This window comes from Enterococcus sp. DIV1279b, from assembly GCF_050531515.1.
Lineage (GTDB): Bacteria > Bacillota > Bacilli > Lactobacillales > Enterococcaceae > Enterococcus_D > Enterococcus_D casseliflavus.
Window position 1 is genome coordinate 2860439 of the sequence record NZ_CP172891.1, and the last position, 57671, is coordinate 2918109.

Sequence of the window (57671 nt, forward strand, 5' to 3'; positions counted from 1 at the left end):
TAACATAGCAACTTTTGGATCGATTTCAAATAATTCAGCGGTTTTCGCTGAGTCAACAGCGATTTCTGCCAATTCTTGTGCAGTTGGGTTTACATTGATGGCACAGTCTGAGAACAAGTATTTTTCTTGGTCACGACCACGAACCATTAAGAAAGCACCACTTGTACGGCTCACACCTGGTTTTGTTTTGATGATTTGTAAAGCGGGTCTTACTGTATCACCCGTAGAATGGATCGCTCCTGAAACCATTCCTTCAGTAATGCCCATGTAAGTCAACATTGTTCCGAAATAGTTGACATCTTTTAAGATTTCTTCTGCTTGTTCTTTCGTTGCTTTGCCGTTGCGGCGTTCCACAAAAGCTTCAACCATTTCATCCCAACGATCATAATTTTCAGGATCTAAAATTTCAAAGTTTGATACGTTGATTCCGCGAGCTTCCGCTGCTTTTTCGATTTCAACCGGGTTACCGATCAAAACAGGTTCAATTAATTCTTCTGAACGTAAACGGCTAGCAGCGCCTAGGATACGAGGATCTGTTGCTTCAGGAAAAACGATTTTGATATGACGACGCACGATTTTAAATTTTAAACTTTCGAATAATTCCACGGGTAAAGACCTCCAGTTTTTTTATACCTTTCCATTGTACAATAATTGCGAAAAAAAGAACAGATAAAAATCCTGTATTAGTCGATTATTTTAAATATCGTTACCTTTTTCACAAGTTTGCTCATTCTAAATAACACAGTTTTACAACTGTGTTATTTTTTCCGGCAACGCCCAGGAAATCGGTTCTTCCCCTAACGCCAGCAATGCTTGATTGATCTTAGAAAAAGGCTTCGAACCAAAGAATCCTCGATGCGCTGATAACGGACTTGGATGAGGCGCTGTTATAATAATATGTTTGCTAGTATCTAGCAAAGCGGCTTTCTTTTGGGCGGGTTTGCCCCAAAGCACAAAAATGACCGGTTCTTCTCGTTGATTCAATTTTTCGATGATCGTATCAGTCAGCTGCTCCCAGCCATGCCCGTGATGTGAATAGGCTTGCCCTTCACGTACTGTCAACACGGTATTCAACAATAAGACCCCTTGTTGCGCCCAAGGTACGAGATAACCGTGGGACACAGGTGGAATCCCTAAGTCATCAGCTAATTCTTTGTAAATATTCCGCAACGAAGGCGGTATTTTGACCCCCGGCTGTACGGAAAACGACAGTCCGTGGGCTTGGTGAGGGCCATGATAAGGATCTTGACCTAAGATGACAACTTTTACGTCATGGTATGGTGTCAGTTTTAAGGCTTCATAAATATGATCCATTGCTGGATGGATCGTTTGCTGGGCATATTCTTGTTTCAAGAAAGTCCGCAGTTGTTGGTAGTACGGCTGCTCAAATGATTCCTGCAATTGTTCTTGCCAATCATTGTCCAATATTCGTTTCATAGCGAATCTCCTTTGTTTTCTTCTAGGATAACAAATCCCTCCCCTTAGAAACAAGAATTACTCTTCGAAAGAAAAAAAATGCGCGATTTATGGTACACTATTTGTAGAAACGATTAAGAAAGGACGCTGACAATGATCAAATTAATTGCTTCTGATATGGATGGTACGCTTTTAAATGCTAGTATGCAGATTTCAGAAGAAAATATCCAAGCAATCAAATATGCCCAATCCAAAGGAATCGAATTTATGGTCGCAACTGGCCGTAACCGCAAAGAGGCTTTGCCGCCGCTGCAAGAAGCCGGGATCGACTGTGCAATGATCACCTTGAATGGTGCCCAAGTCTACGACGAAGCGGGTAATTCATTATTTACTGTGCCGATCAGCCATGAACAAACTCGTTCGTTGATCGACCTACTCAAAGAAAACGACATCTATTTTGAGATCTCCACGAGCAACGGGATCTATTCGGAAAGCCAAACACGTCGGATCGAAAATTTTGCGATCCACACGGCAGAAGCAATGCCCCATTTAACCCATAAGATGGCGATTGCTATGACAGCAGCCCGTTTGGAATTTTTACCGATCAATTATGTCGATGATTTCAGTGAGTTGTTTTCGATCGAAGAATTAGAATTTTTGAAAGTGATCTGCTTCCATCAAGATGGTGCGCGGGTATTGGGTCCTATCACGAAAATCATCGATGGGTACGGCGATCTAGTGGTGACTTCTTCTGGACAAAACAATATTGAGATCAACCACCGAAACGCGCAAAAAGGAATCGCAGTGGCGCATGTCGCTAAGGATCGGATGATCTCACTGGAGGAAGTGATGACGATCGGTGACAACTTAAATGACGTAAGTATGCTGCAACTGGCAGGCGTTAGTTTTGCAATGGGAAATGGCGAGTTAGAGGTAAAAGAAGCCGCGAAGTATTTGACGGACACCAATATTGAGTCTGGTGTCGGCAAAGCGATCGTTCGGGCAATTGATGAAAATCTTTAAATCACGCAGCTTTTTGGGGATACATGAGGAGGCGTAAGTATGTCAGAATTTTTCATCCAAGACAGACAACTTAGCAGAGTCACACGCACCATTGTCAAAGATGAAACAGGCAAATCACTGTTTTTAATGGTGGGCCGTTGGGGAACTAAGGGCGATGCTCTTTCCCTTTACCGCTTGAATGGGCAAATGGTCGCTAGTATCAAACAAATCAGTTTTACTTTTGGTACGCGCTTTGAGATCTATAAAGACTTTGAGAAAGTCGGTACACTGCAAAAAATCTTTAACTGGCCGGGTGATTTCTACTATATCCAGCAGCTTCACTGGGCGGTCCACGGCGATATCTACAATCATCGCTATGGGATCCATCATTTCAATAAAAAGATCATGGAAATGGATAAGGCGACCTTATTGACGGGGGATTATTATGTACTGGATGTCGTTGATGATCGGGATGCACCAGTCTGCATCTGTATCGCTGCCGTCATGGATTACTGGCTGTACAATCGGCACCGCAAGAAAGACCATCCTCTTGAGCTTCGACTAACAAATGGAACCAGCTGAAAAATCAGCTGGTTCTTTTTTGCATATGGTCGTATAGGTGGCCACTGATCTCTCTTTGGGCCACGACTTCAAAGCCATGCTTTTCATAGAGCCGCTTCGCATGGGGATTTGCTCGGTCAACACTCAAGCCGATCACCTCATAGCCATCTCTAGAAGCAATTTTCGGCAACGCTTCTAATAAGGCTGAGCCGACACCTTTGCCGCGAAATTTCTCAGCCACACAGATGGTATCTAAGTACCATTCATTTGGTAAGGTTTCTTCATCGATAAACAGCTTCATGTCTTTACTTAAGCCGTACTGTTCCAGCACTTTATCTAGAGGCTGATCGATCGTCGCCTCTTCTTTGTCTGGGTATCCAAAGGCGACCCCAGCAACCTCCCCGTCGATCTCATTGACCAACGCACGGCGAAAGCCGTAACGATAGTCGGGTTCTAGCATGGCATCTGCCAAAATCTCTAAGGTCTTTGCTTCACCGATCTCTTTGACAAAGGGCAATTCCATATCCTTTAAAATGACTAAAACGAGTTCAGCCATGACAAAGCGATCTTCTTTTTTTGCAAATCTTATCACGTTTTCTCCTCCTTGCTTCTATACATAGAATAACAATTCTCTCAAGAAAAACCAAGTTGAATCGACAAAGGTTCAACACAAAGTTTTCCTTATTTATTCATGCAATTCCAACGGCAAGCCGTCTGGATCTTGGAAAAAGGTCATTTTCTTATTCGTAAAGGTATCGAAACGAATCGGTTCACACGCAATTCCTTTGGCGGCTAACTTTGCCACGACTGCTTCAATATTTTCCACCGCAAATGCCAAATGCCGCAAGCCAGCTGCTTCGGGGAAACTTGGTCTTGCTGGTGGGTTTTCCACCACAAACAGTTCTATTTCTGATTCCCCAAAGCGCAGGTCGATTTTTACATCTTTCTTTTCTGGGCGCGCATGTTCACGAATCACTTCAAAGCCTAATTTCTCTACATAAAATTCTTTGGTCTGCTGGTAATCACTGGCGATGATCGCCACATGATGCATTTTTGAAAACATTATTGCCACTCCTTTGTATTGGACTCCTCTCTCAGTTTAAAGCCTTTGGCTGCATTTTACTAGAAAAGACTGCCGAAGTTCTCCTCTTTTCATAAATGGTTTCTGTTATACTAGAAAGCGGAAGGTGATGAAAAAAATGAAACTACTTTATATTTCAATCTCTGGAAATACCCGTGCATTCGTCAACCGCTTGTTGGCCTATGCGGATCAGCAAGACACTCCGAGTACTTGGGAAGCCAAAGAAATTCATGACAATAGTGTCTTTGAACAAGAAGACGAACCTTATGTGGTTTTTGTCCCTACCTATTTAGAAGGTGGAAATGGCGTCGATAACGGCGATCAGGAGATCCTCACAGAAACCATGCGGGAATACATTGACTATGAAAACAACGCAGCTCTTTGCTTAGGCGTGATCGGCAGTGGCAACAAAAACTTCAATTATCAATATTGCTTGACCGCAAAGCAATATGCGGAGCAATTTTCGATCCCGTTCTTAGCGGATTTCGAGCTGCGAGGCACGACCCAAGATATTGAACGGATCTATGCTTGTTTGAAAGAAAGCGATCCTGCCCACAGCAACACTTAGCTTTAGCCAGCATTCATTAGCCATTAGGAGGACTTTTGCATATGGAACCACAAACGATGATCATTTTGATCATACTCGCCAGCATTCTCATCTTGACCGCACTAGATATCTGGAATCGATACAAAGTACGCCGTTACGTTCGGCTTGCTTGGGGAAAGCTTCCCCGTCAGCCCCGCTTTGATAAAGAAGCGAGTTTGAAAAAGGCTTGGCTGACTGAGAAGAAGTTTCACGATTTTGATAGCGAGGTCGATGACATCACTTGGTATGACTTGGATGGCTTTTCGTTGTTTGAGTCCATTAATCTGACGTTTTCCAGTGTTGGTTCAGAAGCATTGTACCAGCAATTACGCAATTTTCGCTTCAAGACGGACAAACAGCTGACCAAATTGATCGACTTTTTTGCTGCTGACAGTGCCGCACGCGAACAATCCCAATATACGTTTGCTCGTTTAGGAAAACAAGATGATAATTTTTCGAAAGCCTACTTGGCCAATGAAGCTGCGCAATCGATCGGCTCTCTGCCGTTCTTTGTCTTTTTAGGTGTGCTGCCGTTAGTCGGCATCTTGCTGCTCCTGCTGGGGTTTGTCCAAGGCATCCTGTTGACGTTGGTTAGTGTCGTTTTCAATACGATCTATTACTCCATCAAAAAAGCCAAGCTGGAAACAGAACTGAACAGCATGCGCTATTTGGTTCAAACAATTGCCTGTGGCAGTCAGATCGCTAAAATCAACACGCCCCTCCAAGATGAGATCAAACAATCCTTGGCACCATTAAAGAAGATCACTCGTTTCGCTTTTTCGTTTCGTGCCAAAAACGGCAGCGAAGGAGACATGTTGTTTGAATACATCAATATCATTTTTATGCTGCCGTTTATTTCCTATCAAACGGTCACTACTACCCTGGCAAAGCACCAACAAGCAGCCATCGATCTGTGGAATTTGCTGGGAAAATTGGAAGTCGCAGCCGCCATTTTAAATTTTCGCACGTATATGCCCATAACTTGCTTACCGACCTTCCAAACAAGCGGAGGTGTACAAGCAACGGGTACGTATCACCCGCTTCTAAGTGAAGCAGTCATGAATGATGTTGCTTGGACCCACAATACCCTCGTGACTGGCTCCAATGCCTCGGGCAAATCGACGTATGTCAAAAGCATCGCCATCAATTGCATCTTGGCACAAACGATCCAGACAGCAGTTGCCGAAACCTTTACGATGGTTCCCGGTCACGTCATTACCTCGATGGCTGTCGAAGATGATTTATTTGAAGGCGACAGCTATTTCGTAGCAGAGATCAAATCCATCAAACGCCTGCTAGACACCGTTGCCACAAACCAGCGCTGCTATTGTTTTGTTGATGAGATTTTAAAAGGAACCAATACGGTGGAACGGATCGCTGCTTCTGCCAGCATCATCCATTGGCTGCGAGCCTACCCATCATTGGCATTTGTCGCCACTCATGATATTGAGCTGACTGAAATATTGAAAAATGACTGCTGCAACATCCATTTTTCTGAACAAGTCACGGAAGATGACGGCATCTCCTTTGATTACAAGGTCAAATCCGGTCCTGCCTTGAGCCGCAATGCAATCGCCCTCTTAAAAGTCATGGGCTACCCTGAAACGATCGTTCAAGACGCCTATGCCGCCGCCAATGATTTTGATCAAAACCGTAAATGGCAGGATTTATAACTTCCTACAAACAATAGCGCCTTATCCTGTGACTAACACTGGGATAAGGCGCTATTTTACATTTCATTTAGTCAAACAAACCAGTCGTTAAACTGTATTGCTCTCCTTGTAACACATCGTATTGGATCAAATTGTAGGCATCATAGATTTCTTGGGCTTCTTGATCCAATGCAAGGGTCGTCTGCCATTGCCCGCCTTGATAATATTGACCCATTTCAAAAGCTGGCAGCTCATCTTGCAAGGCCAATAACAACTGGTAAAACCCGCTCGTTGGTTGGTCACTGGCTTCTAATAGGTTCGGCGCAAAGTAAAAGGGACTTGTTACAGGTACATCTTCTGGGGCAAAATTTCCTTGCGAATCGACCATCAAAAACTCCGTTTCATGCAGGGCAGCCGTTTCATTTTGCTCCTTGATCTCATCGGCATAAATGCCTGGTAAATGATCCCCCCAAAAGACGACCAGCGTTCGCCGATCCAGCTGTTCTAATTCAGCTACAAAGTTTTTCAATGCTGTACTGCTGTAGGAGATATCCTGCAGGTAGTTTTCCAAAGAAGCCATATTGCCCGGACCGCTTGCTTGGTAATTCAAGGTATCGTATTTACCAGCATACGGCATATGGGTCTGCATCGTCACTAAATGGACAAATTGCGGTTGCTGATCGTTTTCCAACAATGCCAGCACTTCTTTGTAGGCCGCCTCATCAGAAATGTAAGGATTATTTTCGATTTTGTCGGTATAGGTCATCGTCTCTTGATCGATAAACTGTTCAAACCCCATCACGCCATAGACATCCTTGCGTTTGTACATCGATGTATCGTAAGGATGGATCGCCGTTGCCGTATACCCGGACTGTTCCAAGAAAGAAACCAAGGATGGCAGTTGCGTCAATTTCGGCACCAGCATCGTGTAAGGCGTTGTCATCTGTGGATTCAATAGGCCCATGGCAAAACCAGTCAACGCTTCAAACTCGATGTTTGCCGTACCGCCTCCATAATTTTGCGAAAGCATTTTTCCGCTGATGGTTTGATCGGCGACGTGGTAATAGTCTTTCAACGGATCGCCGGTGATCGACAAGCCATTTAAATGGCTCGGGTCGGAAAAGCTCTCGCTCATCACATAGACGATATTTGGTGCTTCACTTTCACGGTCTTGATTTTTCTCCGCAGCCTGTGCATTGTAGGTGTCCGCAATCGCTTGGATCGCTTCTTTTGAATACCCCTCAGGCTTCGTCATGGCATCTACCCGCAGGTTGTACAAAAACCCACCGATGAATCCCGTATTGTAATAGTTCATTTTTTGTGAATACGGAATCCAGAGCGCCGTCTGATTGTAGGCTTTGCGTAAAAGGTTGTTGCTGTCATTGAAGTGAGAAACATAGACTAAGCCCAGCGAGCATACGACCAGCACCGCTCCTCGCATCACTTGCAAACGCAGGTTTAATTTGCGGCTGCGATAGATACTCCAGCCGATCGCTCCGATCGCAGCCAGAGCGAAGAGGATGGCTAAGAAAAAGGCGCTATTGCCGATCATGGTTCGTAGAAGGTCGAATTGAGTGACCATCTTTAAATCATCGGGATAGATTGGTTCTTGGCGATAGACCATCTTTGTGTGGTTGGCATACCCTAAGATTCCGATGACAACACTATAAAAGATGCCCCCGATCAGTACCGAACCTGCCAAGCTGGCAAACACCCCATACACCAGCAGTAGCACCCCACAAGCCAAGAAAAACTTTGCTGTATGCCACGAAAAGGCAAATTTCAGAGCTAATTCAACGGAAAGATTGTTTTGACACCATTGCAAATATAAATTACTGAAAATGATCAACAGGACGATGGCGATGCCTTTTAATGCGATTTTCAGATAAGGATGGCTATTTATTTTCACGAAGGAACATTCCTCCTTTTCTACACGTTCTAGGTACCCTCGTATTTTATGCTTTCGAGGCAAGAAAGTAAAGCCGAGGTAAGAAGCTTTTGTTATTTTTAAAGAAAGCAAGCCTCATAAAAAAAGAGTCTAAGGTTTCTTGCCCCCTAGACTCTTCTTTCTATCCGAATGGAACTCAATCATTGGTTTCGTTTATTTCCAAAAATCATCAAAAATCGTGACTGGCAAGTGGCGTTTGTGTTGCGTTTTGTTCCACCAGTTTTCAATGGTTTGTTGGGCTTCAGCCGAAATTTCCTTGCCTTCTAAATAGTCATCGATGTCGTTGTAGGTCACTCCTAAAGCTGCTTCATCTGCCACTAAAGGTTTGCCATCTTCCAAGTCCGCAGTTGGGACTTTTGTATACAACGCTTCTGGCGCGCCTAAGTATTGCAAGAGTTGACGGCCTTGGCGTTTATTCAAACGAAACAGTGGTAAAATATCGGCTCCGCCGTCCCCGTACTTCGTAAAGAAGCCGGTGATGTTTTCCGCAGCATGATCTGTTCCCAGAACAGCCCCTGCTTTTTCACCCGCAATAGCATATTGCGTGATCATCCGTTGACGGGCTTTGATATTGCCTTTGTTAAAGTCGGAAACCGCTAACCCTGCTTCTTCCACCGCTTGTACTTGCGCATCGACGGCGGCTTTGATGTTTACCCGCAGCTCAATGTCTGGTTGGATAAACGCTAGTGCTTTTTTGGCATCTTCTTCGTCTGCTTGTTCCCCATAAGGTAAGCGTACCCCTATGAACTGATAGTTGGGATTCCCAGTTTCGCTGCGCATTTCCTCCATCGTCAATTGCGCAAGCCGTCCAGCTAACGTCGAATCTTGTCCACCACTGATCCCCAAGACAAACGTATGCAAGAACGGATTCTTTTGCAGATACGCCTTTAAAAAATCAATACTCTTACGAACTTCTTCTTTCGGGTCGATGGTCGGTAAGACTCCTAATTCTTTGATAATTTCTTGTTGCATGGTCATAGAAACGCCTCCTCTTATTTTTTGAAGCAGCTGACTGATCCTAGGACCAGCGCAGTTGCGGATTACAAAATCGCGCCATTGGTTTGTTTGCGTACTTTTTCAATCGTGCGCATTTTATGATCCCAGCATTCTTGCGAAAGATCGACTGGGTATTTCTGTGGATTCAAGTCACGTTTGTACTCGTCCCAAAGGGAATCCAAGCAATTCGTCGCATAGGCTTTGATGTGTTCTAAGTCAGGCACTTGATACACTTGCTGGCCATCTACAAAGATGTCTTGCAATAATGGTCGCGCATCAAAGTTCGTCACTGTTTTGTTGATAAAGGTATGAACAGGATGGAACATGAACAGTTCGTCTTCTGCTTGTGGATTTTCTTCCCATAGCGTGACATAATCGCCTTCTGACTTGCCGTCAGATTTACGGGTGATACGCCAAACTTGTTTTTTCCCAGGAGTCGAAACCTTTTCAGCATTGCTGGATAATTTGATGGTGTCGATCATTTCTCCCTGCTCATTTTCGATGGCCACCAGTTTATAAACCGCGCCTAATGCCGGTTGATCGTAAGCGGTGATCAGCTTGGTGCCGACACCCCACACATCGATTTTCGCCTTTTGCATTTTCAAGCTTAGAATCGTATTTTCGTCTAGATCATTGGAAGCATAGACTTTGGCTTCCGTGAATCCCGCTTCATCCAGCTGTTCACGGACTTTTTTCGAGATATACGCCATATCGCCGCTGTCGATTCGCACACCTAAGAAATTGATCTTATCCCCCATCTCTTTGGCCACACGAATCGCATTTGGCACACCTAAGCGCAATGTATCATAGGTATCGACTAAGAATACGCAATCTTTGTGGGTTTGGGCATACGCCATAAATGCATCATAGTCATTGCCGTAGGATTGCACGAGGGAATGGGCGTGGGTTCCGCTGGCTGGGATGCCAAAAATCTTCCCTGCCCGCACATTACTCGTCGCATCTGCTCCGCCAATATAAGCCGCTCGGGTCCCCCAAATGGCTGCATCCAATTCTTGTGCCCGCCGTGAACCAAATTCCAACAAGGGATCCGTGCCGATCACGGATTTGATGCGGGCCGCTTTCGTGGCGATCAGTGTTTGGAAATTGACCATATTCAGTAACGCCGTTTCGATCAACTGTGCTTGTGCCAACGGCCCTTCTACTTGAATGATCGGTTCATTGTTGAAGACTAAATCGCCTTCTAACGCAGAACGAACGGTACAAGCAAACTTGAACTCCTTTAGATACTCTAAAAAGGCTTCTGGATAGCCACCGATTTCTCGCAAGTAGGCAATATCCGTTTCTGAAAAGGATAAATCGTTCAAATAGTCGATCAATCGTTCCAGACCGGCAAAGATCGCATAGCCGTTTTCAAAAGGCATGTCACGGAAATAGCATTCAAACACCGCATTACGATCGGCTCTGCCTAACTCCCAATAGGTTTGCATCATGTTGATTTGGTAGAGATCGGTGTGCAGCGTCAAGCTGTCATCTTTAAATAATTTCTGCATGTTCTTACTCCCTCTAGCTTACTTCTTCTCATTATAGCAAAAAAAACACAAAAGACAGAAAATCTTGTTTTTTCAAAAAAAAGTTGGGTTTTTGCTAGTACAAGGCAATCCATCTGAGAACAAATTGCTCAAAAGCATGGGTCAGCCTCCTACTTATTGGCGCATCATTCCTGCGCGCGTGTAAGGTCGCCCCTTTGTTCAACGTTTGATTGCTCTTGCAACGTGCATGTCCCAACTTCTTTCAACTACTATTCTTTCACAGGCAATTGAACAAGAATGACATCTTTCCTCGGTTTAGAAAAGGTGATGCCTCTTGCTTCCATTTCTTTACGAATATTAACATTGACGGTCACGTCTTTGCGATCGACCTTCAGCAAACGATGAATCGCTGTGTCGACTTCTTCCCGACTGATTTTCTTTTTATTGTTGATCAATACTAAAGAAATCGTATCAAAACTATCCACATAGAGAATCTGCGTCCGATCAAGCGAGTACAATTTATAGTATTTGATCGCTATTTTGTCGAATAGATACTTGGAGATGTTCGGGTAAAAAGTTTCCATATTTAGATTTTGGTTTACTGGGGTTTCAATCAACTTCATGTACAACATCCTCTCTCGAAACTAATTCTGTTAAAATAAAGCGGCCAACACCGCCGTCTTCCGCGCGCTCAATGGTTCGATCACAAACTGCTTTGATCGCTGGGCTGGCATTTGCTACAGCCAAAGAAACATCCACCGCTTCAAACATCGCAAGGTCATTTTCACCATCACCGATCCCGTAGCTTTTGGCAGCGGGAAAAGCTTCTAAAAAGGAACGGATCGCGGCACCTTTGGTCGCCAATGGATCAACGATCTCCAGTGTTTGGACAAAGGATTGAAAAATCGCAGCCGTTTCTGATTGGATCATCGCCCGCAGTCGTTCTCTTTTTTCGTCTGACGCTTCCATCAGTTCGATTTTGATGACCTTTATCTCTGGATGTTCCTTCATAAACTGCAGCACGTCGTCTTTATGAAGACATTCGTTGTAAAAGAACTCATATTTGTAGTCAGCGATGATTTGTCCTCGCTCCCCTAACTCCGCGAATAACTGCTTGCGGCTTTCTTGAAATTGCGCTTCATACAAATGCGCTTGTGGGGAAATGATGCCATGGTCAGTATGTAAGAAATAAAAAACCTCTTCTGTTTCTAAGATACCAATCACTTGCGCCAATGTCTTATAGGGCAAGGTATGCGTCAAAACAGGCGCTTCTCCTTTTAACATCAGACCAGCGCCGTTTCCAAAAATCACATCGCAGGAAAGGCCTTCTTCCGCCATCATATCTTGAACAAGCTCAAATCCGCGCCCTGTGACAAACACAAAGTGATCCCCTTGGGCTTGCAAACAACGGATGGCTTCTTTATTGATCTCATGAATCGGGTGCCCCATTTCTTGGAACGTCCCATCAATATCAGAAAAAACTATTTGCATCTTATCTTCCTTTCTTTGTTATAATTATAGCACATTTTAAAAAACGCAAAAAAATTTTCTTGACTTTGTCGTTACGTCAACCTTTAGGATACAGGTGTAAGGAGGGAAAAGCCGATGGAATATACGATCAGTGCCTTAGCTAAACTGTCAGGAGTCAGCAGCCGTACCCTGCGGTATTATGATCAGATCAAGTTGTTACAACCGCAACGCACCAACTCAGCTGGTTACCGTATCTACGGGAGACAGGAAGTCGATCGCCTACAGCAGATTTTATATTTTAAGTCTTTTGGGCTGTCATTAGAAACGATCCGCGGAATCTTGGATGAGCCACAGGAATCGATCCAAACGGTCTTGTTGCAGCATTACCAACAGCTTTTACAAGAGCGAGCAGCCCTGGACAGTCTTTTGACCACCTTAGCGCAAACAATTGATTATTATGAAGGAGAAAAGACGATGACCGATCAAGAGAAATTCCGTTATTTTAAGGAACAAAAAATTCGTGAAAACGAAGCGAACTACGGTGCCGAATTACGAGAAGCCTACGGTGAGGAAATCATCGAACAAAGCAACCAAAAGTGGCAGCAGATGACCCAAGTCGATTATCAAGCACTGACCGACAACGAAAACCGCTTGTTGCAGCTGATAAAAGAGCTATTGAATGAAAAGGAAGGGAAACGAATCCCTTCTGACAAAGCCCAAAAGGCTTTTGCTGCGCATCAAGCATGGCTTAAACAAGCAGCGCCCTTTTACTCAGCAGAATATCACCGATCTTTAGGGGAAATGTACGTTCAAGACGAGCGTTTTACCGCCTATTACGATCAAAAAGCAGGCGTCGGCAGCGCGCAGCTGTTGAAACAGATCATTGACCATTACACCAAATCCCATTAAAAAAACGATGCGCAAGCACTGCCCGCTCAGGGGCACTGTTTGCGCATCGTTTCGTCTGTAGCTATCGTTTGATGAACTCATAAGGCATGCGATAGTTGCCGCTTTTTTCCATTACCGCCAATTGGACGGCAGTCTCCCCGCAAGCTTGCAAGTGATGATCGATCGTTGAAAGCTGCAGCAGCTCGCTGATGTATAAATTGTCCCGTCCAATCACGAGCCATTCTCCCGGCGCCTGCGACTGGATCCCAGCAGCAACATGATCCCCATTGGTGAAAATCGCTTCGACTCCTTTATCTGCAAAATAAGCAGCCGCTTCTTTGCCATCTTCTTCCGTCAAACAATCCCAAAAAATCAAGTCTTCGGAAAAGGTCGAAAAATAGTCATGAGCCAAACGGACCGTGATTTTTGAATTGCTGCTGAGCTTGCGGCTACGTCCCAATGTCACGCCGATTTTCTGGATGCCTTGTTCCTTAAAATACGTGAAGACCTCCTTGATCGATTCCTCTCGATCGATATAGGTGCAGCCGTCAGTCAAATACGAGATATTTTCACAAAAGACGATGCGTCCGTATGAACGATAAGGCAATAATGTTTCGATCGGATTGGCCCGCGAGGTAATGATCAAAGCATCAAAGCTTTTCGCCGCAAATTCTTGCAAATATGCTTCCTCTACTTGCGGATCATAGTTCGTGGCTAAAAGCGTCACCTTATAGCCACGAGCAAACGCTGCTGTCGTGATGCCGCTCAATAATCGATCAAAATAGGGATGATTGACAAACGGCAGGATCACACCGATATTTTTGGTTATGCCGACACTTAATGCCCGCGCCGTGTAATTCGGAATATAGTTGACCTCTTCCATGACAGCCAGGATCTTACGACGCTTTTCTTCACTGACATAAGGATTGTTATTAATGACTCGTGAAACCGTTGAGACCGAATAGCCGGTCAAGCGTGCAATATCCCGAATGTTTGCCATGACTCACTGCTCCTTAAACGAATAATTGTTCTTTCATATAGTCTATCACACTTAGCCCACATGTATAAAATTCGTAGTAATCGTTGTGATGAATAAATCCGATGCGTTGAGACCCGAAGTGTTCATCACACGTCAAGTGACTAATCTCATCCAAAGGAATTTCTACTAACCGTTCTTGAAAGAACCCTTTTGGCTTCGTCAATACCAGTTGTTGTCCATCAAATGCCAACGTCACATAACAACATTCCGCACCATTTTTCTTCATGTATGTATTCATGTTTCCATCCCGCCTTCCTTTTTATAAATCAAGCATACTGTATGAAACGCGTCTCAGAGCAAGTCATTTGTTTCACTTTTTGACAAAAACCGATCGACCTTCATGTGAATCACTTCGCATATTTTGCTTTTGTTGGTACAATAAAAAGAGAACAGTGCGAAAAAAAAGCGCTATTTTTTAAGGAGGACCGCAAAGTGACATTAGAAGAAGCTTTTTTATTAGACACCTTGCGTTGCCGCTTCAAATTTTTAAGAGAAGAACGCGGATTGAGCCCAAAAGAAGTATGCCAGCATCTCGATGTGTCTTACCCCGATTACACCTTATACGAAGCAGGCGATCGCTTACCCGATGTATTGACGCTGCTACATGCAGCTTCCCTCTATAATGTTTCTGTCGATTACATATTAGGACAGACAGAACGACCAGAACGGTATTCATGCTAACAATCGACTTTATCGAAAAAACGATCAAATGGTCGTTTTTTCTTTTGCCTCTTTCCCACTTTTCATCGATTAGCAACAATTGTTATCTAATCAAATGAAAAAAATCAAATCATGCGGTTCTTCTTGAAAAAAAATGATAGAATAAACCATCATACATAGAAGGAGTTCAAACAAACATGACCTATGCACTAGAACTAACCGATTTACGCAAAGTCTATGCTACCGGCGTTGAAGCGTTGCGGGGCATAAATTTGACGGTGGAAGAAGGCGACTTTTATGCCTTGTTAGGCCCAAACGGCGCTGGAAAGTCCACCACCATCGGCATTATCACCTCTCTTGTCAATAAATCTTCGGGAAGCGTCAAAGTCTTCGGCTACGATTTAGACAAAGAATTGGTCCAAGTCAAACAACAGATTGGTCTGGTTCCCCAAGAATTCAATTTCAATCCCTTTGAAACGGTCCAGCAGATCGTCGTCAATCAAGCTGGGTATTATGGTGTCCCCCGCAACGAAGCCATCAAGCGCAGCGAAAAATACTTGAAGCAGTCGAATTTGTGGGAAAAACGCAATGTTCGTGCGCGGATGCTGTCAGGCGGGATGAAACGCCGTTTGATGATTGCTCGTGCCCTGATGCATGAACCACGGCTATTGATTTTGGATGAACCGACGGCAGGTGTCGATATCGAATTACGGCGGGAAATGTGGAGCTTTTTGCGGGAGCTAAACCAAAAGGGCACAACGATCATTTTGACGACCCATTATTTAGAAGAGGCGGAAATGCTTTGCCGCAACATCGGGATCATCCAATCTGGTGAACTGATCGAAAACACCAGCATGAAGTCCTTATTGGCAAAACTGCAATTTGAAACCTTTCTTTTTGATATCGCACCGATCAAACAAGCACCAACGATCACTGGGTATCCGATCCAAATGGAAGATGAACAGACCATCGCTGTTGAAGTCGCTCGAGATCAAGGCGTCAACGATCTTTTTGCCCAATTCAGTCAGCAAGGGATCAATGTCCTCTCCATGCGCAACAAATCCAATCGCTTGGAAGAACTATTTTTGAAAATCACCGAAGAATCACACGAAGCGGAGGAAAACCATGTTTAGTCTTTATTTTACAGCCTTAAAAAGTTTAGCGGTCAAAGAGACCAACCGCTATTTACGGATATGGGTGCAGACCCTCGTCCCACCCGTCATCACTACTTCCTTATACTTTATTATCTTTGGGAAAATGATCGGCAGCCGCATCGGCGAAATGGGCGGCTTTTCTTATATGGAATTTATCGTTCCTGGGCTGATCATGATGTCGACGATCACCAGTTCTTACTCTAATGTGTCTTCTTCCTTCTTTTCACAGAAGTTTCAAAAAAACATTGAGGAACTCTTAGTGGCGCCGGTCCCTACCCACGTCATCATTTGGGGCTTTGTCTTTGGCGGACTTGGACGTAGTATCTTGGTGGGCACATTGGTGACCATCATTTCCCTTTTCTTCGTCCCATTACATGTTTATTCTTGGGTCATCGTTGTCTTAACCATTGTCATGACCGCCATCTTATTTTCATTAGCAGGGTTGCTAAATGGGATCTTCGCCCAATCCTTTGACGATGTTTCCATCGTGCCAACCTTTGTTTTACAACCATTGACCTATCTTGGAGGCGTCTTTTACTCCATCAGCATGCTGCCGCCAATTTGGCAAACGATCTCCAAAGTCAACCCGATCGTGTATATGATCTCTGGTTTCCGTTACGGCTTTTTGGGCACCATCGATGTCCCGATTTTCCTCTCCATCGGTATTTTGGTCTTGTTCATTGTCGTCTTATACAGCGTATGCTGGTACTTGATCCAAAAAGGCCGCGGGCTGCGTAGTTAATTGAACTTAAAATTTATTTTATAGCTTCTTAGCGATTCCCAGTGGGGGTCGCTTTTTTTCATTTAATTTCAGAAACTACTCCTAAAGACTGATTTATTGGCAACTATTTGTGATAATCTTAACTTATTAACGTTTTTAGAGGAGGAATGTAATGATCGTTTTGGAAACAAGAAAGTTAACGAGGGTTTATGGAAAAGGAGAAACTAGATTCGATGCCTTGAAGGGCATTGATTTAAAAATCTATGCGGGTGAGTCAGTGGCAATTATCGGTAAAAGTGGTTCAGGTAAGTCTACATTGATGCACTTATTAGCCTTGTTGGACCAGCCTACTAGCGGAGATCTATTTTTACTTGGAAGAAATGTCAAAGGAAAAAAGGCTGCTGAATTAAACAAACTGCGAAACGAAACCTTTGGCTTCGTGTTTCAGCAATTTTTTATGAACGCCAAAGATACGGTTCATGACAACGTGATGCTGCCATTGAAAATCAGCGGTATGCGTCGAAATCAACGAAAAAAACTGGTAGATGAAGCACTACAAGCCGTAGAATTGGGTGATAAAGCAAAAAATAAAGCATCTGACCTTTCTGGCGGTCAAAAACAACGGGTCTGTATTGCCCGAGCACTCGTCAACAAACCCAAAATCATTTTTGCCGATGAGCCTACTGGAAATCTTGATTCAGCGACGGGAGAAAAAGTCGAAGAGCTATTATTTGATCTTAACGAAAAAGAAAATATCACCCTAGTCATCGTCACCCACGATCCTGATCTAGCTGCCCGCTGTGATCGGCAGATCCATATTAAAGATGGTTTAGTGATTGAGGAGGACGATAAATGAAATTCAACGATTTGTTAAAAACTTCTGCGAAAAATCTGTTGCGAAACAAAGGCCGAACACTCCTGACGATCATTGCTATTTTTATTGGTGCCTTTACCATTTATCTAACGATGGGTATCAACACCGGTATTAATAATTACCTCGATCAACAAATTACAGCTGCCGGTGACAATAGCCTACTAGCAGTCTACAAAATGGATGGCAGTAATAATATAATACCAGCGTCCACTATTCAAGAATACGATCCAGAGAAATCCTCTGCAGAAGCTAACGTAATTACACCTGCAGATATGGAAGTAATTGAAAGTATCGAGCATATTGATACCGTTAAACCAATCAGCTTTTTAGTAGCGGATTACATTCAGGGGAGTTCCACTACGAAATATCAACTCAACGCAATGGCTTCTGGTGATATCGATTTAGAATTAGAAGCTGGTCGACAAGTCAATAATGAAGTTGATGGATTTGAAGTCATTCTTGATCAAGATTATGTGGAAATTTTAGGCTTTAAAGATGCCAAAGAGGCTTTGGAAAAAGAAGTTACTATTGGAGTGTCTTCTCATGCAACTGGTGAACAAGAAACCGTCACAGCAACAATTGTTGGGGTTCGCCATTTCAGCTTTATTCAAGCTGGAATGACTATTTTTAATCAGGCTTTGAGTCAAAAAGTGTTGGAAATTTATGAAGTAGGCTTACCAGAAAACTTAAAAAACCAATCTTTTGTTGTACAGGCATATCTAGAAGAAAATTTATCCAGTGAAGCAATCGATACCATCAAAGAATCTTTACAAGAAAATGGCTTCCAAGGAATGACTGTGGAAGATGAAATCAATATGTTTCGTATGGTAATTGATGCGATTACTGGCGTCTTGACTTTATTTGGGGCAATTTCACTGTTAGCTGCCAGCTTTGGTATTATCAATACATTGTATATGTCTGTTCAAGACCGAACCCGTGAGATTGGCTTAATGAAAGCCTTAGGAATGAGCCGCAGCAAAGTTTTTCTGACCTTTAGCTTCGAAGCACTCTTAATTGGTTTCTTCGGCGCTTTCAGTGGGATCGTCGCCGCTTTTAGTTTAGGAAATATCATCAATGACTATGCTTCAAGCACGTTTCTTGAAGCTTTGACCGGATTTCAATTGATTGGTTTTTCTTGGTCGAACACGCTGACTGTTATGGGTGTCATCTTATTGATTGCCTTTTTAGCCGGCACATTGCCTGCTAACCGAGCAGGTAAACTAGATCCAATCCAAGCTTTGCGTTATGAATAAACATAAATAGTTACTGGACAAATAAAAAAAGATGAACTTCGTTAACGAAGCTCATCTTTTTTCTTTTATTAGGCATTCAAGACGACTTTTTCCAGCAATGCACCGGCTTGGTGTCTGCCTTCTAAATCAGTACTTCCAGAAAATTGTTGCACGCGATCCATGTTGGTGATCAAAACGATCACCATGGTTTCTTTGCCTTGCTGTTTGATAAAAGGCAGATCCATTTGTGCCAGTTTGGTTTGCGGAGTGACTTGCTCCCCAGCTTTGACAAAGACTTCAAAGCCTTGACCGCCAAGGGAAACTGTATCGATCCCCATATGCACAAGAACTTCAACGCCGTTTTGGGTCTTGATCCCGACGGCATGTTTTGAAGGGAAAACAGTGGTGACTTCGCCACTGACTGGTGCAAAGATTTGGCCATCTTGGGACTCGATGGCATAGCCTTCTCCCATCATTTTCGTTGAAAAAACTTCATCTGGTACATCTTCTAATGGGACGTATTCACCATGGGTCACGGCATGCAGATCCACTTCGTTGGTGTAACGATCGCCTTCTGCTGCTTGATTTGGTACCAAGAACCAGCTCATGGCAAAAGATAAGCCGATCGCCAAGATGATCCCTAGAACGGCGTAGACAAAGTATTCCCCGATATAGGCTGGCAAACTAAAGATACTTGAAAGAATGTACCCATAAATACGAACACCGAAGAAACTGATGAAGGCAGAAGCTACAGAACTACCAACTGTTGCTGCGATAAAGGCTTTTTTATACTTCGACAAAATCCCGAATAACGCAGGTTCTGTGATCCCTAACAAGCCTGAAACCGCCGACGATAGAATGATCGATTTTTCTTCTTTGGTTTTGACTTTGAAATAAATAGCTGCTGTTGCGCCGGTGATTGCCATATTTGCCATAAACATCATTGGCATCAGCATATCATATCCTTGATTGGCAAAGTTTTGCAAAGCGATCGGGGTCATGGCATGATGCAGTCCCGTGAAGATTGCGATTGGTCGAATCGCCCCTACCACGATTCCTGCTAAGACAGGCGAGATAGTGAATAATCCAGCCACGCCAGCAGCCAATAAGTTTCCTAGATGGATACTGATTGGGCCAATGACCGTTAATGTCAAGATACCAGCGACAAACAACGAAATCGTCGGTGTAAACACGGTACGCAGCACTTGTGGTAAGAGTTTATCGACCCAACGGTAAATATAGCTGAGTGCCAGCACGGCAAAGATAATGGGAATCACTGTCCCTGCATAGTTAAAGACGGGTACTGGCAAGACGCCGAACAAACGAAAGGCGGAAATGCTCCCTTCGGCTACCGCATTGGTCATCGTTGGAAATTGCAGCGTTGCCGCGATTGCGATCGCTAAATATTGATTGGTTTTAAAAATCCGAGCGGCAGAAGCAGCAACAAAAAATGGCAAGAATGTGAATACGCCGCTCGCAATCATGTCGATCACTAAATAGGTATCTGTTTGATTAGAGATGACATTCAATGCTACCAATCCAGCCATCAATCCTTTGATCATTCCTGCGCCAGCGATAGCTGGAACGATCGGACCAAAAACGCCAGAAACGGTATCCATAAATAAGGAAACGGCTCCTTTTTTCTCTGATGTTTCCCCTTGGTTCGCTTCATCAAGTCCTAATTCTTTGGCTAAAGGTGCATAATAATCAGCAACATCCGTTCCTATCACTACTTGCAGCTGATTGCTTTGATATTTTGTTCCTACGACTTTGGGTGTTTTTTCTAACGCCGCATAGTCGACTTTTTTCTCATCCTTTAAATCAAAACGCAAGCGAGTCATACAGTGCCATGCATTGTTGATATTGTCTGATCCGCCAACATCTTTAATGATCTGTTTTACGATGTCTTCTTTGGTCATCTTTTTTTCCCCCTGTTGTTTGCTAACGGTCCTGATCCTTTTGACGGGCGCCCTTTCAGGTGTTTCCGTTTTCACACACATAGTAGCATGCTCACACAGACTTGTAAAACCAGTCCTTTTTTGATAAAACCAGAATAAAAACGCTATATATCAACGTTTTATTATAAAATAGGCAAAAATTGGACTGGTTTTATGGTGTATATCCAGTTTTTATTAGACCAAATTGACAGCGGTTGCCAAGCATGTTTCAATGGCTATAGCAACTAGAGACAAAAATTGGAGTGAATGAAATGACACCAACGATCATCACCGACGTCAAAGCCTTTGCGATCAAACCTGATCGTCATAACCTTGTTGTCGTTAAAGTAGAAACGAACAAAGGCGTATCTGGGTTAGGTTGCGCAACCTTCCAGTTTCGCCCACTAGCCGTAAAAACCGTCGTTGACGAGTATTTACGCCCCCTCTTACTTGGCCGCGATGCCAATCAAATCGAAGATCTTTGGCAAGTGATGAATGTCAATTCTTACTGGCGGAATGGTCCGATCACCAACAATGCCATCTCAGGAGTCGACATGGCTTTATGGGACATCAAGGGACAATTAGCCGATATGCCATTGTATCAACTGTTAGGTGGAAAAGCGCGTACGGCGATTCCCGCCTATACCCATGCCGTGGCAGATAATCTCGAAGACCTTTATCAAGAAATCGATCGCTTCTTGGCTGAGGGGTATCGCTATATCCGTTGCCAATTAGGCTTTTATGGTGGAAATCCTAGCCAACTGCAAACACCCGATCAGCCCATCGCTGGTTCCTATTTTGATCAAACAGACTACATGGACACAACACTGAAAATGTTTGCTGCGATCCAAGAACGATACGGCAATCAATTTCAAATGCTGCATGACGTGCATGAACGGCTGCATCCAAACCAAGCGATTCAATTTGCAAAAGCCGCTGAGCCTTTCAATCTCTTTTTCCTAGAAGATATTTTGCCGCCGGATCAAAACAAGTGGCTGCAGCAACTCCGCAGCCAGTCGGCGACCCCGATCGCGACCGGCGAATTGTTCAATAATCCGATGGAATGGCAAGAGCTAGTCAAAAATCAACAGATTGACTTTATGCGTGCCCATGTCTCACAAATCGGTGGGATCACGCCAGCATTGAAATTGGCTCACTTTTGCGATGCGATGGGCATTCGGATCGCTTGGCACACGCCGTCTGATATCAGCCCTGTCGGCTTAGCCGTCAACACCCATCTAAATATCCATCTCCACAATGCCGCGATCCAAGAAACGATTGCGATCCCAGCAAATACCCAGTCGGTCTTTGGTGGTAGTCCACAACCTGAAAACGGCTATTTTTATCCCATCGAGAAAAGTGGGATCGGAATCACGTTCGATGAAGCAGCAGCTGCGGAATTTCCCGTGGTTTACCGTCCTCACGAATGGACCCAGAGCCGTACACCAGACGGCACTTTGATCACTCCTTAAAACACAACAAAAGACATCCCCTGTCCAATCGACAGGGGATGTCTTTCTTCTCTCTGGGTAAAGACGACGCAACTGGCACATTTGCTTTCCTAAAAATCAATCGATGCGTGAGCGATGGATCTCACGGTCAAAGGGACGGATGTAGGTCACGGCATAATCAATGGCAACGATATTGCTGAACTCATACACGCGGCCGTCTTCTAAAATCGCCCGATTGCTGATCTGCATTGCCGGTGTTCCCCGCTTGCACAATAAAATACCCGATTGCGCGGTCGATGTGGTGATGGGGGTATAGCTTGTGATGTAGTGGGAAATGCGGTATCCGCAGCTTTCGACATAGCGTTGGATCGAGTGCTCCACGATTTCTTGTGTCAATTCAGGAAATAGGCTGACGGGCAATTTAGAGGTTTCCAGCTGTTCGATTTTATAATTGACGATCCGCACTCGTTCAAAGGTCCAGACTTCCTCGTCTGGGCCTATTTGGAAAATCTGCTGTTCATCCAACGTTGCTACCGCCTTATTCAAGGAAATCATTTTGGAATGGATGCGGTCATAAGGGGTGCGGGTCAAGGAATTAAAGATCATTGGATTTTTGACCCATTTTTCATGGATAAAAATCCCTGAACCTTGAACCACTTTGACGATCCCGATCTCTTCAAGGTTTTTGATTGCTTGCTGGATCGTAAACCGAGAAACACCATAGGTTTGCGCAAGAGTTCTTTGGTTGGGTAGTTTGCCGGCAGAAAATTCTTCCTGATAGATTTTACTCAACAGATCTTGTACGATAAATTCACGTTTTTTCATAACGGCTCCTTCATTTGAGCGGGAGCGATCTCGCTCATGGACCAACTGCAAGCCTTCATATCGATACGACCACTGGCTTTGAAGACCACCCCTTCATCGACGAGTGCTGCTTTTCGCACATTGGCGGAGGGACCAACTAAGACGCCATCTGCCCGCACGACACGATGGGCAGGGACATCCTGAGGGCTCAAGCGCATCGCTCGACCGACTGCTCGCGCGCCGTTGATTTGTCCCAATTTCCACGCAATCTGACTATAGGAGACGACTTTACCAAAAGGGATCTGCCGCGCCAGCGCATAGACTTCTTCATAGAATGGATTCATATTGTTCGCTCCTTCTTTGATTCTTTCTATCATAGTACTGGATTCCCTGCCAATAGTAAATGAACAGACGCAACTTTAGCAATAGCCATACAAACACTCGATTCGTTCTCTAGCAAGCCAAGAACGAATCGAGTAGTCATTAGTTTGGAAAATCAAAGTAGGTTTTCGCATTGTGATAAGAGATATCTGCGACGATCTGCCCTAAATATATTTCATCTGCTGGTAGTTGTCCGTCTTCTACCCATTCACTGATCACCTGACACAAAATCCGCCGGAAATACTCGTGGCGAGGATAAGACAAAAAGCTGCGAGAATCCGTCAGCATGCCGACGAAGTTTCCAAGAATCCCGCCTTCTGCTAGGGTCGTCAACTGATGCCGCATACCAGAATACGTATCATTGAACCACCAAGCAGAGCCTAATTGCAGCTTGCCTTTGCTCTCTTCTTGGAACGCCCCCATCAGCGCAGTCAACACTGGATAATCTTTGGGGTTCAGTGAATACAAAATCGTCTTCGGCAATAAGCTTTCCGCCTGAAGCTGCGCCAATGTCCGACTTAAGCCGCTCGCTAGACGATCGTCCCCCATCGCATCACCGCCGCTATCAGGTCCTAGTTGTTGGAAAAGTTTTTGATTGTTGTTGCGAGTCGCCATCAGATGCAATTGCGCGGTCCAGCCTTGCTTTGCGTATTGGCGCATCAAGTCAATCAGCAAGCCGGTTTGAAACTGTCTGATTTCTTCATTAGTCAGTGTCCCAGTGGTCAAACGCTTCTGAAAAATCGCTTCAAGTGCAGCGGTATCGTAGGCTTCCTCTCCAAGACGTGACAGACTGTGATCTGCTAAACGACAGCCCCGTTGCTGGAAGTAGGAAATACGCACGGTCAATGCTTCAACCAGCGTTTGATAGCTAGTGATTTCTTTGCTCGCAGCTGCAGCCAATTGCTTAAGGTATGCTGGAAATTCTGAATTCTGCAGATTAATTGCTTTGTCAGGACGAAAGGTAGGATACACAGCAAAGGATTCTTCTGCCAGCTTTTGATGATACGTCAACGAATCAATGGGATCATCCGTCGTACAGATCACCTCAACGGCCATCTTTTTGATCAGCCCTCGTGGTGAAAATTCCTTCGTCTGCAACTGTTGATTGGCTTTTTCCCAAATGCTTGCTGCATTGGCTAGTGTCAACCGCTCATCAATACCAAAGATTCGCTTCAATTCCAAATTGGTCCAGACATATAATGGATTGCCAATGCAAGCCTCCAAGGTCTGCGCCCAAGCACAGAATTTTTCGTAGTCATCAGCATCGCCAGTGATCAAAGATTCTGCAACACCATTGGCTCGCATCAAGCGCCATTTGTAATGGTCCCCCGCCAGCCACGCTTGGGTCAGATTGGTGAAGTTTTGGTCTTCGAAAATCTCTTTCGGATCTAAATGGCAATGGTAATCAATGATCGGCTGCTTTTTTGCATACCCATGGTATAACTCTTTGGCAAAGCTGTTTTTCAAAATAAAATCGTCAGTTAAAAACATTTCTTCGCTCCTTTTCTTAACGCCCCACGCTCTTGTCGATGGCTTCCCACAACCCTAATAAGTAGGAAGCGCCGATCGCCCGATCATATAAGCCATAGCCTGGACGTCCCGTTTCTCCCCAGATCATTCGCCCATGATCTGGTCGAATATAGCCGTCAAAGCCATTTTTGTACATCGCTTCTAGGATCTGATACATGTCTAACGAGCCTTCAGAGGAGAGATGCGGTGCTTCATAAAAGTCTTTGTCATTGCCCAAGTATTGAATGTTACGAACATGGGCAAAAGGAATTCGATCCCGGCGACAAAACTCAGCCAAAATCTCATAGACATTATTGGCTGGGTCTTCGGCGATACTGCCAGTACAAAGTGTGATACCATTTGACGGACTGTCGACCACGTTACAGACCCAATCCAGATCATCACGGTTTTTAACGATACGCGGCAGACCAAAAATCGAATAGGGAGGATCATCTGGATGAACAGCCATCTTGATGCCGACCTCTTCGCAGGTGGGAATGATGGCTTTTAGGAAATAAGCAAAGTTTTCTCTTAATTTGTCATCATCGACATCCTTATACGCAGCAAACAATTCTTTGACATGAGCCAAACGTTCTGGTTCCCAGCCTGGCAAGGTATAGCCAGAGCTTGACTCCTCAACTTCTTTGACGATCTCTTCTGGGTCTTTGTCGATCCCTGCTTTTTCAAATGCCATCGTAGAAGAACCATCGGCTAAGCGATAATCGAGATCCGTTTTGATCCAATCAAAAATCGGCATAAAATTATAGCAGATCACTTCGATCCCGTATGCTGCCAAATTACGAATCGTTTCTTTGTAGTTTTCGATATACAGGTCTCTCGAAGGCAAGCCAATCTTGATGTCATCATGAATATTGACACTTTCGATCACCTTCAGAGAAAGTCCAGCTGCTTCGACTTCTTCCACGAGCGCCTTGATCCGTTCTTTGGGCCAAACTGCTCCAGCAGGCAAATCAAAGAGTGTACCGACGATGCCTTTTATCCCAGGAATTTGACGGATATCTGCTAACTTGATTTTATCGTATTCTTTTCCATACCAACGAAATGTCATTTCCATTTTTTATTCAATCCCTTCTACTGTTTCATGTAATGTTTTACGGACTGCGCCGGTTCCTGCTAGCATCTTAGCGAACAAGTGACCCACGTTTTCAGCGATTCCTGCTTGATAGAGATCCAACCCGAAAATCTGCGGATTTGCTAAGATTGGGCGAATGATCCCTTGAACATCGGCGGCTGTCCCTAACTGACACTCCCGTAAAATCTCTTGCAATTCTGCTAAGAGGGGATCAGGACTTGGGACAAATAGATGGCCTTCATTATCGATCGCTAAGAGATAACGCAACCAGCCAGCAATCACTAAGGGAATGAAAGTCAGCTCAGAAGCCGAGCCTTCTTTCTCCACATACTTTTTGATGGTTTCGCCAAAACGGATGGCGATTTTCTGTGAGGTGTCTGCGGCGATCCGCTGTGGGGTGTCAGGAATCAGCGGATTCGGTAAACGAAGACCGACCACCTCATCGATAAATTTCTTTGGCTGAATGATCTCAGGATCTTCCACTACCGGTAAGCCTTCACGATAGCCGATTCCTTTGATCAAAGCGACAATATCTGGATCGGTCATTTCCGCAGCAATGGATGTATAGCCGAGTAAACAGCCGAACAAACTCATTGCCGTATGCAGTGGATTCAAACAAGTTGTGACTTTCATACTATCGGTTTTGTCTACGATCTCTCGACTCGTCAAGATCACCCCCGCTTTGTCTAAATTCGGGCGACCGTTCGGGAAATCATCTTCAATCACTAAATAATGAGTCGCTTCTGTGTTAGCAAACGGAGCGATCGTCGTTCCTTTATCGGTCCGAATGACTGGCAACTGCTGAATGCCAGCTGCTGCTAATTCTTCTGCAACTGCTGTTGAAGGATTTGGCGTAATCCGATCGATCATTGACCACGGAAACGTCACTTGCGCGTTGTTTTCTAAGTATCGGACAAACGCTTCTGAAACATGCCCCAGCTTTTGCCACTCTTTTGCGATGGTGACAATCGCCGCTTGGAAACGGAGCCCATTTTGCGAAAAATTGTCGGTAGAGACCATAGCGATCGGAAGAGCCCCTGATTGAAAACGATCCCATAAAAAGCTAGCCAAAATGCTCATTGTATGGTTGACCTGATGAGGACCCGCAGCGAGATCCGCTTGGACGACAGGCAAAAAATTCCCCTGACTGTCTTTTAAGCCATAACCTTTTTCTGTGATTGTTACGGTGACCAATTGTAGTGACGGCTCACGAAATACTTTGCGTATATGCTCATAACTCGCAGTGCGGGAAGGATGGCAATAATAACTAGCCGCCGTTGACTGGAGCAATTTTTTCTCCAACCGTCCCCCTTCGTGCATGATCACTTCTAAAATGTCATTCTCGTAAGGCGCGTACACTTGATCGATCACTTGTTCATCAAAGGTTTCACACACTACGATTCCTTTTGACAACGCTTGTTGATTGATCAACGTTTGGGCTACTTCTGCGTGAAATGCCCGATACAAATTTCCCCCACCAAAGTGTAACCATTGAAACTGAGTATCTGATTGATCCCTCACTTCTTTGGGAACGACCGGCATCGTAACTCCTGCCTGCTTCAAGGCAGCAAAATCAAACATCCTACTTCCTCCTTTTCCTCAAAACTGATATATTAGTATTCTAGTTCATTTCGTGCTGAATTGCAAGCCTTTACAAAAGGTTATTCAACTTATATACTAGTTTTATTACTCAAAACTATCCCTAGGCACTTTCCTTCAGAGTTTTTCTTTCGAAGGGAATTGAATGCCTGATACAGAAAGAAGCGTTTATGTTGAACCCTACAAATTTTCAATCACAAGCTTATGAATCAATCAAAGAGTTGATCTTAACCGCCAAGCTGATTCCCGGTCAAAAAATATCTGAAAAGGAATTGGAGCAACGTCTAACCATCGGCAGGACGCCGATCCGTGAAGCAATTATTCGTCTGCGCCGTGAAGCATTGATCCATGTCGTTCCCCAAAGCGGCACCTATATTTCTAAAATCAGCATCAAACAAATTGAAGAAGCTCGCTTTGTCAGAGAGACGCTTGAAAAAGAAGTATTCATAGCGGCCTGCCAAGCCGTTACAGAAGAACAGCTGAAAGAACTAGAAAAACTCGTTATTTTGCAGCGGACCTATGCCCAATTGAAAGATGAAATCGAGTTTTTCCAACTCGACGAGGCCTTCCATCAGTTGATTTATAAAATCGCCGACAAAGAGAATGTCTGGAATTGGCTACAAACGATCAATCTGCCATTAAATCGCTTCCGCTTCTTACGTTTAGAGGTGGAGGAATTGTCTTGGGAAATTATTTTGCGAGATCATGAAGAAATCTTAGCAACCTTAAAAGAAAAAGACCAAGCCAAAATTGCTCCCTTGGTCGGACAACACATTGATGTCATTGATAACGATTTGGTTTTTGTGGAAAAAGCCTTTCCCGATTATTTTACGGAGTAAAGCTATTTGAAAATCATGGACCTTAAAAACCACCCTCGTCGAGTAGATAGCCTACTTGACGAGGGTGGTTTCATATGCTGAACAAGCGAGAATACGATCATTCAATCGGGTGATAACTAAAACCTTGCCCCAGTACTTCTGAGACATTATTGACGATCACAAACGCTTTTGGGTCAATAGTCTCAATGATTTGTCTGATCTGCATAAACTCTTGGTCGCTGGCAACGATCAGCAGCACTTGCTTGTCGGCTTGCTGGTAACCGCCTTGGGCAGCCAACAGGGTCGCACCCCGAGCTGTTTTATCAAAGACCGCTTCTCGAATCTCATTCACGTGGTTCTCACTTAAGATCATGATAGATTTCTTTCGGTTAAAGCCGGTTTCAATGTAGGTCATCACACCAGAGGTGATCACGATCGATAAGATCGCAAACAAGAACTCTTCAAACCCGAAAACGAACAAGTTCATGGAAACAACGATCGCATCGGTCGCCAGCAAGCCAATCGCTGGATTCAAATTAAAGTATTTCTTGAAAATCAGCGGTGGAATCGTTGTGCCGCCGCTGGAAGACTGATTTTTGTACAAAATCGCTACTCCTAAAGCAAAAATCGCACTGCCAAAAATCACGGAAAGCAACCGGTCTTCAGCCACCATATATTCCGGAACTAAAGCAATTGCTACTGGAAAAGCAAAACTACCATAGAGGACTTTCATAAAAGGCCCCTTCCCTAAAAAGGCATAGGCAAGAATAAGCATGAGAATATTCAAGACCATGATCACAGCCGCTCGATCCCAACCGAGTGCTGACTCTAATAAAATACCGATTCCGCTGACACCGCCAGCTGCCACATGATGCGGTCCTAAAAATAAATTGATGCTTGCCGCTAACAAGAAAAGTGCTGCGGTGATTTTTCCATAGGTTTTCAGAATTGTCATTTGTTTCCTCTTTTCTCTGTCATTTAAACGGTTTATTCAAGCTGCTTTGCAGCCATTCTTACTCCTCACTATACGCCCATTTGATGTCACCGACAAAATTTATGTTTAGCCAGAGGGAATAACCGGAAATCTGTTGGCTGATTGCTTGATTCAATCGTTCTCGCAAGGGATCTTGCTGACCTACTGTATCGAGAGGCGTTGCAGGTAAAATCACTACATCTAATTCCACAATGACTTGATTACCGACTTTGGCGGTACGTAACACAAAGTCCACCACTTCTTCTGCGCGCAATTCTTTTTCAACGATCGTCATGATGGTCTCCCTCAGTTCTTCTTTTGGAGTAGAAGAAGTCAATTCTAAAATCGCTGCTTTCAACTCTTTTATCGAAAGCTGGATAAAGAACAAGGTGATCCCGATGGAGATGATTGGGTCGACATACATCGCAAAATTCCCATAGGGACTGGCTTGGATCAGCCAGGACACAAGAAATGAACCGACGACACCCAGACTAAAGAAAAAGCCGAAACGCCATTGTTCTAGTTCCACCCAATAAAAGGGATGGGTCAGTGGTTTCTTTTTTAAGTACAAGTAAAAAGAGAAACAGTAGATCGTACCAACCAGCGAGAAATACAAACCGATTGGATCAATCATGCCATCACTGACGTGTAATAAACTAAAAGCAGATTCAATGATTCCATAAATTGAGATCAGCAGGATGATACTATATTGAATAAATACCACTAATGGCATCAATGCCTCTTTACCGAATGGGAAACGTTCAAAATCTTGGGCTTGGATATATTTTGCCACGTACAAAGCAATCAGTGACATCACTGCCCCAATCAATGTATAGACCCCATCTAACAAGAGGACGTTATAACTGACCAGCAACCCAAAAAGCAAGGCACCGCCACCATAGATACTCCCAGCGACAATCGATGCCAACAAAAGCTTGCGTATTTTTTTCTTTTCACTCATGATACTCCTCATCTTTCATAAAAAAACTATTCTTTTGATTGCGTTGTTCTATCTATAAGCCTATCTTCCCATATAAATAACATGAAAAACAGTCAATTTTTTCATACAAAGCGGAAAAAAATAGTGTTGCTGTCAATCATTCACTCTATTCTCTAATGACGTATATACGGTTTTCCTCTTCCTCTCTTTTTACATTCTGGTGTAAATCCCCTTGACTACACAGATTGATTCCCTTATCATCAAGGGTAACCATATTCAATCAGAATTTTCAGAATATTCCGTTATATTTTTCATGACGGCGATTCATTGGAAGACAGGGAGGATGAAGAGAGTGAAAGAAACAAAACAAGTCCCATGGACAGGAGAACCAAATCAACGTGCGATCAACTATTTGAATGAAGAAGGCAAAGTGATCGTTTGCCCAACCAAAGTCGGCTATATCATTGCCGTCTCTGATAAAAAGGGGCTGGAACGCAAGTTTTCAGCAAAGAATCGCAAGCGTAACAAACCAGGCGTCGTTCTTTGCAGCTCATTGGAACAGCTACATGAATTAGCCGAATTAAATGCGGAAACCGCCGCCGTTTACGAAACTTGCTGGAACAATGACGTGTTATTCGGTGCGATTTTGCCTTGGAAAGAATCAGGAAAAGCCTATATCCCAAATGATGGTTCAGAAGAATTGATGACGGACGTTCGGGGAACCAGCTGTTTTGTGATCAAATTCGGTGTCCCTGGTGAGCAGATTTCAAAAGAACTTTGGGATCAGAAAAAGAAATTGCTTTTCGCCAGCTCAGCGAACCCTTCAGGCAAAGGAAACCGCGGACTTGTTGAAGGGATCGGCGAACAAATCGCGCAAGAAGCCGATCTAATCATTGAAGGCAACGACTATGTTGCATCGATCCAACCAGACAAAACGCTGGAAACCCGCTATGAACAAGGAGTCATGGTTTCTTTCGTTGATAAAGACGGCAACTTGATTCCAGAGCAAGGAGACCAACGCTCCATCACTCCCGCACCTGTCTTGATCCGTAAAGGACTCGATGTTGAAAAAATCCAAATGTACCTTTCTGATCACTTCAACTCATGGGACTATCGCCACGGGGAGTACTATTGATCTTTCATTGTCAACAAGGAACCGAAGAACCAGCTAGCTGCCCTCCTTTTCTAGGAGAACCGCTCAGCTCGTTCTTCGGTTTTTTAATTGAAAAAAATACTTTTCTTCTATCGTACTTCATAAGAAAAGCGATCATGCGCTCAGCATCATCACTTTCCTGTTTTCCTAGTTCAAAAATAGAGCAATGTAACAAGCGACAAAGAGCCTTATTGTTTGCTCAATCCTCTTTGATTTAAATACTCTTTCATAAACAGTCGAGGCAAGCGGGAAAAGCTGCCTATTGCTGTTGTAGACCAGGAGCGTTCAGCATTGGTTTTTGTCCGTTTCGCATAATAGCACTTTGTTTCATCATCATAGGCATGAATGATGTCTTCTTTATTGCGAGAATATGTATTTTCATGATAAATTCCTTCAAATGGTATCCGTGGTTTTTTTTCATTTGTTTCAATAGGATGACCTATAGCGATTCCAAATACAGGATAGACATAATCAGGTAAATCTAGTAGCTCAGTAATTTCGATGATTGCATCTCGCACCCCGCCGATATAGCAAATACCTAACCCCATTGATTCCGCAGCTATCGCCAAATTTTGGGCTGCCAGAGAAGCATCAACAGCACCCACTATTGAGGCATCAATTCCTGACAACGTTTCTGTCAAATCGATTCCTTTTGCCTCTGCCATCTTTTTTATGCGATACAAATCAGCACAAAAAACAAAAAAGTGCCCTCCCTCTGCAATAAAAGGTTGATTTCCAGCGACTGCAGCAATCTCTTTCATCAGACGTGGATCTTCAACACCGATGATTGAATAAGATTGTTGATAGCTTGCGGTCGAAGCTGCTTGAGCCGCTGCAACGAGTGTCTTGATTTCTTCCTGTGTAAGTTTTTGCTCACTAAACTTGCGAACTGATACATGATTAAGAATCGTGCTTACTGTTTCGTTCATAATACCCTTCTTTCTCGAATAGATACATTTTCTCTCGACCTATTCTTTATTTTCACATCGTACTTGTGTGTCTTTGTCATTAGCAAAGCTTGTGAAATTACTAGATTGTTGCTTAGAAATTGGACCACTACAATAAATTCTTTATCGTAATTTCAGCAATTTGTTGTGCCATCGCCTTGTTTCTCATCGAAGCATTCAAGGTTCGCAGTCCATAATAGGCATTAAGGTAACAAAGAGACAGTTCTTTGGCTGTCTTTGTCGTTTTGATCTCTCCACTAAGCAGACTTTTTTCTATATGCTTTTCAACTTCTGCCTCAAGTTCCTTTGCATGTTGTTCGGACCATAACACCACGGCTGGATCAATACTGCCTCTTTCCATTGCTGCATTGATCAAATAACAGCCATTGCTGTTTTCTTGAAAATCTACTTCAATTGCCCAATTTAATAATGCTGTTAATTTTTCTAAAAGCCCTTTTTCCTGATCCAATAATTGCTTTTGCTCTTGAATCCAGCGCTCATGATATACACGCAGTGTTTCTACGTATAAATCGTGCTTACTACCAAATGTGTTATAAAAGCTACCTTTCCCCAACCCTGTTTCGCGACATAGATTCTCGGTTGAGCAGGCTTCATAGCCATGGGACCAAAATTCATGCATAGCAATCTTCACTGCTTCTTCCTTATTGTGTTTTTTAGGACGTCCTCGCATCTTTCCAGCTCCTTTTCTTTACCGATCAGTACATAAACAGAATATCATTTATGTACCAACCAGTCAAATATTATTTTGAGTTTTCACCTGCCTGTCCCTTCTCTTTTACACAAATGCTATTGTTAAGCTTCATTTATTAGTTTATTTCTCGTGTTTCTTTCAAAAGCTGAATGATCTCTGCCTGCTGTTTGATGATCGTATCTTGTTGCTTGATTTTAATCCAGTTTTGATCGATTTGGATAGCTGCTCCGAGATTTTTGTAACTAAGGTTGGGGATCTCCATGAAATGTATTCGGTGTGCAGATAAGTCATTAAAGATCTGGACAGACAGACCATCACTCAATTCATGGATCTCTTTTTCTTCAAGATATTGGTTGATCAGATTTTCTACAGTCAAACGCTTTTTTCGTTTCTTGCCTTGTGTACCATTCGAATTTTCGGATTTCTTGTTCGTACCAAACATTTTTGTTCTCCTTTCGTTAGGTCATCCTTCCTTCATTTTGTGATTCCGTGTCTCTTCTTCAGTGACCAAAATAAAATCGAGCGAAACCTACATGTAAATATTTTGTCACAAAATAGCATTATTATCTACATATTATTGTTTTTAACGATAAAAAAAGGAATGAATTACGATCAGGTTTCATCTGTCTTAGAATTCCAACTCTATTTCTGCTATAATACCCTCGTAAACACATAGGAGGTACTCGATGAAAAAGCATTCCTCAATTGCTTTCTAGGGGACGACGCCAATGACAGTGACTTTGGACTACACTTACTGCTGGGTTGTGGGCTGCCGCAACACAGTGCTTAGCACAAAACGAAAAAACTAAGCGTGGTACGGATTGCGAAATCGCATGAAGCTGGAAGCAGAAGTAATCGTTACGGACGGTGAATGTGTCCCTAGCCAAAGAAGCCTGATGAAGAACGAACGGAACCCTTTTCTCTCAAAAGAAATCATTCTTTTGGAGGAAAGCAAAATGAGAAAAGATGAAAATACGACCTTTGTTTGTAAAAACTGCAGTACGCCTGTGGCACCCTTGACCAATGGTTCTTACCGCAACCATTGTCCCCAGTGTCTCTACTCGTTACACGTGGATATTCGCCCGGGTGATCGTCAAAATACTTGCCATGGCTTGATGCGACCGATTGACTATCGCCAACATTCCAAAAAAGGCTATCAGCTGCTGCATGAATGCACCCGCTGCAAAAACCAGCAGTGGAATATCGTGGCACAGGATACGCAACAGCCAGACCATTTTATTGAGTGGTTGACTCAAACCGCTGCGTATCACTAAAAAACCAAAGAAGACCATGCTTAATGAAGCGACCCCCAAAAGTTAGACCAGAAAATCTAACTTTTGGGGGTCGTTATTTGTATGGCAAAATATCCTTTTGAATTAAAACTAAAAATCGTTAAAGAATATCTTAGTGGCGTGGGCGGATATCGGTATCTTGCCAACAAATACGGTATTTCAAGCAAGTCTCAAGTAAGTAATTGGGTGAATGCCTATCGTGAATACGGAGAGGAAGGTCTATTGAGAAAACATCAAAATCAGAAATATTCTGTTCAATTTAAGTTAAATGCGCTAGAGTTATATCAAACAAGTGAGATGTCCTATCGAGAAGTTGCTAGCACTTTAGAAATGAACAACCCTGCGCTTATTGCCAATTGGATGCGTAATTTCAGAGAAGCAGGTATTGAGGGGCTCTCAAAAGAGAAAGGGCGACCACTTACTTTGACTAGAAAAAAAGAAAACAAAAAAGAAAATACAACAACTGAAGAACGCGATCGTATCAAGGCATTAGAAAAGCAAGTCCGATCCCTTCAAATTGAGAATGCCTTTTTAAAAGAGTTGAGGAAGCTGCGAAAACAGGAAGCCCAGCAAAGACGCAAGAATCAATCGCACGAATCATCGCCAGCCTCCGAGGATCATTCAAACTAGTTGAGCTTCTTGAAACATTGAAATTTCCTAAAGCAACCTATATGTACTGGCAGAAACGGTTTGACAGACCAAACCCAGACCAAGAAATTGAAGAAAAAATGCTTGAAATTCGCAAAGAGCATAAAGATTATGGCTGTCTGCGACTAAAAAAAGAATTAGAGAATCAAGGGATTCATGTCAATAAAAAGAAGATTCAACGTCTGATAAAAAAACTAGGTATCGAAGTAAAGTCTTACACTCGAAAATCTCGACGGTACAATTCTTATCGTGGGAAGGTTGGCACTGTCGCCAAAAATCGTATTCATCGTCGGTTTTATACAAATATCTGTCACCAAAAAATTACAACTGATACCACAGAGTTTAAGTATTATGAAGTAGACACCACAGGTGTCGTTCGTCAGAAAAAGCTGTATTTAGATCCTTTCATGGATTTCTACAATAGTGAAATTCTATCTTATCGGATTTCTGAAAAACCAAACGCACTAGCCATAATGGAAGGATTAGAAGAAGCAATCCAGATGACAAATGATTGTCCATTTCGTAGAACCTTCCATTCAGATCAAGGATGGGCCTATCAAATGAATGCTTATAAGAATAAATTGAAGCAGCATAAAATCTTCCAGAGTATGTCTCGTAAAGGGAATTGTTTAGATAACTCACCTATGGAAAACTTCTTTGGTTTATTAAAGCAAGAGATTTTTCATGGAGAAGTCTATCGGAGTTTAGATGAATTGAAAACAAAAATTGACCAATATATCTATTATTACAACCATAAACGCATCAAAAAGAAATTAAATTGGCGAAGTCCGGTTCAGTTTCGAGAAGCTGTAAAAACAGCTGTCTAACTGTTAATTTTATCGTACAAAAAAGGAGTGGATTTCTCCACTCCATAAAAGTCTAACTTTTTGGGGTCACTACATTAAGGCTGGTCTTTTTTGGTTATCAGAACAACGGACCCCTTATACCACTAACTGCTCATAAACATTGTCGTCATAAGAAGCGCTTGCTTTAACCTAAAAAAACAGCCCGCTGTTTCGTCGATTGGTTGACGAAATTGCGGGCTGTCCTGCTAGTGTCTTCTTGATGATTTTACGTTGGTTTGCGCTTATTCAAAAACGAATTGATTGTGATACAGTTCCGCATAAAAGCCATCGGCAGCCACCAATTGATGGTGATTGCCTTCTTCAATGACTTCGCCGTCCTTCAAGACAACGATGCGATCGGCATTCAAAATCGTCTTCAAGCGATGGGCAATCACAAAACTGGTTCGTCCTTTGATCGCTTCATCCATTGCTCGTTGAATTTTCGCTTCAGTCACGGTATCAACGTTACTGGTGGCTTCATCCAAAATCAACAATTCTGGATTGGTCAAAATCGTTCGGGCAATACTCATCAATTGTTTTTGACCAGTACTGAAAAGATTATTCTCTTCGGTGATCTCCGTGTCATAGCCTTTTTCCAACGTCATAACAAACTCATGGATATTGGCTTGTTTCGCTGCTGCAATGACTTCGGCTTCAGTCGCTTCTGGTTTCCCAAAAGCAATGTTTTCGCGAATCGTCCCTGAGAACAACACGGATTCTTGCAAAACGATTCCCACTTGAGAACGCAGCAGATCCAAGTCTAGCTCCCGGATGTCGATGCCGTCAAAGGTCACAGAACCACCATTCACATCATAGAAGCGATTCAACAGGTTCATGATGGTCGTTTTTCCTGAACCCGTCGGTCCGACTAATGCGACCATTTCGCCTTTGTTGACTGTGATCGACACATCTTTTAGGACCAATTTTTGACTGTCATACCCAAAGTCCACATGATTCAAAGCAACCGCCTCTTTGATGCCCTTCACTTTGATCCCGTCTTTTGGTTTGACCTCATCGGGTTCATCAAACATTTCATTGATTCTGCGCGCACCGGTGATCGCCAATTGAATCATGCTGTAACCAGAAGAGATCTGCATCAATGGTTGATAATACTGCTGCGAATACTGGACAAAGGTCACAACTAATCCTAAAGCAACGGAACGTTCTAAGTCACCGTTTAATGCTAACCAGCCACCAAAGAAAATCACGATTGCCGTGTTCAACAAGGACATCCCTTGCATCAATGGGAAAAGCAGCCCAGAGTAGACTTGCCCTTTGTAGGTAGCTTCGCGGACTTGTTGGTTGTGGACCAGAAAACCATCGATGGTTTCTTCTTGCAGTCCATTGGTGATGATGATTCGTTGACCACTGATTTTTTCATCGATATAGCCGTTTAATTTTCCGACTTCATCTTGCTGCAGATCGACATATTTGCGGGCTTTTTGGATCACGATCACCGCGATTAAGACCGCAATCGGGGTAGAAGCAATCGTTGCCCATGCCAATTCAACGTTTTGACGGAACATCATGATCAAGATTCCCACCATTAAGACTACATTGGTCAGCACTTGCAACAATGCTTGGTTCAGACTGTTTTGGATGTTATCCAAGTCACTGGTAAAACGGCTCAAAATATCACCGTCTTGATGAGAATCAAAGAATTTGATCGTCAATTTTTCCAGTTTATTAAATAAACCGATCCGCATTCTGTTGGTTGATTTCCCCACCACTTGCGTGAACAAGATACTATAAACAAAATTGGCTGCACTGGCTAAGACATAAAAAATCAACAATTTCCAAATGATCGATAGAAAAGCTGATTTATCATCGACCCCTTGCATCAAACCACCAACATAATTCGCCAACTCTTGGAACGCTTCTCCGACAAAGACTGGCGCTTGCACTTGCAGATACGTTGCCAGAATCACCGTCACAAAAATGAATAGAAACGACCACTTGTATTGTTTTAAGTAATGGTAGAAAAATTTACTCGCTTTGAACAAATCTGTCATGGTTACTCCTCTCCTTTCTGTGTTGCGAAGATTTCTTGATAGATGGCATTGTTATTGGCTAAAAATTCATGGCTTCCTTCACCAACCAGACGTCCATTATCTAAAACGAAGATGCGGTCGGCTTTCACAACAGAGGCAATCTTTTGCGCGATGATGATCGTTGTCGTGTCTTTTAATTGTTTTTCAAACGCTTCGCGAACCAATTTTTCCGAACGAGCATCTAATGCACTCGTACTATCATCCAAAATCAAAATTTTCGGTTCACCGATCACCCCTCGAGAAATCGATAAGCGTTGCTTTTGCCCTCCAGAAAAATTGCTGCTGCGCTCGGAGACCGGCGCTTCAAACCCAGCGGTCAATTTTTGAATAAATTCACTGGCTTGGGCGATTTCCGTTGCGCGAGACATCTCAGATTCTGAGGCGTCTTTTTTCCCTTGCCGCAAGTTTTGGGCAATCGTTCCTGAAAAGAGGATCGCTTTTTGCAAGACAAAAGCGACCGTTTTACGCAAGCTTTGTTCATTGACTTCTTTCAAGTCAACGCCGCCAACTCGCACGACACCTTCCGTTGGGTCAAACAAACGGGGAATCAGCTGCGCCAACGTTGATTTGCCGGCACCAGTCGCCCCTACGATCCCAATCATTTCGCCAGGTTTGATGGTAAAACTGATAGCCGTTAGGGCATTTTTTTCATCCCCAGGGTAACGGAAGCTGACGTTTTCAAAAGCGACACTTCCAGACAACTCTTGTTCTGGGACATCTTGGTATTGCAGATCCGGTTCGGTATCTAGAATCTCTTTGATCCGTTTTAGCGAAACTGCAGCCCGCGATGTCATCATCATCATCATGCCGCCGATAATGATCGCCATCATAATTTGCATCAAATAATTCATGAATGAGGCAATTCCCCCAATCAAGGTTGGGTCATCTTTCGCTAGATCACTGACAAAGAAGATCGCGCCGACGACGGCTAAGTTGGCTGCCAGCATAAAGGAGGGGATCATTACAGAGAACAAGGTTCCTACGATAATATTATGCTTCGTTAACGTTTCACTGACTTTGGAAAAGCCTTGTAGCTGGTTTTCTTCTTGAACAAAAGATTTCACCACACGAATCCCCATCAAATTTTCTTTGGCAATCCCATTGATTTTGTCGATCAAGTTCTGGATGATCATAAAGTGTTTGCCCATCCGTGTAAAGGAGATTGCCGTAATCACTAGGACAGCGATAATTAGTAAGACGATGATCCACCAAAGTTGCGGCATGGTTGTCATCGCTAAAATGAAGGCACCGATAAATAAGAACGGGATGCGAAACAACGATTGCAGCGAGATCATCACTAAGTTTTGAATTTGCGTGATGTCATTGGTCAAGCGCACCACTAGGTTTCCTGCCGAGAAGGTTTCGATATTACCAAATGAGAATGTCTGGATTTTCCGAAACATCTCTTCCCGAATATCGGCACTAACGCCTTGCGCCACTTTCGCAGAAAAAATCGTGTTGATAATCCCTGCAACAAGGCCTAGCAATGCTAGCCCAATCAGCTGCACACCAATTTTTTTCATTTCATCATTGTTTTCGGTAATAATTGATTCTAGCACTTGCTGCAAGAGCTTCGGCTGCCATAATGCAGCAACGACCATTAAAATGACCGATAATAAGGCAATGCCGGTTGCCGCTTTGTACTTTTTGACATGGCGTAAGACCAGATCCATATACGTACCACTCCTTTGTGTTTAGCAGAAAAGACTGCCAAAAAATTTCGGTTGCACAACAATTTACCATGGATCACGACGGGAAACAAGCGAACAAATAAAACAAAAAGAGCTTTCATGAAAGCTCTTTGAAAATATTGCATAAATGTTGTCGAAAATAACGAATAGTAAAGGGATTATGATGATCCTCGATACTGGTTTCATTATTTTTTGTCGCTAAATCTTTGACTTACGATTCGCTGTTTTCCAGCTCACTTTTTTGTTTTTTTGTCAGTTTTTGTTTGACTAAATCGTAGGAAACCAAAATCATTTGTTCGATGTTTTCTTCCATCAAGGCATCAGATGCCAACTTGATGGTATTCCAATGGGTCTTATTGGCATAATACCCTGGAATGATCACGTCAGGAAATTGCTCTCGCAGCGTTTCGTTGACCTCGGGCAGATTTTTCAAAGTCAAAAACGCTGTTTCTTCTGGTTGTGGACTCATGATTCCAAACTGCTTTCCTACTAAATCAAAGTAGATTGCATCCCAATCTTCGCGATAATAGACTTTGGCTCCCGGCAAGCCTTCCCCAAATGCTTGAAATCGCTGCATTTTTTGTGCAATTTTTTCTTCAATCGATGTACTCATTGTGTTTCCCCCACTTTCTGCTATCAAAATCGCCATTTTCTGTCTCAGTTTTGACAGATTGAATCGCTTTCTGCTCTATTTCCTACTATTATACATGGTTGTCGTGGAAAAAGGGATTTTTTATCAGTGGCATGTCGACTGATAATGACGTTACATGCAGCTGTAAGCGGCGTTACATTCATTCACCTTTCTCAGAAGACACAAAAAAGCCCTCATCAGCGAGTAAGTTGTACTCGCCAATAAGGGCAACTGATTACTAGATGTCACGGACAAGATTCATTTGAGAATCTTAGTACCAACCATTTGCTTCCCAGAATGCTTTGGCAGCAGACCAAGAACCATAACGTGATGCAACATATTCATCGGCAACCTTTTCTTGGTTAGCAGCTGAATAGTCACCATTTAAGTAAGAGTTGGTTAATTGGTAACGGCCATAGTATTGTCCGTTTGTCGCTGTGTAAGAACCACCAGATTCTTTGTTGGCGATCCATTCTTTTGCTGAAGCTTCTGAGCCGCTAGCTGAAGAGCTGTAGCTTGAGCTGCTTTGTGTGCTTGCAGCAGATTGTGTGTTGCTTGATTGTGAAGCTGCTGGTTCACTTGGTTGTTGTACACTTGCTGCAGCAGTCGTGCTTGCAGATTCTGTATAAGTTGCAGTGCCATCTGTAGGGATGATCAATGCTTCCCCAACAAAAATCAAGTTTTTATCAGCAATCTCGTTTGCTTCAACGATCGCATTGATCGTATCATCAGAGCTATAACCATAAAAGTTAGTAGCGATTGTTGATAATGTATCACCAGATTGAACAGTGTATTGTTCGTCTGCAAAGGCGTCTTTCCCACCTAAGAAAAGGCCGAAACCGGCAAGGACAGCTGTACTAAGTAAAACAGTTTTTAAAGACTTCATATAATTAAATCTCCTTCTTTGAAACTCATTTTGCGTCATTTGAGATGACTCAAGCGCATAAACAAGTCTAACATCGAAGAATATTTCATAGGTAAAGAATTCATTACAGATGATTACGAAAACGACAGTTGCCTTACGTTTCGTAAGAATTTGAGAATCCTATCATATCAAGCTTTGTTCTGCTGTAATTTTTAACATTACAGTTATTTTGTTTTCAGGTAAACCAGTTAACCTTAGAAAACCTTTCCTATATTACAAAAATCCCTCTTTTTACACAGGATTGTAACAAAAGAAGGAACGAGACAAGGTCTCATTCCTCATTTACTTTCTATTTTTTCTTCACTGGGATCAATTTATTCATGACGATCGCCGCAATAGCGCTTAAAGCAATCGGTGAATCTAATAAATATTGTAAGAATTGAGGCGCGGATTCTTTGATTTCTGCTGGCATAAACAACAAGCCGATGGCAATAATCAACGGTACCCCGATAATATACAACTCCCGCTCGGAAAACTCTTCATTCTTAATGACCCGAAAGCCGCTCAACAAAATAATGACGCAGACGACCGCGAACACGCCGCCGATGACAGCAGAAGGTACTGCGTGAATCAAGGCTGAAAGTTTTCCCATGAAGGACAATATGATAAACCAGACGGACGCCATCACAAAGACTTTTTTACTAGCAACCCCTGTGATCGAAATGATCCCTGCATTGGTAGAATAACCAGTTACAGGGGTCGTTCCAACTAAGGCGGCAACCAAGCAGCCTAACCCTTCACCGATCACGCCTTTATTGATCTGTTCATCCGTAACAGGTTCTTCTGTCACAGAACTGACCGCGTACCAAGTTCCTGTTGTTTCTGCTAGGAGAACCATATAGATCACTAGCATCGTTAAGATCGCTGAAACATCAAAATGCAGGCCATAGTTTAGAAATACCAGTTTTGGCAGACTAAAGAAAGAAGCATCCGCCACCGACTGAAAATCAACGCCTCCCATAAAGGAAGCAATCACGGTACCGATAACCAAAGCAATAATGACCGAACTGATTCGGAAGTATTTTCCCATTCCTGGAAAATAATCGCCTAACATGGAAAACAAGATCAAAATCGCCGCAGTAATCGCAGCTAGCAACATGTTTTGATTGGCACTTAGTGTTTCAGTGGCAGGATAGATATTGCTAGTAAATGCCGTTGGCAACAGCGTCAAACCAACGATCATGATGATCGTTCCACTGACGATCGTAGGAATAAAATGACGAACGATATACTTATAGATGCCAGTAAAACCTAGTAAAATGACTGCTGCGGCACCAACAATGCTGGCACCTAACACCGTGTCCATGCCGTTGGCACCAAAATAAATACCGATGATCGCTCCAACGGGTACAAAGGATGGTCCTTGACATACGGGTAATTTCAAGAAAAAGAGGACTTGGATCAAAGAAGCGATCCCTGCTCCTAAAAAGGTCGATTGGATCAAACCTGATGCGTCTGAAGAGGACATCGCCACCGCGGTTGCGATAATAAATGGCGGCACATACACGTCCATTGCCAACACATGCTGTAATCCTAAAAGTACTGCTTGACCAAAGGGAATGTCTTCATTCATTCCGATCGTTAAATGTTTGTTTTTCGTTGATTCCACTGTCTCATTCTCCTCATTTTTCGTGTACTTTTTTTCCTTGGACCCAGACTTGGCGAATATTTTGCATCGTTGCTAAGTACAGGATTTTTTGTAATCTTGCTTCGGGTGAAGTAAACACACCGAAGTCAGGCAAAGGATTTTCTTTTTGTCGCGTATCGATCACTTGCACATCAAACGCGTACCCTTCTTTGATGACACCTACTGGTAATCTCAGTGCCTCACCGCCGCCTTTTGTCGCCAATGAGAACGCATCGATCACGGATATACGAGAATCAGCTACTCCTCGTGTGTTTTGAGGAAGCGTGACATCCACGCCATCTTCTAACATTCTCGAAGACATCACAGCTTGTTTGATGTTGTCATACAAACTCGGTGAAAAACCGCCGGAGATATCCGTTCCTAAACCAATCGTGACCCCTTGTTCTTTCAAGCGCTTGATTGGGATCACGCCATTGGCAAAGTAGGCATTTGAGATGGGACAGTGCGCAACTGCGGCGCCGGTTTCGACAAAACGGGCGCCGTCAGCTGGGCTGATGAAATTGCCATGAGCCATCACTGCTTTTTCACGCAACAAGCCAAAATCTTGCAGCACTTCGGTATCCGTTTTACCAAATCGTTCTTGAACAAAGTCATGTTCCCATTGCCCTTCACTGCAGTGGGTCTGAACATGAACATCATATTTTTCAGCCAATGCGCCTAACCCTGCCAAGCCTTCATCGGTACAGCTGGGGACAAATCGCGGAGTGACCACAGGATAAACGCCTTGTGGTGCGGTCTTTGCGATTGCTTGTACTTCTTGAATAAAACGTTCTGTATCCGCTAATGCCTCTTCTGTTGACGCGTCCCGATAAAAAGCAGGATTGGCTTGGGGATCGTCCATGACGACTTTTCCGACTAATCCCCGTTGACCAAGAGCGGCACAAGTCTTCGCCAATTGAAGACTCGCTTCTAGATGGATCGTTGCAAAATAAAGAACCGTTGTCGTTCCTCTTGCCAATAGCTGTGCCACCAAATCTTGATAGACAGCTTTGGCAAATGCTGGATCGGCATATTTTGCCTCCAGCGGAAACGTGCATTCATCTAACCAGACATTTAACGGTTCATCTAACGCGATCCCTGCTTGCGGCCATTGCGGTGCATGGACATGCAGATCGACAAACCCTGGTAAAAAGCACTGGCCTTCAGATAAAGCCTGAAGATTCTCTGATGCTTTTGCCAGCTCTGCCTCATACCCTTGATCTGTTTTGGCAGTGACTTTCGTGATGATCCCTGCATCATCGACTTGAATCAATGCATCTTCTATATATTCTAGTTTTCCATCAGTTGGCGTATGGAAAACATCTCCTTTAAAATAGCGAATGGTTGCCATTTGTTTGATTTCCCCCGTTCTCTAAGACATTGTCAGGAAAAAGCCGTTCATTTAATGTTCCTTTTTCACTAACACGATGTTCTTATTTTAACGCTATTCGAAAATAGTGCAATAAAATTCACTATCATAAAGGAAGATAAAACGCTGAACGTTCGGTTTTTATGCGATTTCAAAAAAAGACACCGTCTAGAAATAAGACAGTGTCAGTTAACGACGCTTATACTTTTGTTTTCTTTAATTGCCGATAAAATACCACCAGTCCACCTACTAGCAAACAGAGTACTCCTGCAATCGAGCCCCATTTTGCTGGCTCTAAAAAGCTTTGGATCCTTGAGGTCTGATTCGTTGCCGTCGTTCCTGATAGCTGAAACAAGAAAGCCAGCGGCTGATGTTCAAAACGAAGAATGACAAACAGGAGTGTCATCAAAAGAAATTGATGTACCAGACTCCCTTTGCTTTGTGTGGCATACTTGGCTAAACTCTGCTGCTCGATTGCTTCGGGTTTTGCCGTCAAATACTGTTTCGTGAGCCATTGATTCAATCCCGCATTAAAGAAGCTAATGACGAATAAACTTATTGGAATCAGTGTGTCGCTGCTGAACAGAAGAACACCTGCCATCAGCCCAAGTAAATATGTTGGTACCAGCTGTTTTTCTAAACGATGAGCGAGTTTTCCTCCGAGAAACATGGCACCAAAAAGGCCCAGTGCATATGGTAAGTAAACGTGCGTGCTTAGCGCTTGTGCTCCAAATCGACCGGTAACATACACCGAGCCGAAAAGAAAAAGAAAGTTTCCGATCACCCCACGAATGAAGGTGAGCACATTTAGATGAAGTGGCTGTTTCCACCAGCGGCTGCGTTTCGTTAAAGTGATCAGCAGCAAAGCAAAGAGAAACAAGAAGCCAGTGATCGCCCATTCAAACAGGGCATTCGACTTGATCAGCCTTGCTGCTCGCAAGCCAAACAGTAAGAGAAAGAAAAAGAAATACAACAAAAACTGCTTGTTGAATAACTGGTTGCGCTGCATCAACGGTCTTTTTGGGAGGTTGTTGAAGGTTTGACTACTCTTAGCCGCCAGCACAAAGAGTGCAAAATAACTGCCAAATAGACCAATGCCTTGAAGGTCATCAGGCAACCGTAAGGCAAAGAGTAAAACCAAAAGATAGAACAGCGCCTCCTTCCAATCATTTTTCAGCGGCTGTTCAGTGAGCTTGGCTTTTTGGCGTACCATCAGATCAGCTGGCGGCAGCCAAGAAGCACTGATCCCCAACAAACCAGCAGCTGGCAAGAGTGCCACGCTCCACCAAGTGCTCAAGATACCCACCAATGCGCCGGCACCGCCGATCAAGACACTTGCTGCTAACAGCGATGGTGCGAAAAGCGCCGTAAGCGTCTGTAAGAAAAAGACCCCTGTCATGCGAAAGGTATAAAACAGCGCAAAGGCTAATGCTGCACTTAGCGACTGCTCTTTGCTCAAAGATAAAAAATAAAGATACGGAATGATCGTGATCGTATTGCTGATGATCAAAAGTGCGGTATGGGTTTTGAAAGCTTTCATCGTCCGACTCCTTGGTTTGATTTAAGGCTCCATCTTTCTTCTATCCTACACCTTCAAGCAATCCTGTCAACGTGCGTACCAAATTTAAGCAAAAAGAAACCAAGTGTTTTGTCAAAGGACTGACACTTCGTTTCTTTTTCTTATTGCGATTTTCGGTTAGGAGCCAGTAGACTGAATCGTTTGCTTAATTGCCTGAATTTCTTCATACAACCCTTGAAACTCTTTTGCAAGCTCACTCATGATGTCTGCGCTCATCAAAAGATCTTCCGCATGACTTAATAGTAAGGACATCCAGACTTTTTCCCCTTGGGCTTCTTGTTGAACTAACTTCCGATGTGCCAAATGGGCTTCATGATAATGTTCTTTTCCTTTTTCGATTGCTTGCAGTGCAGCCAGATTCTGGGCTTCTCTTCCTTTTTGAATACTTTCAAAAAAGCAACTTCTTGCCATACCCGCTTGCGAAATAATCTGAAAACAAATTTGTTCTTTTTCTTCCATTCTACTCTCCTATTAGTTCAAGTGCTTGTTCCAATGCTTTTTTTCCATCCATCATGCCATAGGTGCGCATGTCGATACTGGCTGCTGGACAAGCAACTAAACCTTGAACTTCATTTAATCGGTATGAAACTTGCGGTCCTAACAGTACGCAATCAGCATCTTTTGCTGCAGTCGTTACTGATTCAATGGAGAACGCATCGATCGCCACCGTTTCTCCTTTTTCTTGCGCTGCTTTTTTCATATTATTTACTAAGACACCAGTAGACATGCCGCCAGCGCAAACTAATACTATTTTTTTCATCATTGTTCCTCCATTTTCTCGTTATTTGTTACTCAACGACTGTCGCTTGGGTTTGCAGATTCTTTTCTTCAGCTAGTGCTGCTTTGTCTTGCAGACGCATAAAAGGGATATAGATGAGGACACATAAGACAAATTGAATCAATTGTGCAATGATTCCTTGCCAGCCATTCACTAAGAAGCCACCGAAAATAATCGGAAATCCAGTTGGGATATTGACTCCATTGTGATAAGGCAAAAAGCCCACAATTGTTAAGAGATATGCTGACAACACGGAAACAGCCGGTGTTAACATCAAGGGAAGCAGCATTCTGATATTCATCACCTGAGGAATCCCAAATTTGATTGGCTCAGAAATACCAAACATGGAAGGGATCAAACCAATTTTACCAACAGCTTTTAGTTGCTCTGATTTGCAGCCAAAAATAGCCAGTAAAGCGACTGCAAATGAGCGAGCCCCGCGATTGTTCAAAATAAACCCAATCGTAAACAAATGTGGTAATGCTTGACCGGCACTGTACGCCGCCAGATTATCAAGTCCTGGTTGGTAAAAGACCAGCATCAAGATCGGATAAACAGCCAACACTCCGTGAATGCCAAAGAACCAAAGAAATTCGATAAAAGCCACAATGATCATGCAGGCAAGAATATTCGCTCCTAGCAAGGTCAGTGGAGCTTGTACCCAAGTATAGATCATATCTGTCAGCGTGCCATAAGGGGTTGCCGCCATGCCCACGTAGATGATGCCCATAATGGCTGAAACAATAATTGCTGGCACGATCGCTGCAAAGGATTTGTTGACGATCGGCGGTACCGAATCCGGCATTTTGATCATCAAATTCTTCTGTACACATAAAATGTAAATTCTGGCACCCAACAATCCACCAAACATGGCGACAAACATCCCACCGGAGCCAAGGGTCGACAACTCCATCGTACGAGTTTCTTCTAAAGTCGAAATCGGACTCAAGATCAAAAATGAGACCAAACTCATGATACCGGCATTTAGTTGATCCGCATTTAAATGTTCGGCTAATTTATATCCAACTAGAAAGGCGACATAAACGGAAACGACATCGATCGTCATCGCGTTGACTTGGGTTAATAGTGCTTTCAAACCAATTTGTTCCATTATCTGTTGCGTTGCCCCAATATCGATCGCATTGATCAAGGAAGCAATGGAACTGATCATCATGACGGGCATTAAGCCCATCATTGCATTGGCAATGGCTTTCATATAAATATTGTTTTGTACTTGAATGGCTGCAGCTAGTATTTTATCTTTCAGTGTATTCATAAGGTCCTCCTTCACTTAATCCCGCAAGTATTTATCTTTAAGCAGCTGGATTTTCTGCTGTGAAAAACCCAGTTCTTCTTTTACATACGTTTCAATCCCCCCATGAGCCTCAATCAAATCCAAAGCGGTTTGTAAAAAGCACCGATCAGCTTCTTTGAAGTATCGCATTGCTGCCACAAAATCGGGGTTGTTCGTTTCTTCTTGTATCTGCTTGAGACTCTTGGTATTTTTCTCTCTTTTGTACTCGTTGGTCAGCAGATAATCTTCCATGACCTCTTCATAACTGACACCCAACAGTAACTGAATCAGGGCAACCCCATAACCGGTGCGGTCTTTGCCACCACGGCAGTGCTGAACCACTGCACCTTCAGCTTCCAAATGAATGTCCAATACTTCTTTAAAAACGGTCTTGCATTGACTGTTTTCAACAAATTCATGATTTTGCCGAATCATCAATTCTTTTGCAACTTCGGCGGTGATTTCTTCTGCAGAAAGCGCCATTGGCTCCCCTTCTTCTGAAGAAGCTAAAGCAGCAATATCAGCAATCGGTGTCAAATAAAGCACCTGAGCATTCCCAATGGGTTTGTCTTCATTGTCTACTCTTTCTTGGGCATTACGGTAGTCAATAATTTTCTCGATTCCCAGAGCTGCTAATTTTTTCTGATCGGCTTCTGTCAATTTGCTCAATTCGTCTGAGCGGTATAGTTTTCCAGTCACCACATATTTTCCCTCTTTGGTCCGATAGCCGCCAAAATCGCGAAAATTATATGCACCTTCTAAGGTTACTTTTTCATTTGTCATATACTACTCCTTTAAATAATTAATGAACGACATAAAGTCCGTTGTTGCAGCTAGTTTGTTAACTTTATCCAACGAAGAACATTGTTTGATCAAATGATCATTCAGCGGTTTCACTTTTAAGTGATCTTGTTCAGCAATCACTAATAAGAAAACGAGACGAACCGACTGTTTGTACCAGAACACTGGCTTTTTCAAGTTTGCAACAGCAATCACCGTTTCTGAACCAATCAGTGCATTGGGATGAGGGAAAGCGACCGACGGTAAGAAATCGGTTCCAAAAAAGGCTTCTCGTTCAAAAACTAATGTTTCAAAATTCTCAGGCATTGAATACTGTTCTTTGATTTGTTGGCATAAAAAATGCAATACCGCTTCTTTTGTTTCAAATTCTTGTTCACAGATGAATAATGATTCCTTAAAGTAGTTCAAAAGCACTTCTTCTGTGAAGACAGCGGCCAATGCGGCTTCGATCTTTTTGATCATATCCGGTTGCATAAAATAATCAACATTCATAACAGGAATCGTTCCTTCGTAAGGAAGGGGAATCGAAGAAAAGATGAAATCGAACTCCTGCTCTTCGATCATTTGCAAAAATTCATATTGATTGCATACCGTGACTTTCTTGATATAATTGCGAAAATAAAACTCAAATTTCTCTTTAAGGAAGGTATTGGCCGCTCGGCCTAGGTCATTGACCACTAAAATATACTTGCGCTGTGTTTGCGAATTTTTCTTATTTAAAGCCACATCAAAGTGCATCGCCAAATAGCTGAGTTCATGATCACTGATGGTCTTTTCAAATTGCTTTGCAATGACTTGACCGGCAATGATGGCTAAATCATAAGCGACATTACAGTGTACCTTCACCTCATTCAACAAAGGATTTTTCAGCTCGATCCCCAATTCGATCCGATCGATCAGCGGAGCAAAGTGCAACATCAACATCGTTTGCAGATCCAAGTCTTTGCTGAAATCGATTTGGCGGCTTTCCTTGATCGCTTTTAAAATTTTGCTGACCAATTCTGCTGCTTCATCTGAAACAGTCATCTTTTCATTTCTAGGGACTACTCGTTTGCCAACGATTTGCCCTAAAACATAATTTCGCTCGTATTCGGTAAAGTGTACAGCACATTCTTTTTCAATTCTGGCTATGATTCGCTCTCCTAGTAACGTCTGTTCATCATTGGTCCTGCCGCTGATTGGCAGATTTCGATCCAAGTAGCGGCCGCTTTGCATGCGTAAGACAGCGATCGCTAAATGATTCACCAGATTGTTCAAAATAGCCTCCGACATGGGGTAGGCTTTTTGCGAAAACTCCGACGAAACGATCGCTTTTATCTGCTGATGAAGAAGCGACGGTGTATCTTCGCTGATTGTGCCCTCTTCTAACTGCTTGATATGGGTTCTTTGCAAATAATTACTAGCCATAAACCGTCTCAAGTCAAATTCGCTGCCGCTAAGTTTCATTCCGTAATACGGCTTCGTTTGAATGGAGAGCTGGTAATGGCTTAGTATACGTCGCAGCTTTTTCAATTCTTGAGATAGCTTACTCTGAGAAATGAATAAGCGTTCGCAAAGCATTTCGGACTTAATATACGTTTCTTCTTGAATAAAGAATTCAATAATTCTAGAAACAAAGTCGTCATTGTGTGACGCTTGTTCTTTACTTCGCTGAAAAGCTTCTTCGTTCGTTATTTGTAAATACAACCCACTCCCTTTTTTCGCTTGGATCATACAACCGTATCGTTCTTGATGCTGGTTGATTTCTTCTGCATAACGGCGAACGGTTTTCCTGCTAACACCCAACTCGGCAGCAGCCGCTTTACTCGTCATAAAACCGTCATGCTTCGAAAGTGTTCTTAACAACAATAGGCTTAATTTTTCCATCTCTCTCTCCCTCGCTTACTAGTTTAGAGTCAAACTCAAGCAACCTCCATAGGTATATCTTCCCTTTCATTAAGGGAAATTTCTACAAGAAGATTTATGGAACGAGTCAAAAAAACCGCCGCAGGCGAAAATCCTTGCGGCGGTTCTGGTTCTATCCGATTGATCAGTCTTCTTACGGATAGGCATCGATAGTCGTGGTGTGTTGCTGAATCCAAAGTCCATGCCCCTCTTTGACAATACGCAACTTGCTGTCAGGCAGCAACCGGCATTCGATTTCTCCCCCTTGAAGCTTCACTCTGATTGCTTCTTGCTGATAAGTGATCGTAAAGGTCAGTGATTCGATTTTCTGTGGCAAATGATTCGCCAAGTGAAGTCCGCGATCATAGGTCAGACCAGCAAAACCATAAATCAAACTCAACCAGCTGCCGCCCATATTGGCAGCATGAACACCGTCTACAACATTCTTTTGCAAATCATTGAGATCCATCAGTGCGGTATCCATGAAGTAGCGATACGCTTTTTCAGTGTCGCCGATTCGGCTAGCCATCACACTAAAGATGGAACGAGACAACGAGGAGTCATGGGTCGTCACCTGCTCGTAATAGTCATAGTCTCTTGTTAATTGATCTGCTGAAAATTCATGGGTAAACAGCATCTCTGCTAAAACAGTATCTGCTTGCTTGCATACTTGATACTTATAAATGATCATTGGATGATAGTGAAGCAGAAGCGGATAATTCTCAGCAGGTGTTTCCTCAAATGGCCACAGCGCTTGATCTAAGAAGGAATCATCTTGTTTCGTTAGCTGCCGCTCTTCATCGTAACCGAAGTACATCAAGTCAGCTGCTTTTTCCCAATCGGCAATCAATTCTTGATAGACATGGTATCGGTTGGCCAATTCGACCGCATAGCGTAAGTTATTTTGTACCATTTTGTTTGTATAAAAATTGTTGTTTACCAAAGCGCTGTATTCGTCTGGTCCTGTCACTCCATGAATACAAAACCGCTCTTGTCCTTCTTTTACAACAAACGTGCCATAATGAAACCAGAATTTCGCTGTTTCAAAAACGACTTCTTTACCAATTTCTTCAATAAAGGGTTGATCACCCGTGATACGTTCATATAATTGAAAACCATAAACGATATCGGCATTGATATGCAGTTGTGCTGTACCTGCTGGATAATAGGCACTCGTTTCATTACCGTCAATCGTACGCCAAGCAAACAATGCCCCAGCTTGATTCAATTCTTTTGCTCGTTTTTTGGCTTGCGGCAAAATACTTGCACGATAGGAAAGCAAGCTTTTGGCTATCTCGGGGTTCGTATAAACGAAGAAAGGCAGTAGATACATTTCTGTATCCCAAAAATAATGTCCTTCATATCCTTCACCCGTCAGCCCTTTTGCGGCGAAATTCGTTTTCCCATCACGCCCTGCACCTTGGTTCAAATGAAACAAATTGAAACGGATCCCTTTTTGCAAATAGTCATCCCCCACGATTTGAATATCGCTGGCTTGCCAGAAAGATCGATAGTAATCCGCTTGTTCTTTTAATAAGACAGAAAACTCGTCGACTTTCTGCTCAAATGGTGTCTCACCAAACCTTTGCAGCAATTTGACCTGAAAAATCGAAGTTGACGGTTCTCCAACTGTCAAATACTGCTTTTCTTGATGCAGCCGAATAGCGATTTGCTTTTGACTATTTGGTGCTGTCCATACTTGGTATGCGCCCATTTGTTCTTTTTCCAATTGATGATTCTTACTGGCAACTCGAGGATCATCTGTTTTATTGACAGAGAATTGCTGATTTAATTTGTGGGATAGTTCGATCGGTTCTGAAAAATCGGCTGTTATCACTTCATAGCGGCAAACATAGAGTTCACTACGCGTCATTGACGCAAACGAAGTTAACCCCAACTCAAAAGACTTTCCGGTCGGAGTATTGATCCGATAACTTTCCGTCAGAATCCCGTCAGCTAATGCAAGACTCATTTGCGTTCGTTCGACTTGCCATTCCTCAACCGAAGAATCCTCCTCGCCGATTTTCAAAATAACTCCACGCAAGTTTGGCAATTTGCAAATCGTTTGATGTTCTTTTGCATACCCATAAGCCCATTCGCCATACTGAATCGGCTCGCTGTCAAAAAAGCCGTTGACAAACGCCCCAGGATTTCCTGGATACAGTTGATTGACCTTCAAAGGATGCCCTGCACGGACGCCGATTTGCCCATTTCCTAAAGCGAACAATGTTTCTAGATACTCCATTTTCTGATGGGACAGCTCATCAGCTGTCAATAGAAAGTCGTTTTTCTTCATCCTTTATCCTCCAAGTCTTTTGGTTTATTCCTCGTTATCTTCACTTAGTTTCTATCCTACACTTCTAGCCAATGATTGCAAGGCTCAGCTCTTAGTCCTTTTGCCACAAGCATCTCTTTAGAGCCGAGCAGCGAATGTATGATACCATGAAGCAAACACGAAAGAAGGCGATTTCTTGGATTTATGGCTTACAAATGTTCAACTTGAGACGAGTTATTTAAAAGAAGGCGACTGGTCTTATGGAACCAAAACAGAAAATACAGCAATCGGGATCAATGATGGAAAAATAGCGGAGATCGTGCCGATGACTGAATGGCAGGCATCAAGTGAGGCGACGATCATTGATGGGGAAAATCAGTTATTGTTGCCAGGATTGATCGAAAAACATTGTCATTTGGACAAAAGTAAATTAGGTACTCCTTGGCGTCCAGTAACGCCAGCAGCTAGCTTGGTGGAACGATTTGAAACTGAGATTCCCCAATTAGATGCCTTACCGTTATCGATCAAAGAACGCGGACAAGCGCTGATTGATTTAGAACTACCTCACGGTGCGGTGATGTTCCGCTCACATATCGATATTGAACCAATGACTCAGCTGCGCTATTTTGATGCGATTACCGAATTAGTCGCCGAACAACCTTTTGGCTCGGAGTTGGTCTTATTCCCACAACATGGCTTATTGCGCTCAAATGCAGCTTCTTTGATTGAAGAAGCCTTAGCAACGGGCAAAGCTTCTTATATTGGCGGTGTTGATCCTTATACACTCGATCAAGATTATAAAACTTCCTTACGAACAACTTTTGAACTTGCTCAAAAAGGGCATGTCGGTATTGACCTCCATCTTCATGATCGGCAAGAAGCTGGCAGAGCGACCGTTAAAGAAATAATTCGTTTGACGAAGGAATTCAATATGCAAGGAAAAGTGGCGATCAGTCACGCCTTTGGTCTAAATGACTTTGAGGGAGAAGAACGCAAAGAAGTCTTTCAAGCCTTAGCAGACTTAGAGATCCATATCATTTCAAGTATTCCCATCAGCCCAGGAACGATCCCGCCACTGAAGGAATTGCAAAGCTATGGCGTGGCTGTTCATATCGGTTGCGACAATGTCTATGATTCTTGGTCTTCTCTTGGCGACGGTTCTTTACAAGAAAAACTGGCGCGCTATTTAGAGATGTTTGCCGTCAAAAGTCAGGAAGACTTGACGCAAGCCCTAGGTCTGGTTACTGATGGCAAAGTGCCATTAGATAAAAACGGTACGCAGCAATGGCCTAAGGTTGGTGATTCGGCTGATTTCTTGCTGACACCAGCTGCTTGTACGGCAGAATTTGTCGCCCGCAAAGGCTTCGTCAGCAAAAGTTTTTATCAAGGAGCGGTTGTCTTTTCAGCTGAATAAACTATCTGATAACAACGAAAAGAAAAGCCATTGTCTGAACTCAGCAGACAATGGCTTATTTCTTTCGATCATTAAACGTTTCTCAAAAATTCCATTTTACCCAATCAGCAAATAATTCTGGCCAACGGACAACCGACGCTTCGATCCCGTGTTGATCGCTGTTGGCGGTTTCTGGCGTTCCTAAACTTAACCCGTGACCGCCCCGAGGGAAAATGTGTAGCTCATAAGGTATATTAAATTTGCGCAGCTGTTCGGCAAAAAGGAGGCTGTTTTCCGCCAAGACTAATCCATCTTCTAACGTATGCCAAAGAAACGTTGGTGGTGTCTGTTCATTGACTAAAGTCTCTAAAGACAAGACGGCTTTTTCTGTTTCGTAACGATCTGCTAATAATGAACGGAAGGAATCTTGGTGCCCAAGTTCTCCACTAGATAATACTGGGTAGCTCAACAGTAACCCGTTAGGCCGCCATTCTTCATTGGCTCCTTGTAAAGCCTCTGCTAGAAAAGGTTGCTGCCAAGACACACCCAAGTTAGCAGCTAAATGGCCACCAGCTGAAAAACCAGCAACGATGATTTTTTCAGGATCGACGTGCCAGGTGTCATGATTGGTGCGGACAAGACGAACGGCAGCAGCCAATTCCTTTAAGGCTAACGGATAGACAGCCGGTTTGATACTATAATGCAACACAAAGGCTTGGAAACCAAAGCTCATCATTTTGATGGCGATAGGTTCCGCTTCTCGATCCGACAACATTTCATAGCCGCCGCCAGGACAGATGATGACAGCTGGTCGGACACGATCTGGTTCCATTTCAGGAGAATTTTCGATGACATAGGTAGTTAAACTTGCTTGGCTTTCTGGTAAAAGTGCAGATCTTTTTTCATGTATCACGGGTTGCGCCTCATTTCATTGTAATTTTATAGACAATTGGTTGGTCGGTTTCAATTGGTTCAAAAGTTAGTTGCAAGCCTTCATCGGTCACTTGCCAATCAACAGGCTGTTCTTCGTATCCTAGAATCGTGACGGTTTTGATGATGCCGTGAAATTCTGGCAAATTTTGGTCTTTGGATTGTGCCAGTGCTTGGATCCTTGCGTGTCCATTCTCAGGACTTGCCATGCCAATCGCATACAACGCATCCCCCTGAACCGTAAAGCGGAAATCCTGGCTCGTGTATGTCGTCGCCTGTGCTTCTTGAAATTGGCCCGAAACTACGGTCGTGGGCCCTTCCCCTGCTTTGCGCCATGGTTTCGCTTCATAAATGGCTTCACCATTTACATCCAGCCACGCACCGATTTCTTTTAAGATCGCTTGATCTTTTTCTGGGATCGAACCATCCCCTTTCGGCCCGATATTCAAAAGGAGATTGCCGTTTTTACTGACGACTTCGATCAAATCCTGTAAAATCTCACGTGTTGTTTTATAATCCAATGTCGTGGTATAGCACCATGAATTACGAGCGATTGCTGTGTCTGTTTGCCAGTAAAAAGGTTGTGGTTCGGCAAATTTCCCCCGTTCAATCTCCACGATACCGCTACCAAACATCATGGCATCGTGCTTGTAGCAAATACCAACTTGTTTGCCCCATTCAGCCCCACGATTGTAATAGTAAGCAGCGAAAAGTTGCAAATGCTCCTTGAAGGCTTCATGTTGGATCCACCAATCAAAATACAGCAGCTCTGGTTGATAGTTGTCGACGAGTTCACAGGTTCTAAGCAGCCAATCATCTAAAAATTCTTTTGACGGGTATGGCTCGCTAAAGAGACTTTCATGGTCTGGCTCTGGCATCGCTGGCCAGTAAAAGTCGCCTTTTGCCAACGGCTCCTTGATATCACTGTCAAAATCCTTACCGTGTCCCATAAAAAACCAATGTTCGGCACGATGAGATGAGGTACAAAAATGCAGGCCTTGCTCCTCTGCGGCTTCTTTTAGTTCCCCAAGAATATCTTTTTTCGGCCCCATAACTGACGCATTCCATTCAGACAGTTCGCTTTTATACATCTGAAACCCGTCATGATGTTCTGCAACGGGAAAAAGATAATTGGCACCGGCTTGTTTGATCAAGCGAATCCATTCATTTGCATCAAATTTATCTGCGGTAAACATCGGAATAAAGTCTTTGTAGCCAAAGTTTTTTTGTGGACCATAGGTTTCAATATGGTGATCATATTCTGGATGGCCTTTGATGTACATATTTCTTGAATACCATTCATTGTGAAAGGCTGGAACACTGTACAGTCCCCAATGAATGAAGACCCCCAATTTTGCTTTGCGGAACCATTCCGGTAGAACAAAAGCGCCCAATGACTGCCAATTTGGAAAAAAGGGGCCTTGATGTGCGACTTGCTGGATCGTTTCTACTGTGATCATTGTTTTTCCTCCAAAATACCGACTGTTTCCAGCCATGTTTTTGCAATCAACACATGTCCTGCAGTCGAGGGGTGCACGCGATCACTGCTTAAGACATAGGATGATTGATAAAGCAAAAAATCATCAAACTTTTCCTGCGTATCCCCTAAAAGGATACCATACTCTTGCGCTACTTTGGCAAGCACTTGTTGGTAATTGGCAAGCATTTTTCTTAATGGATCTTCTTTGTTGGCTTCAACCATAAACGGGCTCAAAAGAATCATCCCTTTGACATTTGGCAAGGTCTGCTCGATCAAATCACGCAGCTCTGATTCAAATCTCTCGATCCCCACTAGTTCCGTTTGAGCAAAGGTTCCATCAAAATGCCGCCACACATCATTCACACCGATCATGATCGTTACCCAATCTGGTTGAAATGCCAACACATCATCCTTCCAGCGCTTCTTCAAATCGACAACCGTATCCCCACTGACACCCCGGTTGACGATCATTAATTCCATTTGCGGGAGTAATGCTGTGGTATAGGCGTTGATCAGATGAACATAGCCGTCCCCCCATGAAGACCAACCTGCGGGTATCGCTTGATAATTTCGATTGCTATCTGTGATCGAATCCCCCATAAAAAGCAAACGATCTTTTTTTTCCACTATCATTGTTTTCCTCCTTAAAGAAAGAAGACTGATCCGCTGGTGCTGGATCAATCTTCTTAAGTGATTGCTTATCCAAAGGCTGTATACTCACTTTTGCCAAGGAACCGTTGGCAAATCACTCGAGCGATTCTTTGTTTGTTTTTGATTAGTCCCCAAATTCTTTCGCTACTTCTATCCGTTTTTCGTTTTGATCTTTTGCATTGTTCATGTCAAATTCCAAAACGGTTTGATAGCCAAGACCATCTGCTGTTTCTTGCATTTCTTTTAGCAATTGATCAAATTCTGCTTCATCTTTGGCAAAAACCATTCGCCAAGAGTACTCGATGATCGTCGCTTTGGCTTGGTTACGCAACGTAGAGATCTCTGAACTATCTTCTGGCGCTACATAGCTGGCACCAGGGGCAACTAACAATTGGTCGTTCTCCTCTAAATAGCCAATGGTGGATTCTGCACTACCCATA

Annotated in this window: 56 protein-coding genes (2 of these 56 running past the window's edge); 17 read left to right on the plus strand and 39 right to left on the minus strand. The window is 43.3% G+C overall.

Annotation, left to right across the window (positions count from 1 at the left end; genetic code table 11):
- Together pta and IGI71_RS13590 are read right to left on the minus strand one after the other, a co-directional pair.
- Nucleotides 1-606, minus strand: the 5' portion of a protein-coding gene (gene pta / locus IGI71_RS13585) for a phosphate acetyltransferase (protein WP_005228517.1). The gene continues 378 nt to the left of window position 1, outside the view; 606 of the gene's 984 nt are visible here — the first part of the coding sequence; it begins with the start codon at nucleotides 604-606; the stop codon falls past the left edge of the window.
- 141 nt (nucleotides 607-747) lie between these two features.
- Nucleotides 748-1437, minus strand: a complete 690-nt coding sequence (locus IGI71_RS13590; protein WP_005228516.1) for a uracil-DNA glycosylase — start codon at nucleotides 1435-1437, stop codon at nucleotides 748-750.
- A gap of 132 nt (nucleotides 1438-1569) precedes the next feature.
- Here IGI71_RS13590 and IGI71_RS13595 point away from each other — a divergent pair, with 132 nt between their 5' ends.
- Together IGI71_RS13595 and IGI71_RS13600 are read left to right on the plus strand one after the other, a co-directional pair.
- Nucleotides 1570-2439, plus strand: a complete 870-nt coding sequence (locus IGI71_RS13595) for a Cof-type HAD-IIB family hydrolase (RefSeq protein ID WP_010749892.1) — start codon at nucleotides 1570-1572, stop codon at nucleotides 2437-2439.
- Nucleotides 2440-2478: 39 nt separating this feature from the next.
- Nucleotides 2479-3000 (plus strand): LURP-one-related/scramblase family protein, encoded by a 522-nt coding sequence (locus IGI71_RS13600; protein WP_005228514.1) that lies wholly within the window; start codon nucleotides 2479-2481, stop codon nucleotides 2998-3000.
- Between the two features lie 4 nt (nucleotides 3001-3004).
- Here IGI71_RS13600 and IGI71_RS13605 read toward each other — a convergent pair whose 3' ends face one another.
- Complete coding sequence (locus tag IGI71_RS13605) at nucleotides 3005-3571, minus strand: GNAT family N-acetyltransferase (RefSeq protein ID WP_005228513.1); 567 nt, start codon at nucleotides 3569-3571, stop codon at nucleotides 3005-3007.
- A 93-nt stretch (nucleotides 3572-3664) separates the two neighbouring features.
- Nucleotides 3665-4042 carry an SMU1112c/YaeR family gloxylase I-like metalloprotein gene (gloA2, locus tag IGI71_RS13610; protein WP_005228512.1) on the minus strand — a complete coding sequence of 126 codons (378 nt, stop codon included), beginning with the start codon at nucleotides 4040-4042 and terminating at the stop codon, nucleotides 3665-3667.
- 136 nt (nucleotides 4043-4178) lie between these two features.
- Here gloA2 and nrdI point away from each other — a divergent pair, with 136 nt between their 5' ends.
- Both nrdI and IGI71_RS13620 read left to right on the plus strand, forming a co-directional pair.
- A complete protein-coding gene (gene nrdI, locus IGI71_RS13615) occupies nucleotides 4179-4628 on the plus strand; it encodes a class Ib ribonucleoside-diphosphate reductase assembly flavoprotein NrdI (RefSeq protein ID WP_060791576.1) in 450 nt (149 codons plus the stop codon).
- Nucleotides 4629-4669: 41 nt separating this feature from the next.
- A complete protein-coding gene (locus IGI71_RS13620) occupies nucleotides 4670-6319 on the plus strand; it encodes a MutS-related protein (protein WP_231434914.1) in 1650 nt (549 codons plus the stop codon).
- A gap of 67 nt (nucleotides 6320-6386) precedes the next feature.
- Here the strand turns inward: IGI71_RS13620 and IGI71_RS13625 are convergent, their stop codons facing one another.
- From IGI71_RS13625 to IGI71_RS13645, 5 genes are all read right to left on the minus strand, one after another.
- Nucleotides 6387-8207: an LTA synthase family protein gene (locus tag IGI71_RS13625; RefSeq protein ID WP_144808896.1), complete on the minus strand. Its 1821-nt coding sequence runs from the start codon at nucleotides 8205-8207 to the stop codon at nucleotides 6387-6389.
- A gap of 192 nt (nucleotides 8208-8399) precedes the next feature.
- A complete protein-coding gene (nadE, locus tag IGI71_RS13630) occupies nucleotides 8400-9224 on the minus strand; it encodes an ammonia-dependent NAD(+) synthetase (protein ID WP_010749896.1) in 825 nt (274 codons plus the stop codon).
- A 62-nt stretch (nucleotides 9225-9286) separates the two neighbouring features.
- Nucleotides 9287-10753, minus strand: a complete 1467-nt coding sequence (locus tag IGI71_RS13635) for a nicotinate phosphoribosyltransferase (protein WP_005228507.1) — start codon at nucleotides 10751-10753, stop codon at nucleotides 9287-9289.
- Nucleotides 10754-11001: 248 nt separating this feature from the next.
- The gene (locus IGI71_RS13640; RefSeq protein WP_010749898.1) at nucleotides 11002-11355 is read right to left on the minus strand and encodes a DUF1827 family protein; all 354 of its coding nucleotides are present in this window, start codon (nucleotides 11353-11355) and stop codon (nucleotides 11002-11004) included.
- Nucleotides 11342-12223 carry an HAD-IIB family hydrolase gene (locus IGI71_RS13645; protein WP_231434915.1) on the minus strand — a complete coding sequence of 294 codons (882 nt, stop codon included), beginning with the start codon at nucleotides 12221-12223 and terminating at the stop codon, nucleotides 11342-11344. Before IGI71_RS13645 ends, IGI71_RS13640 begins: the two co-directional genes overlap by 14 nt.
- A gap of 114 nt (nucleotides 12224-12337) precedes the next feature.
- Here IGI71_RS13645 and IGI71_RS13650 point away from each other — a divergent pair, with 114 nt between their 5' ends.
- Nucleotides 12338-13111 carry a MerR family transcriptional regulator gene (locus tag IGI71_RS13650; RefSeq protein ID WP_156235367.1) on the plus strand — a complete coding sequence of 258 codons (774 nt, stop codon included), beginning with the start codon at nucleotides 12338-12340 and terminating at the stop codon, nucleotides 13109-13111.
- A 61-nt stretch (nucleotides 13112-13172) separates the two neighbouring features.
- Here the strand turns inward: IGI71_RS13650 and IGI71_RS13655 are convergent, their stop codons facing one another.
- Both IGI71_RS13655 and IGI71_RS13660 read right to left on the minus strand, forming a co-directional pair.
- The gene (locus IGI71_RS13655) at nucleotides 13173-14090 is read right to left on the minus strand and encodes a LacI family DNA-binding transcriptional regulator (protein WP_201688451.1); all 918 of its coding nucleotides are present in this window, start codon (nucleotides 14088-14090) and stop codon (nucleotides 13173-13175) included.
- A 13-nt stretch (nucleotides 14091-14103) separates the two neighbouring features.
- Nucleotides 14104-14367 carry a hypothetical protein gene (locus tag IGI71_RS13660; RefSeq protein ID WP_142965506.1) on the minus strand — a complete coding sequence of 88 codons (264 nt, stop codon included), beginning with the start codon at nucleotides 14365-14367 and terminating at the stop codon, nucleotides 14104-14106.
- 194 nt (nucleotides 14368-14561) lie between these two features.
- Between IGI71_RS13660 and IGI71_RS13665 the strand changes: the two genes are divergently transcribed.
- The 5 genes from IGI71_RS13665 (at nucleotide 14562) to IGI71_RS13685 (ending at nucleotide 18791) form a co-directional block, all read left to right on the plus strand.
- Nucleotides 14562-14810, plus strand: a complete 249-nt coding sequence (locus IGI71_RS13665) for a helix-turn-helix domain-containing protein (protein ID WP_231434916.1) — start codon at nucleotides 14562-14564, stop codon at nucleotides 14808-14810.
- A gap of 176 nt (nucleotides 14811-14986) precedes the next feature.
- Nucleotides 14987-15922 carry an ABC transporter ATP-binding protein gene (locus IGI71_RS13670; RefSeq protein WP_005228500.1) on the plus strand — a complete coding sequence of 312 codons (936 nt, stop codon included), beginning with the start codon at nucleotides 14987-14989 and terminating at the stop codon, nucleotides 15920-15922.
- A complete protein-coding gene (locus IGI71_RS13675) occupies nucleotides 15915-16685 on the plus strand; it encodes an ABC transporter permease (protein ID WP_231434917.1) in 771 nt (256 codons plus the stop codon). The genes IGI71_RS13670 and IGI71_RS13675 overlap by 8 nt, the downstream gene beginning before the upstream one ends.
- Nucleotides 16686-16836: 151 nt before the next feature.
- Nucleotides 16837-17520 (plus strand): ABC transporter ATP-binding protein, encoded by a 684-nt coding sequence (locus IGI71_RS13680; RefSeq protein WP_005228498.1) that lies wholly within the window; start codon nucleotides 16837-16839, stop codon nucleotides 17518-17520.
- Nucleotides 17517-18791, plus strand: coding sequence for an ABC transporter permease (locus IGI71_RS13685; RefSeq protein WP_128488447.1), 1275 nt, complete (start codon nucleotides 17517-17519; stop codon nucleotides 18789-18791). The genes IGI71_RS13680 and IGI71_RS13685 overlap by 4 nt, the downstream gene beginning before the upstream one ends.
- Nucleotides 18792-18859: 68 nt before the next feature.
- On the opposite strand, the gene IGI71_RS13690 is transcribed toward IGI71_RS13685, so the two are convergent.
- Nucleotides 18860-20689 (minus strand): glucose PTS transporter subunit IIA, encoded by a 1830-nt coding sequence (locus tag IGI71_RS13690; RefSeq protein ID WP_231434918.1) that lies wholly within the window; start codon nucleotides 20687-20689, stop codon nucleotides 18860-18862.
- 290 nt (nucleotides 20690-20979) lie between these two features.
- On the opposite strand from IGI71_RS13690, the gene IGI71_RS13695 reads away from it, so the two are divergent.
- Nucleotides 20980-22179 carry an enolase C-terminal domain-like protein gene (locus IGI71_RS13695; protein ID WP_005234111.1) on the plus strand — a complete coding sequence of 400 codons (1200 nt, stop codon included), beginning with the start codon at nucleotides 20980-20982 and terminating at the stop codon, nucleotides 22177-22179.
- A 96-nt stretch (nucleotides 22180-22275) separates the two neighbouring features.
- Here the strand turns inward: IGI71_RS13695 and IGI71_RS13700 are convergent, their stop codons facing one another.
- The 5 genes from IGI71_RS13700 to IGI71_RS13720 all read right to left on the minus strand — a co-directional run bounded on the left by IGI71_RS13700 (nucleotide 22276) and on the right by IGI71_RS13720 (nucleotide 27526).
- Entirely contained in the window at nucleotides 22276-22983 is a 708-nt protein-coding gene (locus IGI71_RS13700) for a GntR family transcriptional regulator (protein ID WP_005228494.1), read from the minus strand.
- Nucleotides 22980-23306 carry an MGMT family protein gene (locus IGI71_RS13705; RefSeq protein WP_005228493.1) on the minus strand — a complete coding sequence of 109 codons (327 nt, stop codon included), beginning with the start codon at nucleotides 23304-23306 and terminating at the stop codon, nucleotides 22980-22982. The genes IGI71_RS13700 and IGI71_RS13705 overlap by 4 nt, the downstream gene beginning before the upstream one ends.
- Before the next feature lie 139 nt (nucleotides 23307-23445).
- Nucleotides 23446-24834 carry a glucuronate isomerase gene (gene uxaC, locus IGI71_RS13710; protein WP_016608895.1) on the minus strand — a complete coding sequence of 463 codons (1389 nt, stop codon included), beginning with the start codon at nucleotides 24832-24834 and terminating at the stop codon, nucleotides 23446-23448.
- A gap of 16 nt (nucleotides 24835-24850) precedes the next feature.
- On the minus strand, nucleotides 24851-25927 hold the full coding sequence (gene uxuA / locus IGI71_RS13715) for a mannonate dehydratase (RefSeq protein WP_231434919.1): 1077 nt from the start codon (nucleotides 25925-25927) through the stop codon (nucleotides 24851-24853).
- Between the two features lie 3 nt (nucleotides 25928-25930).
- Nucleotides 25931-27526, minus strand: a complete 1596-nt coding sequence (locus IGI71_RS13720; RefSeq protein ID WP_231434920.1) for a mannitol dehydrogenase family protein — start codon at nucleotides 27524-27526, stop codon at nucleotides 25931-25933.
- A gap of 188 nt (nucleotides 27527-27714) precedes the next feature.
- On the opposite strand from IGI71_RS13720, the gene IGI71_RS13725 reads away from it, so the two are divergent.
- Nucleotides 27715-28383, plus strand: coding sequence for a GntR family transcriptional regulator (locus IGI71_RS13725; RefSeq protein ID WP_231434921.1), 669 nt, complete (start codon nucleotides 27715-27717; stop codon nucleotides 28381-28383).
- Nucleotides 28384-28480: 97 nt separating this feature from the next.
- On the opposite strand, the gene IGI71_RS13730 is transcribed toward IGI71_RS13725, so the two are convergent.
- The gene (locus tag IGI71_RS13730) at nucleotides 28481-29317 is read right to left on the minus strand and encodes a YitT family protein (RefSeq protein ID WP_015510257.1); all 837 of its coding nucleotides are present in this window, start codon (nucleotides 29315-29317) and stop codon (nucleotides 28481-28483) included.
- Between the two features lie 58 nt (nucleotides 29318-29375).
- On the minus strand, nucleotides 29376-30296 hold the full coding sequence (locus IGI71_RS13735) for a cation transporter (protein WP_015510258.1): 921 nt from the start codon (nucleotides 30294-30296) through the stop codon (nucleotides 29376-29378).
- Nucleotides 30297-30618: 322 nt separating this feature from the next.
- On the opposite strand from IGI71_RS13735, the gene IGI71_RS13740 reads away from it, so the two are divergent.
- On the plus strand, nucleotides 30619-31410 hold the full coding sequence (locus IGI71_RS13740; protein ID WP_034859003.1) for an L-threonylcarbamoyladenylate synthase: 792 nt from the start codon (nucleotides 30619-30621) through the stop codon (nucleotides 31408-31410).
- A 206-nt stretch (nucleotides 31411-31616) separates the two neighbouring features.
- Here the strand turns inward: IGI71_RS13740 and nfsA are convergent, their stop codons facing one another.
- From nfsA to IGI71_RS13755, 3 genes are all read right to left on the minus strand, one after another.
- Nucleotides 31617-32357: an oxygen-insensitive NADPH nitroreductase gene (gene nfsA, locus IGI71_RS13745; protein WP_231434922.1), complete on the minus strand. Its 741-nt coding sequence runs from the start codon at nucleotides 32355-32357 to the stop codon at nucleotides 31617-31619.
- A 127-nt stretch (nucleotides 32358-32484) separates the two neighbouring features.
- Entirely contained in the window at nucleotides 32485-33066 is a 582-nt protein-coding gene (locus tag IGI71_RS13750; protein ID WP_196043953.1) for a TetR/AcrR family transcriptional regulator, read from the minus strand.
- Nucleotides 33067-33202: 136 nt separating this feature from the next.
- Nucleotides 33203-33529, minus strand: a complete 327-nt coding sequence (locus tag IGI71_RS13755; protein WP_196043954.1) for a hypothetical protein — start codon at nucleotides 33527-33529, stop codon at nucleotides 33203-33205.
- Nucleotides 33530-34043: 514 nt separating this feature from the next.
- Between IGI71_RS13755 and IGI71_RS13760 the strand changes: the two genes are divergently transcribed.
- The 3 genes from IGI71_RS13760 (at nucleotide 34044) to IGI71_RS13770 (ending at nucleotide 35854) form a co-directional block, all read left to right on the plus strand.
- On the plus strand, nucleotides 34044-34361 hold the full coding sequence (locus tag IGI71_RS13760) for an RNHCP domain-containing protein (protein WP_170927546.1): 318 nt from the start codon (nucleotides 34044-34046) through the stop codon (nucleotides 34359-34361).
- Nucleotides 34362-34442: 81 nt separating this feature from the next.
- Nucleotides 34443-35009, plus strand: a complete 567-nt coding sequence (locus IGI71_RS13765) for a helix-turn-helix domain-containing protein (protein ID WP_016249835.1) — start codon at nucleotides 34443-34445, stop codon at nucleotides 35007-35009.
- A complete protein-coding gene (locus IGI71_RS13770; RefSeq protein ID WP_317726542.1) occupies nucleotides 34979-35854 on the plus strand; it encodes an IS3 family transposase in 876 nt (291 codons plus the stop codon). Before IGI71_RS13765 ends, IGI71_RS13770 begins: the two co-directional genes overlap by 31 nt.
- 260 nt (nucleotides 35855-36114) lie before the next feature.
- On the opposite strand, the gene IGI71_RS13775 is transcribed toward IGI71_RS13770, so the two are convergent.
- The 13 genes from IGI71_RS13775 to IGI71_RS13835 form a co-directional block, all read right to left on the minus strand.
- Complete coding sequence (locus tag IGI71_RS13775; RefSeq protein WP_074535446.1) at nucleotides 36115-37884, minus strand: ABC transporter ATP-binding protein; 1770 nt, start codon at nucleotides 37882-37884, stop codon at nucleotides 36115-36117.
- A 2-nt stretch (nucleotides 37885-37886) separates the two neighbouring features.
- Nucleotides 37887-39596, minus strand: a complete 1710-nt coding sequence (locus IGI71_RS13780) for an ABC transporter ATP-binding protein (RefSeq protein ID WP_430615805.1) — start codon at nucleotides 39594-39596, stop codon at nucleotides 37887-37889.
- Nucleotides 39597-39825: 229 nt separating this feature from the next.
- Nucleotides 39826-40227 carry an MmcQ/YjbR family DNA-binding protein gene (locus tag IGI71_RS13785; RefSeq protein ID WP_010749917.1) on the minus strand — a complete coding sequence of 134 codons (402 nt, stop codon included), beginning with the start codon at nucleotides 40225-40227 and terminating at the stop codon, nucleotides 39826-39828.
- A 289-nt stretch (nucleotides 40228-40516) separates the two neighbouring features.
- Entirely contained in the window at nucleotides 40517-41131 is a 615-nt protein-coding gene (locus IGI71_RS13790) for a LysM peptidoglycan-binding domain-containing protein (protein ID WP_005228480.1), read from the minus strand.
- 328 nt (nucleotides 41132-41459) lie between these two features.
- The gene (locus IGI71_RS13795) at nucleotides 41460-42743 is read right to left on the minus strand and encodes a uracil-xanthine permease family protein (protein WP_231434931.1); all 1284 of its coding nucleotides are present in this window, start codon (nucleotides 42741-42743) and stop codon (nucleotides 41460-41462) included.
- A 49-nt stretch (nucleotides 42744-42792) separates the two neighbouring features.
- The gene (guaD, locus tag IGI71_RS13800) at nucleotides 42793-44148 is read right to left on the minus strand and encodes a guanine deaminase (protein WP_231434923.1); all 1356 of its coding nucleotides are present in this window, start codon (nucleotides 44146-44148) and stop codon (nucleotides 42793-42795) included.
- Between the two features lie 217 nt (nucleotides 44149-44365).
- Nucleotides 44366-45706 carry a hypothetical protein gene (locus IGI71_RS13805; protein WP_231434924.1) on the minus strand — a complete coding sequence of 447 codons (1341 nt, stop codon included), beginning with the start codon at nucleotides 45704-45706 and terminating at the stop codon, nucleotides 44366-44368.
- Nucleotides 45707-45862: 156 nt separating this feature from the next.
- Nucleotides 45863-46204, minus strand: a complete 342-nt coding sequence (locus IGI71_RS13810) for a PTS lactose/cellobiose transporter subunit IIA (protein ID WP_010749921.1) — start codon at nucleotides 46202-46204, stop codon at nucleotides 45863-45865.
- A gap of 1 nt (nucleotide 46205) precedes the next feature.
- Nucleotides 46206-46505: a PTS sugar transporter subunit IIB gene (locus IGI71_RS13815; RefSeq protein ID WP_010749922.1), complete on the minus strand. Its 300-nt coding sequence runs from the start codon at nucleotides 46503-46505 to the stop codon at nucleotides 46206-46208.
- A gap of 28 nt (nucleotides 46506-46533) precedes the next feature.
- The gene (locus IGI71_RS13820) at nucleotides 46534-47799 is read right to left on the minus strand and encodes a PTS sugar transporter subunit IIC (protein WP_142968698.1); all 1266 of its coding nucleotides are present in this window, start codon (nucleotides 47797-47799) and stop codon (nucleotides 46534-46536) included.
- 15 nt (nucleotides 47800-47814) lie between these two features.
- Entirely contained in the window at nucleotides 47815-48600 is a 786-nt protein-coding gene (locus tag IGI71_RS13825; RefSeq protein WP_015510270.1) for a tyrosine-protein phosphatase, read from the minus strand.
- 3 nt (nucleotides 48601-48603) lie between these two features.
- Nucleotides 48604-50484, minus strand: a complete 1881-nt coding sequence (locus IGI71_RS13830) for a BglG family transcription antiterminator (protein ID WP_231434925.1) — start codon at nucleotides 50482-50484, stop codon at nucleotides 48604-48606.
- Between the two features lie 172 nt (nucleotides 50485-50656).
- Nucleotides 50657-52798, minus strand: coding sequence for a glycoside hydrolase family 65 protein (locus tag IGI71_RS13835; RefSeq protein ID WP_311902593.1), 2142 nt, complete (start codon nucleotides 52796-52798; stop codon nucleotides 50657-50659).
- A 175-nt stretch (nucleotides 52799-52973) separates the two neighbouring features.
- Here IGI71_RS13835 and IGI71_RS13840 point away from each other — a divergent pair, with 175 nt between their 5' ends.
- Nucleotides 52974-54191, plus strand: a complete 1218-nt coding sequence (locus tag IGI71_RS13840) for an amidohydrolase family protein (protein WP_430615809.1) — start codon at nucleotides 52974-52976, stop codon at nucleotides 54189-54191.
- Between the two features lie 82 nt (nucleotides 54192-54273).
- On the opposite strand, the gene IGI71_RS13845 is transcribed toward IGI71_RS13840, so the two are convergent.
- From IGI71_RS13845 to IGI71_RS13860, 4 genes are all read right to left on the minus strand, one after another.
- Nucleotides 54274-55083 (minus strand): alpha/beta hydrolase, encoded by an 810-nt coding sequence (locus IGI71_RS13845; RefSeq protein WP_016608388.1) that lies wholly within the window; start codon nucleotides 55081-55083, stop codon nucleotides 54274-54276.
- Between the two features lie 10 nt (nucleotides 55084-55093).
- Nucleotides 55094-56560, minus strand: coding sequence for an alpha-L-fucosidase (locus IGI71_RS13850; RefSeq protein WP_430615811.1), 1467 nt, complete (start codon nucleotides 56558-56560; stop codon nucleotides 55094-55096).
- Nucleotides 56557-57213, minus strand: coding sequence for an SGNH/GDSL hydrolase family protein (locus IGI71_RS13855; RefSeq protein ID WP_016608390.1), 657 nt, complete (start codon nucleotides 57211-57213; stop codon nucleotides 56557-56559). The genes IGI71_RS13850 and IGI71_RS13855 overlap by 4 nt, the downstream gene beginning before the upstream one ends.
- A gap of 142 nt (nucleotides 57214-57355) precedes the next feature.
- Nucleotides 57356-57671 carry the 3' portion of an ABC transporter substrate-binding protein gene (locus IGI71_RS13860; RefSeq protein ID WP_333718691.1) on the minus strand. Its footprint extends 1433 nt past the window's final position, so only the last 316 of its 1749 coding nucleotides appear in the window; its start codon lies off the right edge, out of view; it ends in the stop codon at nucleotides 57356-57358.

Excerpts from the sequence above, each read along its gene's own strand:
- IGI71_RS13590 (WP_005228516.1), bottom strand. The coding sequence starts at position 1,437 with ATGAAACGAATATTGGACAATGATTGGCAAGAACAATTGCAGGAATCA.
- IGI71_RS13595 (WP_010749892.1), top strand. The coding sequence starts at position 1,570 with ATGATCAAATTAATTGCTTCTGATATGGATGGTACGCTTTTAAATGCT.
- IGI71_RS13600 (WP_005228514.1), top strand. The coding sequence starts at position 2,479 with ATGTCAGAATTTTTCATCCAAGACAGACAACTTAGCAGAGTCACACGC.
- gloA2 (WP_005228512.1), bottom strand. The coding sequence starts at position 4,042 with ATGTTTTCAAAAATGCATCATGTGGCGATCATCGCCAGTGATTACCAG.
- nrdI (WP_060791576.1), top strand. The coding sequence starts at position 4,179 with ATGAAACTACTTTATATTTCAATCTCTGGAAATACCCGTGCATTCGTC.
- IGI71_RS13620 (WP_231434914.1), top strand. The coding sequence starts at position 4,670 with ATGGAACCACAAACGATGATCATTTTGATCATACTCGCCAGCATTCTC.
- nadE (WP_010749896.1), bottom strand. The coding sequence starts at position 9,224 with ATGACCATGCAACAAGAAATTATCAAAGAATTAGGAGTCTTACCGACC.
- IGI71_RS13635 (WP_005228507.1), bottom strand. The coding sequence starts at position 10,753 with ATGCAGAAATTATTTAAAGATGACAGCTTGACGCTGCACACCGATCTC.
- IGI71_RS13640 (WP_010749898.1), bottom strand. The coding sequence starts at position 11,355 with ATGAAGTTGATTGAAACCCCAGTAAACCAAAATCTAAATATGGAAACT.
- IGI71_RS13645 (WP_231434915.1), bottom strand. The coding sequence starts at position 12,223 with ATGCAAATAGTTTTTTCTGATATTGATGGGACGTTCCAAGAAATGGGG.
- IGI71_RS13650 (WP_156235367.1), top strand. The coding sequence starts at position 12,338 with ATGGAATATACGATCAGTGCCTTAGCTAAACTGTCAGGAGTCAGCAGC.
- IGI71_RS13655 (WP_201688451.1), bottom strand. The coding sequence starts at position 14,090 with ATGGCAAACATTCGGGATATTGCACGCTTGACCGGCTATTCGGTCTCA.
- IGI71_RS13660 (WP_142965506.1), bottom strand. The coding sequence starts at position 14,367 with ATGAATACATACATGAAGAAAAATGGTGCGGAATGTTGTTATGTGACG.
- IGI71_RS13670 (WP_005228500.1), top strand. The coding sequence starts at position 14,987 with ATGACCTATGCACTAGAACTAACCGATTTACGCAAAGTCTATGCTACC.
- IGI71_RS13675 (WP_231434917.1), top strand. The coding sequence starts at position 15,915 with ATGTTTAGTCTTTATTTTACAGCCTTAAAAAGTTTAGCGGTCAAAGAG.
- IGI71_RS13680 (WP_005228498.1), top strand. The coding sequence starts at position 16,837 with ATGATCGTTTTGGAAACAAGAAAGTTAACGAGGGTTTATGGAAAAGGA.
- IGI71_RS13685 (WP_128488447.1), top strand. The coding sequence starts at position 17,517 with ATGAAATTCAACGATTTGTTAAAAACTTCTGCGAAAAATCTGTTGCGA.
- IGI71_RS13690 (WP_231434918.1), bottom strand. The coding sequence starts at position 20,689 with ATGACCAAAGAAGACATCGTAAAACAGATCATTAAAGATGTTGGCGGA.
- IGI71_RS13695 (WP_005234111.1), top strand. The coding sequence starts at position 20,980 with ATGACACCAACGATCATCACCGACGTCAAAGCCTTTGCGATCAAACCT.
- IGI71_RS13700 (WP_005228494.1), bottom strand. The coding sequence starts at position 22,983 with ATGAAAAAACGTGAATTTATCGTACAAGATCTGTTGAGTAAAATCTAT.
- IGI71_RS13705 (WP_005228493.1), bottom strand. The coding sequence starts at position 23,306 with ATGAATCCATTCTATGAAGAAGTCTATGCGCTGGCGCGGCAGATCCCT.
- uxaC (WP_016608895.1), bottom strand. The coding sequence starts at position 24,834 with ATGTTTTTAACTGACGATTTTATTTTGAAAAACAGCTTTGCCAAAGAG.
- uxuA (WP_231434919.1), bottom strand. The coding sequence starts at position 25,927 with ATGGAAATGACATTTCGTTGGTATGGAAAAGAATACGATAAAATCAAG.
- IGI71_RS13720 (WP_231434920.1), bottom strand. The coding sequence starts at position 27,526 with ATGTTTGATTTTGCTGCCTTGAAGCAGGCAGGAGTTACGATGCCGGTC.
- IGI71_RS13725 (WP_231434921.1), top strand. The coding sequence starts at position 27,715 with ATGTTGAACCCTACAAATTTTCAATCACAAGCTTATGAATCAATCAAA.
- IGI71_RS13730 (WP_015510257.1), bottom strand. The coding sequence starts at position 29,317 with ATGACAATTCTGAAAACCTATGGAAAAATCACCGCAGCACTTTTCTTG.
- IGI71_RS13735 (WP_015510258.1), bottom strand. The coding sequence starts at position 30,296 with ATGAGTGAAAAGAAAAAAATACGCAAGCTTTTGTTGGCATCGATTGTC.
- IGI71_RS13740 (WP_034859003.1), top strand. The coding sequence starts at position 30,619 with ATGAAGAGAGTGAAAGAAACAAAACAAGTCCCATGGACAGGAGAACCA.
- nfsA (WP_231434922.1), bottom strand. The coding sequence starts at position 32,357 with ATGAACGAAACAGTAAGCACGATTCTTAATCATGTATCAGTTCGCAAG.
- IGI71_RS13750 (WP_196043953.1), bottom strand. The coding sequence starts at position 33,066 with ATGCGAGGACGTCCTAAAAAACACAATAAGGAAGAAGCAGTGAAGATT.
- IGI71_RS13755 (WP_196043954.1), bottom strand. The coding sequence starts at position 33,529 with ATGTTTGGTACGAACAAGAAATCCGAAAATTCGAATGGTACACAAGGC.
- IGI71_RS13760 (WP_170927546.1), top strand. The coding sequence starts at position 34,044 with ATGAGAAAAGATGAAAATACGACCTTTGTTTGTAAAAACTGCAGTACG.
- IGI71_RS13765 (WP_016249835.1), top strand. The coding sequence starts at position 34,443 with ATGGCAAAATATCCTTTTGAATTAAAACTAAAAATCGTTAAAGAATAT.
- IGI71_RS13775 (WP_074535446.1), bottom strand. The coding sequence starts at position 37,884 with ATGACAGATTTGTTCAAAGCGAGTAAATTTTTCTACCATTACTTAAAA.
- IGI71_RS13780 (WP_430615805.1), bottom strand. The coding sequence starts at position 39,596 with ATGGATCTGGTCTTACGCCATGTCAAAAAGTACAAAGCGGCAACCGGC.
- IGI71_RS13785 (WP_010749917.1), bottom strand. The coding sequence starts at position 40,227 with ATGAGTACATCGATTGAAGAAAAAATTGCACAAAAAATGCAGCGATTT.
- IGI71_RS13790 (WP_005228480.1), bottom strand. The coding sequence starts at position 41,131 with ATGAAGTCTTTAAAAACTGTTTTACTTAGTACAGCTGTCCTTGCCGGT.
- IGI71_RS13795 (WP_231434931.1), bottom strand. The coding sequence starts at position 42,743 with ATGAATGAAGACATTCCCTTTGGTCAAGCAGTACTTTTAGGATTACAG.
- guaD (WP_231434923.1), bottom strand. The coding sequence starts at position 44,148 with ATGGCAACCATTCGCTATTTTAAAGGAGATGTTTTCCATACGCCAACT.
- IGI71_RS13805 (WP_231434924.1), bottom strand. The coding sequence starts at position 45,706 with ATGAAAGCTTTCAAAACCCATACCGCACTTTTGATCATCAGCAATACG.
- IGI71_RS13810 (WP_010749921.1), bottom strand. The coding sequence starts at position 46,204 with ATGGAAGAAAAAGAACAAATTTGTTTTCAGATTATTTCGCAAGCGGGT.
- IGI71_RS13815 (WP_010749922.1), bottom strand. The coding sequence starts at position 46,505 with ATGAAAAAAATAGTATTAGTTTGCGCTGGCGGCATGTCTACTGGTGTC.
- IGI71_RS13820 (WP_142968698.1), bottom strand. The coding sequence starts at position 47,799 with ATGAATACACTGAAAGATAAAATACTAGCTGCAGCCATTCAAGTACAA.
- IGI71_RS13825 (WP_015510270.1), bottom strand. The coding sequence starts at position 48,600 with ATGACAAATGAAAAAGTAACCTTAGAAGGTGCATATAATTTTCGCGAT.
- IGI71_RS13830 (WP_231434925.1), bottom strand. The coding sequence starts at position 50,484 with ATGGAAAAATTAAGCCTATTGTTGTTAAGAACACTTTCGAAGCATGAC.
- IGI71_RS13835 (WP_311902593.1), bottom strand. The coding sequence starts at position 52,798 with ATGAAGAAAAACGACTTTCTATTGACAGCTGATGAGCTGTCCCATCAG.
- IGI71_RS13850 (WP_430615811.1), bottom strand. The coding sequence starts at position 56,560 with ATGATCACAGTAGAAACGATCCAGCAAGTCGCACATCAAGGCCCCTTT.
- IGI71_RS13855 (WP_016608390.1), bottom strand. The coding sequence starts at position 57,213 with ATGATAGTGGAAAAAAAAGATCGTTTGCTTTTTATGGGGGATTCGATC.